Here is a 56,156-nt window from a genome sequence, read left to right as displayed (position 1 = left end):
GAATCTCAGGCGTCGGGTAAAACTGGTGCGACTGAATATCAGGCACAGATCCGCGCAGTAAAATATCCTGAATCGCCGTGGTCGGGTCGTATTCAAATTCAAACCATGAAAACGCATTTCTGCACATTTTCACGCCCCCCAGGCTGATGAGCACCTGCTCAGCCTGCGCACGTACGCAGAAATCATAGTCGGTCAGGTGTTTAAAGCGGCGGTTAAAGGGGTTTGTCGTCACCGGCTCGCGAAGCTCATCAAAACGGCCGCGCCTTACTGGTTCGTGGGGTTCGGTTTCAAGCTCTGACAGCATTCCCAGTACGGCGAACGGCAGCAAATCCGAGTGAAGCTCAAACGTCTTGTTTTTGCCGCGTGGCTTCTGGCGGTGCTCTGCCGGAATGGCCGCCGGATACAGAAACGCCAGAATGTCATTGAGACGCCAGGCCATTTCAGGATGGATTTCAAGATGCACAGTACCTTTCAGGAAGGCTTTAAGACGCAGTGAACCGCCGTCAACGGACAGCCATTCGCCGGAACGTGCATAAGCAATTTTCAGAATGTCGTTAGAGGTACGAAAGCCCGTGGCATCGCGGCCCATGAATTTAGCAATAACCTTACGCAGGTCGTCAATAAAGCCGCTGCGCTCATAATTACAGTATCCCCACTCGTCAAAAACGCGGTTAATAATCATGCGCTTTCCGAACCCTTCAGGGCGGTTGGTGACGTGTTCACCGGACAGGCTGCGAAAAATGCCGTCAACGCGCTCTGAGAAAAATTTATCACGGGAAAAAAGAAGCTCCGAAAGCGTGGCCCGCACCGTCGTTTCCTCAAAATCCGGCGTCCGCATCTCACGGATCTGCTCATTCCACTCGTTGCGGCGGTTGTTCGGCATGTACTCATAAACGTCTGTCATATCGAGCGCGCTCTGCCAGAATTCAGCATTGAGCGACGCCAGCGCCCCCGGCAGGCTGAACAACTGGCGCACCGGCGGGACGTGATACCCCCGGCTACTGTGGAGATTGCCGTGCAGAAAATGCGCCACCGCGTGATCGTTATCGCTGTTAAAAAGCGCGTCTGAAATGGCCGTAATTTTGCCGCGCATCAGTTTGTATTTCCCCAGCAGGCCATCTACAAGATCAGACTCTGCCGGAGCGAAAAAGTCGTCACCCAGGACTGAGCCAGCGGACTGGAGCGCGTTGTGTGTGCCTGATACGGCGGCGGTGTTCTGTGACATAATTTTCTCCTGAGCAGATAAAGGGATTTGCAGCCATCCTGACGGGGGCGTAACAGCAGACCGACCGGACGCAGGCCGAAAAAAGGCTTCCTCTGACGCGGCTTTTTTCTTTTCCGGTCTGGCCTTTCGCGGCGAAGGGCAGAGTTGCGACGACGAAGAGAGGGCATAAAGGGGCGACGACAAAAAGTTTTTGCGGCATCTCGCGAAAAGTTTTTGGCGGCGTACATTTCACCCCTTTCTGCACGAACCGGCGGTGCTACGACAAGCCCTCCGCGCAAGGCATGACCGAAACAGCGGGAAAGACGTCAGAAGGGGAATTTGCAGCCCGCAACCGCGGGCTGGCCACAGAGCCACGGCGGCTTTTTGCCGGGGCGGTTAAAGCACCGGCGACAGCCGGTTGCAGCCGTTGCGTCAGGATGGAAACCCGCTGGACCGGAACCGGAACGGGGCCGGTCCCGGGCAGAGACGGCGTGCCGGCTCTGTGCGAAGCATGACAGCCGCCCGGACGCCCGGGGTAAAGGACCTTTTGCTTTTAAACTGCGGCAGACTGAAAAAGGTGTTGTTAAACGCCCTCCCTTGGTGAATATTAATGCTAATAAAAAGCATATAAATGCAATAAAGAGAGATCCGGCATGTCAGTCACCCGTCCCGTTGCTGCTCAGTTTGAGGCGTACAATGCGCATGATATCGACGCTTTCATGGCCTGCTTTGCTGATGATTTTAAGGGCTACCGTATGCCTGCTGAAACGTCCTCAACACAGGGAAAACCGGCGCTGCGTGATTTCTACATCAACAACCGTTTCAACAACACCGCACTCAGAGCGGAACTGATTTCCAGAACGGTGCTGGGGAATAAAGTGTTCGATCATGAATTTATTCACGGCCTGTCACCCTCTCCGCTTGAAAGCATTGCCGTTTTTGAAATCAACGATGGCCTCATCTCAACGGCCTGGTTCTATTTTCCCTGAGCCCCTGCACGCTGCCGGAATCAGCAGTACGGCGGGAAGCGCGCCGCCAGGCGCGTCTTCTGCCGTTCTGCCGCCGCAGGCGCGGGGTTTTCGCCCGGGCCGGAAAGGGCGGCGGGCCTCCCTGCCCTGCTCACCGCTGTTACTGATTTATGGCGTGGTAAGCCCGCCTGAGCGCTTCTTCAATGGCGCTGGGATCGTCATCGCCCCCCGTATTCAGTAAGCGCTCAACGGCCTCGGCCAGAACAGCCAGATCGGACGCGGCGACAGTCACCGGCCGGTTACGCCGTGCAGCGGCGTGCCGGACGTCACTGGCGATAAACCGGATGGTTTCAGCGCCTACGCCGGCTTCGTGCTGCGCATCCCTGTCCCATGTCGAAAGGTCACACACGATTTCGGCGGCGGTTTCCTCCGTGATGTGCTCCTCGATGAGTACCTTCATCACGTCTTCTTTACGCCAGATAATCAGCGTGATTTTTTCCTCTCCCTGAAACTCGGTTTTGAGGCGGTGGCACAACTGGCTTACGGTTCCGTACATTTTCTGGCTCCTTATCGGGGCGGCTGCGCCGCCCCCGCGCGGTCACTGGGTTGTCATTCGTCTGTCTGCGCTCTCAGCGCGGCGCTGACACGTAAAAGCGCCTGTGTTTCCTGCGGATACATCCGCGCGGCCGCCCCCTCGCCGCTCTGTGCGTCCTCAAGGCGCATAAAATCCCACGCCACCCTGAGCGCAATTTCGAGTGCGGCGGCGGGCACCGTCGCTTCGCGGGCCTGTCTCTCGTCCTCGCGAATGCTGTCCAGTAACGCCTGGAGCGTTTCCAGGCTCACGCCGTATTCGTGCTGGGAATCGAGTCCGTCGATTTGCTGCAAAATCTCGTCGGCGGTTTCGTCGGTGATCTGTGCGCTGTCCAGCACGTCCCGCACGTCCTCTTTCGTCCAGATAATCAGTGTCATGAGTTCGTCGGATTTGTAGCGCAGGCGCAGTTGCTCACAGATTTCGTTAACGGTTCCGTACATGGTGTTTTCCTCCGTGGGGCGGCCCCGCCGCCCCGTTGGTTATCAGTTCAGGGCGCAGAAAATGGCGGCGGCTTCGGGATGGGTTTTCACAAACTCCATCAGCTGGCGGTGGCGCTGGCAGAAGTGCGCACACAGTTCCTCGTCGTCGTGACGGTCGTAGAGCCAGCTACGGTGGTTGAGTACCAGCGCCGTGATGATGATCCCCGCTGCGTCGGCGCTGATTTCCAGTTCCGTCCAGTGGTAAGGGTTTGAATACATGTAGCGTTCTTCCCCTTCAGGCTTCATGTAACCCCCGCCGCCTGCCAGTTGTACGAAGTCCCACACCGTGCCGTCATAGTTGGCCAGATAGCGGCTGGCATAGAGGTAAACGTTGTTTTCAGCCTGCGCGTAGTCGTGGCCAAACAGGGAAGGCAGAAAACGCAGGTTGACAAAATCTGCCAGGACTGACGCTGGCGGGTAAACATGGGGTTGTGTGTTCATCAGACATCTCCGCAGTCAAAGGGGATTACCGTTCCGGCCTGTGCCGTGCCTGAATGACAGCCCGACGAAAAGCGGAGTGATCAGGAGCGACGACGAGGCCGCAGCGCAAGCGAGCGGAGACGTGATTACGCACGGCGCTGACGCGAAAACTGAGCGGAAGCGCGACGGAAGTAAGCGCGGCGGAGGGAGTGCGAACGGGCGAGGAGTCGAGCGGAGCGATCTCTTGATCACGCAGCGGTCGGGCTAAAGTGAAGGCACGGCACCGGCCGCAGACCGCACGGACCGGGTTTTCTGCCCTGTCCCGCCGCCAGGCGGCATAAAGCGGCGCGCAGCAACATCCTCATTCCCTGTTGTCCACAGCCCGGGTGCATATCCGGTCCGTAACCCTGTGGATAAAAGCGCAGCGGCGGCAGTATCCGCGACATAAAAAAGAGCGGTCATAAAATGACCACTCCGGTATATCAGTTCAGGTGCTTGCGCATCAGGGCGGCCCGTCGGTAAAGCTCCAGGAGCTGCAAATCCATGTCCTCAATCAGGACGCCCGCCATTTTCTGCGCCGGCGAGGCGCCGCGGTAAAGGTTTCGCTTTACCATGTCCCGCAGCCGCAAATGAAATTCGTAAAGCGATTCCTCCAGGTCGTTCACGTCGTCGGTGAGCTGAGTCAGTTCCGTATTGATTGTCTGGTCTGTCATGGTGCTGTCCTTCTGGTCGGGTTAAGGGAAAAAATCAGGCGGCCCGGGCGGCGCGCAGTTCGCCGAGACGACGCAGGCCGGCGGTGTGGTACTGCTCCAGCAGTTCGATACCAATCCAGCGGCGCCCGCTCTGATCCGCGGCGACGCAGGTCGAGCCTGAGCCGGCAAAGGGGTCCAGGACCAGATCGCCGGGCTTCGTGAAGGTTTCGATGAGCGGCCGCAGCACACTTACCGGCTTTTCGGTCGGGTGGTGGCGGTTGCCCGTGTACTGCCAGGGCATCACGTCGGGCAGCGGGTTTGCCGGCAGCGGCGGGCGCCCTTTGGCCAGCAGATAGGCGCTCTCGTGCTGATACCCGACAAAGGCCGATTTCGAGGCGTAGGTTTTGGTGAAAACGAGGTGCCCGACGACGCGGAAGCCCGCCGCCTTCCAGGCCTGCATAAAGATGTCCACGCGGTTCCAGCCGTAAAAACTCACCGCCAGGCTGTTGTTTTTGAGTACGCGGTACATCTGCTGGCTCGCTGGCAGCACCCACTCGTCGTTAACGTCGTTGGCGATCGAACGGCCGGACCGGTCCTTGAAGCCGACGAGGTACGGCGGATCGGTGAGAATGAAATCGATGCTGTTATCCGGAAAACCGGACATGATCTGTACGCTGTCGCCACGCATGAATCGGGACATAGTTATGCTCCTCAGTCTCAGGGGGCACCCCTGTGGTGCCGTGACCACCACAAAGACGGGCGAAAAGCGGAGCAGGCAGGGGCGACACCGGAAGCCGCACGCGCCGCCGGAGCGGACTGAATGTCCCGCGCACGGCGGGGAACGGGTGAGGATGGCGGCGAAGCTTCCCTTGCAGGCGAAGCGGCCCGGCTACAGTGAGGGCACGGCACTTTGCATCTGCCGGTTTCCGGCCAGCGGACGGGAAGCGGCAAAAGAAGCGGAGCGAAGCGACTTCATTATTCCTTACTGAAGAGATGCCGCCGGTCGGGGCGGCATCGGGGTGAAAGGTCAGGGCCGGTAGTCTTCCCACCGGCAGTCGCACCGGTCACAGATGACGGGCGCATCCGGCGTGCCGCTCACCGCCCACTCATCGAGGAACCGCAGGCCGGTCAGGGTGTCGGCCTCACGTTCATCAAGCAGGACGATGCTTTTGAGCCAGACGTTGCCCCGATCAAACTGCCAGTAGCAGCCCTGTGAGCAGACGGGCCGATCCGGTGGCCACCAGTTTTCACCCATCCGCTCGCACGCCGCCTCAGCCAGAGCGAAGTCACTCCCCCGGAGCAGCATGTGATACTCGTGCGAGGTGCTGCCCACCTCTTCCTGCCAGCTGACAAGCCAGATATTCATTCTTCCTCCCTCCGCGCCCGGATGTGCTCAGCACACTCGCGCATGAATGCCCAGCTGAGGCTCAGGTCGGCATCAAAGGTTCCATCCGCCAGTTCAATGGCTGCCGTTATCTCATCCGGGGTCAGGTCTGAGTCGATGTCTTCAAAGTCATCCGCCACCCAGAGATGGGCAACGCAGGGTGTGTCCGGCGCGAAACGCGCCAGGTCGGCCATCAGTCCGGCAATGGTGAGTTCTCTTTTCATGGTGTTTACGGCGGGTTTCCCCGCCGCCTCCTGTCAGCCGCCGTAGTGCCCGACGTTGTTCACAATCCAGTCCGGACCGGTTACGCAGGCGAAACCGTCCTCATCCTCTTCACTCCACTCCAGCGAACTGCTCATGCTGTCTGTCAGTAACCCTCCGGCATACGCGTCACAGCCGCAGAAGTCGCAGCCGCTTTCGGCGTACCAGTGCTCAATGGCCACACCGAATCGCTCACTGAGGGCCGCAAAGACACGGCCATCCGGGGGAGACCAGGGCGTGTCAAAGTCCACCTCCAGACACTCCGGGCCGCCGTCGGTTATCTCCAGCGCGTAACCGCAGGGCCACTTCACACCGTACCGGGCGATGTAGAATTCGTAGCCGCCCGGCACACCGGCCAGCAGCCCGCCGTTAAAGCCGTTGATTTCCACGTCGAGGCGCGTGGGCAGCAGCAGGCGCATGTCAAATTCCGCAGCGCCTTCATCGTCATCATCACTGCACACCCGGTTCCAGCATTCGCTGAGGCCCGTCCCTTTCATCCCTGCCCAGTCGAAATGCTTTTTTCGCCAGATGTCGGCCATCACCGCCTGCGCGTCGCCGTCCAGCGTGTTCCACGTCCGGCTGCTGAGGCCGGTGGCCAGCCACAGGTCGTGCAGCCGTTCGCAGGTTTCTTCCGTCAGTTCCGCGCCGTCACGCAGCTGCGTGAGCCACGCTGTAAACGCGGCGTTTTCCGGGGTGTGTTCTCCCTGTCCCGCCGCCGTCAGCGCCGGATACGGCGCATACGTCTCGTCCGTTACCGGACGCAGCAGCCCGGCACAGCCCGCCAGAAACAGCTGTATACCCTGCCCTTCTGCCCGCGCGTAGAGAGGACGCACCTCTCCCCGCATCAGCGCCCGCACCTTACTCACGTTCTCCGCCAGGCCGGTCACACGCAGCCTGTTTGCACACCAGTTCGGCATGATTTGCTCCTCAGTCAGTGGTTGCACGGCCTCACCTGCGCCGTGCCGCCACAGCAGCCGGGCGAAAAGCGGAGCAGTCAGGGGCGGACGCGCAAGCCGCACGCGCCGCCGGAGCGGACTGAATGTCCCGCGCACGGCGGGGAACGGGTGAGCGAACGAGCGCCAGCGGTCCTTGACTGCGCAGCGGCCCGGCTAACGTGAAGGCACGGTGCAGGCCCTGAAAAAAGAGAAAGAGAGAGAAATGCGTCAGAGGGTGACGGTGAAGTCCGGCGTCAGGCGAAGCCGCCACGCCGGTGAAAAGCGGAGCGCAGCGACGGCCTTGAGACGAAAAAAAACCGCCCGGAGGCGGTCTGCTGAGATCTGAAACAGTGGGGGTAATCCGGGGGCGGAAAGCGATGATGGGCAAGGGGCGTCAAGCGCCCGGTGAAAATGATTCTGCTGCTGCGGCCATCCTCAGATTGCCAGTGCCGTCACGCTTACGTCACGTCCTGCATGGTAATATGCGGATGCTACACACACTATTAACGATGAACTCCGCGCCTCAGCGCACTTGCCTGGCCTGATTCCACCTCTGGCCGGGTTCTTTTTTTTCACCCACGCGCCCGTCAGACCCTGCCCCGCTGGAGTTCAAGCGTGGTCAGCGCCAGCGTCAGCACCTTCTGCCGGTGCTGGTTATCGCTCAGCTCCGCATAAAACAAATCGTCACGCAGGCATTCCGTCAGCGTGTCGTGGTTCACCTCATAGCCTGACTGAAAGATGCGACCTGCAGCCGTGCGCACCGCATCACGCACGTCGGCAAACACCACCATAGAGTTGTGAATGTCTTTCATCAGCTCACGCTCATCGCGAAATCTTTCACGCCGCGTCTGCCCGGAACGGGATGCACTCATCGCAAAGCCCTGTCTATTTTTTACACAGGCACACAGCATGCTCCGGCGAGCCCCTGCTGTCCACCAGGTTCTTTATCCGGTGGGGAAGGCTGGTAGTATCCGATACTGAATTTCCGGCACTCAGGTGCGCTTACATAATCCTGCCCCTTAAAACGTGAGCTGGCCACGCACGCCGCAGTACACGGCTGAGGCGTACCGCAGTGGAGCAAGGAACGAACAGTCGTGTCGGGGAAGCGTCATTTCGCTTATGTCAGCAACGACTGCTTACGTGCACCCCTGCCTGAAACTGCCCGACAAAAAAATCATTAGTCTGCTCAGTAAGATAGGCACCTCCTCATCAGAGTACCGTTTCGTTCCTCTTGCCATGCGTCTCCGGCTCAATAATACTGTTTTTATATACAGTATTATTTAGGGAGGAAATTAACCATGCCAGATTCATTCATTGCCGCACCGGCTTCAGGCCATTCAGTCCGGAGAGCGGCACCATGAAAGCGACATCCTCTCAGGGCGGGCTGACGCTATTCAGGCCTGCCGATATCCGTCCCGTGATGCGCATCCCGCTGTTTGTTGAACGCTGCGCGGCAGGTTTCCCCTCCCCTGCCACCGACTATGTCGAGGCCGAGCTGGACCTGAACGAGCTCTGCATCACCCACCGGGCCGCCACATTTTTTGTACGCGCCAGCGGCAGCAGCATGGAAGACCTGGGCCTGTATGACGGCGACGTGATGGTCGTGGATCGTGCGAAAGAAGCCACGCACGGTGACATCGTCATTGCGGAGGTCGGCGGGGAATTCACCGTCAAGCGCCTGCAACTGCACCCACAGATTGCCCTGCGCCCGATGAACCCGGCTTATCCTGTCATTTATCCCGAAGAGCTGCACCTGCTGGGCGTGGTCACCTGGTTCTTCCACAATACCGAGGCGCGCCGGAGGTAATCATGCCGATGTTCGGTCTGGCTGACGTCAACAGCTTCTACGCGTCCTGTGAGGCCCTGTTCAGGCCTGATTTGCGGGGAAAACCCGTCGTCGTCCTTTCGAACAACGACGGCTGCGTCATAGCAAGAAGCAAAGCGGCCAAAGCCCTTGGAATAAAAATGGGGGCGCCGTGGTTCCAGATAAAGACGCTGGAATTTCCGGAAAAAGTGCATGTCTTTAGCTCAAATTATGCTTTATATCATAGCCTTAGCCAGCGCGTGATGTCTGCTCTGGAAGATATGACGCCAAAAGTCGAGCAGTACTCCATTGATGAAATGTTCCTCGACCTGACCGGCATCGATGGCTGTGAGGACTTTGAGCACTTTGGCCACCGGCTGCGTGCCCACGTTCTGGCCAGAACCGGACTGACGATTGGCGCCGGCATCGGTCCGACCAAAACGCTGGCCAAATCAGCGCAGTGGGCCTCGAAGGAGTGGCCCCAGTTTAAGGGCGTACTGGCGCTGACGCCCGGAAACCCGAAGCGGACCGAGGCGCTGCTGATGCGCCAGCCGGTCGAGGAAATCTGGGGCGTTGGCCGCCGCATAGGCAAAAAGCTGAACCTGCTCGGCATCACTAACGCGCTCGAGCTGGCACGCACGCACCCCGCCTTCATCCGGAAGAACTTTTCGGTGGTGCTGGAAAGGACGGTGCGCGAGCTGAACGGCGAGGCGTGTATTCCTCTTGAGGAGATGCCGCCGGCAAAGCAGCAGATTGTCTGCAGCCGCAGTTTCGGCTCACGCATTACCACCAAAGTGGCCATGCAGCAGGCACTCTGCCAGTACGCCTCGCGCGCCGCGGAAAAGCTGCGCGGCGAACGCCAGTACTGCCGGCACATCAGCGTGTTTGTCCGGACATCGCCGCACGCTGTTGGTGAGACGTTTTACGGCAACACGGCCGGGGAAAAACTCACCCTGCCCACGCAGGACACGCGCGATATTATCGGCGTGGCCATGCGTGCGCTGGACCGCATCTGGGTGGATGGCCACCGGTACATGAAAGCCGGTGTCATGCTTGATGACTTCACGCCTCACGGTGTCAGCCAGCTGAACCTGTTTGACGACAACCGGCCGCGGGCGAACAGCGCGCAGCTGATGCAGGTGCTGGACGGTATCAACCAGTCAGGCCTCGGACGGGTGTGGTTTGCGGGTCAGGGAATTGATACCGAATGGAAGATGAAACGGGACATGCTGTCACCGGCATGGACGACGCGCTGGAGCGACATTCCAGTAGCACGTGTTTACTGAGCGACAGAGCGACACGATGTGGCCAGACGCCTGTCTGAGGGTTTCAGGTCGACAGGCAGCCAGCGCAAAATTACAATTCTTTAAAACCTTAAAATCGCAAAAACTTAATTACAGAAAATCGTAATTAAGTTCCTTGTTCACCATCAGCTTATTCTGGCTGATATTTTTCACGCAGCAGTTCCCTGACTTCATCTGCGATTTTCGTTCCGCGGTTTGCACAGGCTGATTTTATCGCCTTGTGAAGACTCTCTGTGACATCGATTGTAAGACGCTTCATTTTTTCCTGTTCAGCATCCTGAGCAGGCACTTCCCTGCTTTCGACCCACGCATCTGCAGCAGGCGCCCTTTCTGCACGACGTGCGAAATTGACTTTTTTACCGGTCATACATCCATCTCCAGAATTTCTTTAACAACGGCCTTTATCTCAGCTGAAGCAGCTGACTCGCCCAGCTCATGAACGGCTTTCCCCTGCCCTGCCGCCTCAGCAAAGACCACGCGCTGGCAGACGGTGCTGTTCAGCACCTGTGTGTCATAGGTGGCAAGCGCATCAACCACATCCCGACCAATCGCCGTATTTGTAATTTTACGATTAACCACAAATACAGATTTCAGTGTTTCTTTATAAATTTTAGCTTCCCGAATGAGGTTTACCACTTCTTCGGCAGCCCAGACGTCATAAGGACTTGGCTGAACGGGGATGAGAACGAGGTCTGCAGCCATGATTGCGGAACGGGCCAGGTCTGTTACCCTGGGAGGGCCGTCGATGATGATGTGGTCGTAATCAGCGGTGAACTTACCGATATCTTTATGCAGCGTGGCACGGGGGAGGCCCAGCACCGCAAAGTGTGATTCATCTTCCCTCGCGGCCGCCCAGTCAAGGGAACTCCCCTGAGGGTCGGCGTCAAGCAGAAGCACACGGGCGCCCTCGGCAGCAAGCTGGCCGGCAATGTTGACGCTGAGGGTCGTTTTACCCACACCACCTTTCTGATTCAGGACAGAAATAATCATATCTGACTCCGTTCGGGTTACAGTTAAACTTAAAATCGCAAATACGATTTTAAAGAAATCATGCCGTAAAATCGCAAAGATGTAAAGTCGCAAAAACACATAATCGTAATTCATTAAAATCGTATTTGCGTATAACTGTAAAATCGTACTTGCAGGCTAATCACGGAGGTCCCAGGTTTCAGGATGGCCATCGCAGAAACCACAGCCAACCATACTGCTTTGGTCTGGGACAGAGGAACTGGGATAAGAACAGCAGGCGCACCACTCAAGCGAGTCGTAGTAGGTCAGGCACTGCGTGCACAGGTATCCTTCTCCATACTGACAAACTGTGTCGTATCCCTCACATTCGCAGCACCCTGCCGGTGTGGACAGGTGGGGATATTCATCCGGAAGGGGATCACTTTCATCCAGAGCTGAAAAGCGGTCCTGTGAATGATTGCAGTTATTGCAACGAAAAGCCTCATCACCTTCCTCGAGTTTACTTTCATGCAGACATTCAGGGCAGCGGACAAGAATGTAGCGCTCAAACTGGCTACAGACCTTACAGTCTTCTGTAAAAACCGGCGTATGACCATCTTTGATGACGAGGAACGCCGCCTGTGAGCAGACCTTACAGATACGGTAATGATGTGGCGACTCTTCCAGCTGTTCCCTGACAGAACGGAATTTCGCACCGGCGTAGTATTTACTGCTGTTAAGCAGGGCTATATTTATTTTATTCACATCTGACCACTGCTCAGTGTAAAAAGCCTTACGCCATTCAAGGGTGATCAGTCTGGAAAGGGCGAACCACGCATCTGCCTGCTCGTTACGTAAGGCATTGAGATCGGCATCCGTTACGGCGTCGTGGTAAAAATGCACCATGCGGTTGCGATGCTTCTGAACCGTTTCAAAAAATAACCGTGTCTTGTCATCAATGCAGATACCGAGCTCAGACTGCAGAAGTGCGCAGGTCTCGGCGAAACCGACAGAGCGGAAGTCCCCTGACAGGAATTCCTCCCTTGAGATCGCATCTTTGCGTTTGGTCCCGGCAACTATCAGCCGCCAGTTCCGGTTGACAAGCGGGACCTTCATCAGGATTTCGACACCGTTCCAGAAGTTGACCACAGAAAATTTGGGATCGCTCTCAAGCTCTGAGATGGCTTTATTAAGGAAAGTGAGGCCGTTTTCCATCAACGCTGACGCATCATCATTGTCAGGAACATCCGGAAGTAATGTCATCGTCATAGACCCTTTGTCGCAAAATCGTTTTTAAGGATTAGCGCATAATCTTATTTGCGACTAATCGTAAAATCGCATTTACTGATTTACTTTCATAGCGTTGAATAGGGAGGCTGAGATATTTTTTGGCGAACGGCAGCGAGGTCAATTTCCCCATGACGCATCATCACTTTGTGTGCCTTCAGCGGATACCACCTCCATGACAGAACAGATTTAGAAAAACTGAACAGCCACATAAACTCAAAATCGCATTTACGATTAGTCGCAAATCTTCATTTGCGATTCTACATTTTGGTGACACTACATTCCATGTGAAGGGCAGATTCACAAAAACAAATTTACCTGGACAATCAGGGCTGCTGTTGACGTTTAAGCTTCTGACTTTCTCTATCCATTCATCCGCGCATGGTTTTCATTTGGGTAAAGACGTTTTCAGGTAGCTCAAATGAGAAACAGTCTAATTGAAGGCTGCATCACCTTCTTCATCAATATCTTTTTGCATGCCCTTGAGAATCTGACCATCAATCTCACGAGTAAACGCCAGCACCTGACAGGCCAAGTCGGTTACTTCATTGTGCCCGATGGATAACAGCGTCCCTTCAGTATCCTTGCCGTTACGGTGAACGATGTCATGCCGGCGTTTAACCGCAGCACCCAGAATGGGCATCGATGAGTCAGGAAACTTCGTAAGCAGTGTGCTGCTGAATATGTTTTTGGCCGTCTCGATTTTGTGCAGCGACAGAAGATCGAGCGCGTCTTTGATTTGCGTATCGATGCCTGACAGCTTTTTATAAAGCTGAGAAATGGTGAATTTTTTTTCTTGGAACTGCTCGTAGCTCTCAACAAAACGCTGTTTTACTGCGGGACGTGCGAAAATTTCTCGTCTGAGTATGTCGCCCAGATAGGCCTCCATGGCAGTGATGATACTGGCATAGCACATGCGCTGTAGTGAATAATTTTCTGGCTGAGAAGACGACAGGTCCTGAATATCCCGGATTGATGCGCGGCAGCCCTTATGTGGCCATGTTTCCTTCTCCGATATCTCTCCAACATCTTCAAAATTATCTTCATCATCTTCATTCATCAGCTGAGTAACATCGAGTTCGCAGAGCACGTCGTCTTGACAGGACGCCAGAAAAGCCACCACAAACTGCTCCCAGTCATTCCCCGGAAAATTAAATATTCCGGTTAAAGGGTAGTTACTATAGATGGGAACATAACTCAGCATGGCGTTTACCAGAGGATTCTCGCTGAGATCGCACCACCATGGTCCGTCGGAGTAATGCTCTTTAGCAGTATCCTGCAGCTTTAAAGCTTCCGGAAAAGCGGCAATCCAGTCGCTTAAATACGTATCCCTTACCACGCTGACAAACCTATCATAAACTCGCAGATGAAACTTAGCGCGACGGTTACCCGTACCGGCTACAACAAATTCATCCACCTGGCCGTTCAGCCTGACTATTTCAGTCTGTATGGTGTCGAGCATCCTGTTCAGGCTAAGGTCAAAATAACGTTCGCATGTAGCCAAATCGTAGCCAGCAAGCGCCATACGTCCGCGAATAATGGCAGCAGTGGCACGAAATCCCACGAAAAGATTGACGATATTTGCAGCATTGCCAGGCTGGGCCTCAACAATCCTGTCGCGCTTTCTGAAGAACCAGCGGTCATATCTGATAGTAAATTCATGAACTTCAAGACCGGCAATTACGATGCCTGTAAAAGATGACATGTATCTTTCCTTTATATGTTTTGAGGCAGTCCCCGTAGCAGCTGCAGGGATGTTTCGGTGTCCAGGCTGAACCGCACCTGGTGGCTGGCCGCCACATCAAGCGCAAACACCTTCGTGTAAACTTCTGTTGACTCAAACTTCTCGTGGCCGAGCAGGGACTGCAGTACCTTTGGCGGCACGTGGTGGTAGAGCATGTGCATGGCGAAGCTGTGCCGGAACGTGTGCGGCGAAATCTCAATGCTGAACCGGACGCCGGCACGCGCAGCTGCATCGGTGGCGCGGTTTATCCAGTTCCGCACCGTGCGATCGGAGACAGTCCAGATCGGCAGGGCTCGGCGCTCACCGGTATCACTGTCGGTATCAAATTCCTCCCTGACGCTCGCAAACAGCCTTCTCATTTCGTCCACGTAAGCCGGATCGGAAAGGGGCACCACGCGGTTGGGGCTGGTGCCCCGCCGGGGGCGTCCGCTGCCGGCGCGACGCTGCTTGGCCGTGCGGATGATGACGTGCGGAATGGTGTCATTCAGGCGAAAATCACGCCGGCGCAGCGCCAGCGCTTCATTGAGCCGGCTGCCGGTACACCATAACGTGTTAACCAGCGCGTGCTGCGACCAGTCAGGCAGGTGGTGCAGCAGGCCGGTGACTTCGGGCGCCAGCAGGTAGCGGGGCAGCTCGGCGTAGGCCGCGGCCATGGACCGCAGCGCCAGCGCCCGGCCGTAGTCGGGCTGCGCGGCCGGCAGCGTGATCGGACCATTAACGGACGGTAGCGACATAAACCCTCATTCTTCGGTGACAACGCTGTGTGAAATCTGGCGGGATTTACCCCTGCCGGTTTCTCAGATTTCACACAGCGACGTCTGTTCGTGACAGATCCATTTTCGCCTGTCTGACGGCGGCAGACCACCCAAAAAATCCGCTGAGCGGATCGGCGTCATTTTCCGGTTTATGGATATATACCATATTTCGGAAGAAAACAGCAGTGAGGGCAGGGCGGGGGCGCCTGACAAAAGCGTCATTTTCGCCTGGATAAGGGGGATGAGTGGGTGATCGGACACCGTATATTGTGGTCCGTGCGGAAAAGGGTCCTTCTGACGCCTTTTTTCCTCTTATTACAGAAAACGGAAACGCATGGCTCAGGCACAAACATTCGGACTGTGAAAGATGGCACTGACCGGCTAAGCCGATACGTGGCCGGACGCATAAACATGTAAAACGGTATACTGAGCTGACGTACAAAAGGACAGATCGTATTTTAAAAAATCAGATATTAGCAGCAGAACAGCAATTACTCGCGGCTGACTATGTTGCGTCTGATACAGGTACCGGACCATTTTTCCTGAAAAGGTATGTGAGCAGGTATATTCAGGAATAGTTTTATTTTCGGTGAAGTACCTTATTGAAGAAAATACATATCCCTGCGACATAAATAGAATTCAGTAGCCTGATACTTTTTAAAATCACGGCAAAAGAACAAAAAATAAACACAAGAAGATAATATAAATTTTTTCAAGTCTTTTGTGAAAAATAATTTGATCTTCATCCGGGCTTTTAATATAATCTTTTTTATTGGAGTGGAGTGCCAAGCCTCACGAGGCTACGTAAAGCACACCGCCGGATTGAATAGCACTAAGGTTGAGAAAACGTGAATGAATGAATAAATGACGGAACGCTTAGTGCTATTACTTAAGCCTGCCCTGAATCTATATCCCTCGCACGACCTCAGCCACCTTATCAGGTGGTTTTTTATTGCCTGTAAATAAGCATTCAATTCAAACTTCATAAACTGCCGTTTTTCTCCGCCTGCGCGATCAACGTTCGCTCAGGAGACGGGTATCCCCTTGCCGTAATCCGGCATACGGGAAATGGCGCAGACATTAACGACTGAAGAATAAGCGGGAGGAAGTATGAGTGGATAGATAAAAGTAACACCGGTAAGTATCACGTTAACGGACAAACCGTCCTGAGACCGAAAACATTTTAAGTGAGATGAAATATGAATATTTCAAACACAAATGCAGTGACTCTAATCAACCTAACTACGCGAGGTTTAAATGGCTATAAATCAAGAAGACACAGGACATGACCTTTACAAAGCACTGAGTGAAGTACGCAAGAACGTAGGACATATTTATACAGCATGCACTGAAGGAAAACGGTTGAGGCTTACTGCCTTGATTGTTTTGACGGCAGTAATGGTGGCTGCCGTGCTCTTGGTGAAACCTTTAGTTATCGCAATCTTGACCAAATGGTTTATCGGTACCTGGGGGTTACCACTTACCGTCAGCAAGGTCGCAGCGAGTTGCGCAGGAAAGTATTTCACTACGCAACTCGGGAATGTATTGCGGTACTGGGTTCTTAAAATCGATAAATAGTAGGCAAATGGTTGTTAGTACTTGTTCCCGGCGGCAACCGGGAACAAGTACATATAGTAACCATACTGATTAGCGAATGCAAGCCCGGTACAATTACTGAACACCATATCCTTTTAGTTCAGTGATTGAAAACAATGGTACTTTCGGACACTATTCATGTGTAACATGAATAGTGTTTCGTGACGCATGTACTATTAGTTCATGTGAAACATGAATAAGGAAAGAGCCATGCGTATATCCGGTCTGCAGAGAAAAGTGCTTCTCATCCTGTCCGAACTTGAGGCCCGAGGCCATGATGCTCCCCTGCCTGTCATGCAGCTGCTGAAGATACTCAACACCGCCTCTCCTAAAGAAATTTATGACACTAATCTGCGCACGTCACTGCACACACTGCACCGTAACGGACTGGTCCATAAATACCGTAATGCGTCTCTGAACCTGGCTTTTTCGCTGACGGAAACCGGCCGCCGGAGAGCTGCCGCAATCCGATACGAACTTATTTTATAAACCGCTGTTAAAAAAATGAGGAAATGCGTGAATCTCTATCACTACACTGACCTGAATGCCGTTCATTCCATACTGAATACGCATAAAATCAGGATGACCGACATCCGTTTTCTGAACGACAAGACAGAGTATTTGCAGGGGCTTGAACTTTTACATGAAGCGGCACATGACGTATTAAAACAGAAATTGGATTATGACGAGGATTTTTTAAAAGTCCTGCCTGGATGGTTTGAAGACGCCTTTCAAGAATTATACGATTTTGAAAATGCCAGTGAAATATTTTATGTAGCATCATTCAGTTTCTCTTCAGATACGCTGAGTCAGTGGCGAAGCTATGGTATGTTTGCCATCGGGTTTGACAGAGAAAAACTGGAAGAAAGGGTAAGCGAATGGGCTTCGCAGAAAAGAAAAGGGACCAGGAAATCCATAAAATACGAATTTATTGAATGTTATTATATTTTCGATAAAGACGATGCATTACAAGAAGCCTCCGAGTTAATACGTACGAAAGTGATTGCTGAACTCTTTCAGTGGTGGATACCTTACTATGCGATTAGAGGTAATATGCATCTCTACAGAGACTTGAGAGAAATCATAAGTATGCTGGCCACGACATTCAAGCACAGATCTTTTTATGAAGAAGAGGAAGTGAGACTGGTCATCCGCGACGAAATCGTTTCAGACAAAATCAGTTTCCGTACCAAAAATAATATTCTGATCCCGTATTATGAGTTAGACGTATCACCTGACGTTATTTCTGGCGTAAAAATCGGCCCGGTTGAAGACCAAAAAATCACGGAACAATCGCTCTACATTTATAACCTGCACAGGGCCACCAAATTAGGTGATCGCAAGTATCAATTAGACATTGAAACATCCGATATTCCCTACAGAACGCTGTAGAAAGAATGGGGCACGGTTAAATGCCCGCTTCACAGGAACGGAGGATGAACATGACCTTAAGGCCTGTCAGCAAAATGGCTCCTGACGGAGATCTGAAGCGCAGGGTATCCGGCGATGAAGAAACTGTATGAGACGTTTTCCTGCAGCAAGCAGGTACGTAATTCATGCCTCATACCGTGTAGGCGCATCAGAGGACCTTAGAAAGAATAAACCCGGAAAAACAGTAATCCGTTCAGCTGAAAAGCCAGCGTCGGGCACGGGCGGATTCAATCAGCATGGCGATCGTAAGAGGGATAGCCTCACGCGGATTTCTTGGATAGTAGTGGCTGAACACCACCTGATCGGAATCCATTCCGAACGCATCAAAGACGTTCTGCAGGCATTCGGCCGCATCTTCCGGGTCCAGCTTCATGTCCAGATTGAGCGACGTTTCGGGCGTGAGCGTTTTTTTCCGGAACGTCAGCAGGGAGCGGCCGTTCCAGGGCTCAATGAGCGCCATCACGCGCGCCTGGGTGTCATCTACCATAACTTATCCTCCCCGCGGGCGATGGTGTTATACCGGTTGACCGTGTGAAAGCTGATATCGGCAACATCTCTGGCCAGAATCACCCAGCCCACGACAGGGACCGCACGCCCGATAAAAGTACTGAGCTTGTGTGTCCATCGTATACGCGCCGTCCAGGGGGGATATCCTCCCACGACAGTGGGGAGCTGAATGCTGAAGGGAAACTTGGCGGTCCGGAATACTCTGCGCGCAGCACGTGAAGCGTAGGATGTGCCCTTTTCCGCATCGCGCGGTTTGGCCCGGGTAGTCAGGACATTCCGCCCGGAAAGGATGGCCACGATCGCGCCGAAGTCATCAACGCCCAGCTGTGCGGCGACTTCCTCGCAGAAAATCATGAAAAAGAGCTCACCTGCGGTCAGGTTTGGTCTGCCCGCGTAGAAATAGGTGCCATTGAGTTCTTCAGTGGTGTCCAACGTCTGCGCCCTCACACTCAGCCCGGGTTATCTTCCTGACGAAGATGTGAAGATACCGCTGAGCGTGACGACTGGCAACCTGACGGTCAGGAGCGCACAGCCTGACATCAGTTTCCTTCAGGCTTGTCCTCTTTCTGGTAAACCGGATCGTTGCCCTTTGGCAGTGTCTGCGCAACCTGCCGGTAATAGGCGAGGCGCTCACGGAAATACTCCCGCAGCGCCTCTGGCTGCTGCAGTTCTGTTTCCATCGTAATAACAGGTTTGTTCATCCGCTCTTTCCAGGCAACGCCCGAAGCAGCGAGATCAACATTGATTTTATCCCGCTCAAGCCTGTCTTTTGCTGCAATATTATGTGACATGGTAACTCCTCCTGAACACAGTATACCGCCTGTACAGGCAGAAGCGTCAGGAGGGGTTGATATGATGGCCAGAACAGCCGGTGGGATTACGCATGCGGTTTTGCGTCGGGCACAGTCAGGGACAGCTTCAACAGCACGCGGCTGGTGACAAACGGTCTCAGCATTTTCATGGATTTGACACCCAGCTTTTTCTGCACGGAACTCATGGCTTCTTTAACCGTATCTTCAGACACCCCCCGGTATTCAGCGAGATCCTTTATCGTGATATGGCCAAAGACCAGCATGCAAACCTGAGTGGCCTGCAGCACTGTCAGCTCAGGGAAAAACTTCGTCAGCGATTCATAATTTTCGTATTCGTTAGCAGCCATAGTGACCTCTTGGGCAAATTAACAGCGATACGTTTTCCCAGAGTTCATAAATCATGTAACTGATTAACTGTTCCTGCTTTCAAACTAAAAGAACGGTGAGTTTTAAAATAACTCACCAAATTATCAGGTATCTAATTTTAATTATGAGATATCATTGTAATTTTTGTTAAGACAATGCGGAGTATTGTTTTTTTATAAATTTCCGCGAACATAAACGGGAGAAGAAAAAACGAATCCCCTGGTGTTGTTTATATTCTGTAACAAATGACACGACTGGATGCAGTAATTTACACCCAAATTGCAGATTAAATAAATTACAAAAATAATACCACTTTTAAATTCCTTGCACTCTGTTTTTTATTTATATAACCTCTCCAAAATAAAAGGGAATTAAGCATCTTCCGGTCTGTTGTTTCATTTATCCGCAGGATACACCACACCGGAACGGAGTAAATGGGGTTATTCACCCCATTGACAGGTGCAATGACTTGTGTATAAGCATTCTTATTCCGAAGAGAGTAATCTGCTTTATACATCTGCAAGCCGCAAGGAACGTACTTTGAAGATCACACTTATTACCAATCCTTCCCACCAGGAAAAAAACGTTATTACTGATGGACTCTGGAGTCACAACGCCACATTCCATCCCGTTGAAATCGAACCGTTTTTGCTCTACTGCAAAGACGATGATGGCAACGTCGCTGGGGGTCTGATCGCGCAGACCTGGTGGGGGACTCTTGAAATTCAGTATTTATGGATCGCTGAACGTATCAGGGGTAAGGGTTATGGAAAAGAGTTGATGTCAGCTGCTGAAGCAGAGGCCAGAAAACGGAACTGCCACATGGCAACCGTGGACACGTTCGATTTTCAGGCCAGGTCGTTCTATGAAAAGCTCGGTTACAAAGAGTACGGCTCACTCCCAGGCTATGCACATAAGTTCAGGCGTCACTACCTGGCAAAAGAATTTACGTAGCATACCTGCGAAAGCAGAGGTATGTATGCGGTATCAGAGAGTCTGCACGAACACACTGTCCATCATGATCAGAATGATCGAACACCTGCATGAACCGTGGGGAATCAAAGACTGCCAGTCCAGACATCTTTTTATGAACAAAGCCGCCCGCATGTACACCTGCACACCGGCGGCTTTCGATCTTGAGGGCAAACTTGACTGCGAATTTCCCGCAACGTGGGCGGAGCAGGCTGAAGGATTTATTGAACATGACAGAAAGGCGGAATCAGAAGGAAAAGGCGTCAGCGTAATAGAGACCGACTTCTGGTTTGGCCGGAAAGAACTCCATCCTTATATCAGTGAGAAAATACCCTTCAGGGATGCGAACGGGGTCTGTATGGGAACGCTCTGGAATGCCAGAAAAATAAGGGTTCTTTCCCCTTACGTATGTATCAGTGATAAAAAGCCGGGGGTCCTGCATACCGCGTCAGACCAGTCTGTATTCACACGTTCGGAAATGGATATGATTTTTTATCTGATGAAAAACCTGAGTCAGAAAGAAGTTGCAAACCATCTCGGATTATCCACTAAGACCATTAACAACAAAATGCAGAAAATATACAGAAAGACTGGGGTTAATTCAGTTTCTGCGCTCTATGAATTCTGTTCACATAAAAACCTGCAGAATTACATTCCTGAATTTGCCATTAACAAAGGCATAAAGTTTATCTGACCGGAGCGCTTATGAGCTTGCACGAAAATTATTCCGTTGAAAGGGTTCCGGCCGCCGCCCGACTGCCGTTCTGGGGCGTGGCTCTGGTTCACATGGGGATGCTGACTGCGCTGGACCAGTTCATGCTGGGGCCACCCTTGGCCACTCGATGAGCTATGCACACGCCTTCATGGCCATCACCGCCGGCAGCCTGATTTTCTTTGTCGCTACGTTCGGGCTGGGTTACGCCGGCATGCGGGAAGGCATTTCCGGCAGCCTGCTGGCCCGCTGGTGCGGTTTTGGCCGGGGCGGTTCCGTGCTGGTCAGTCTGCTCATCGCCGTCAGTCTGCTGGGATGGTTTGGCATACAGAATTCCGTCTTTGCCAACTCGCTGGATCACGCACTTGGCCAGAAACTCGGATTTCACTGGGCCGCTGCGCTTTCAGGCCTCACCCTGACGCTTATCGTGGCCTTCGGTTTCAGGGCGCTGCGCTTTGCCGCCCGCATAGCGGTCCCGGCATTCGCCATCAGCGTTCTGTACATCTCTACCGTTCTGCTGAAAGGTCAGGACATGGGGGCACTTTCTGCCCTGTCTGAAGCAGGCAAAGGCCTCTCCATCAGCGACGCCATTACGCTTGTGGTGGGAGGCAGTATCGTGGCCAGCCTGATAACGCCAGACCTGACACGCTATTACAGCAACGGCCGGCAGGTCATGCTCATGACGGTTCTGACCATCTTTGCGGGAGAGTACGTTATCAACGGGCTGGCTGTGATCATTTCCGTGATACTGAATACCGCGGACGTGGTGACCATCATGGGACAGGTCACCGGCGGCATTGGGCTGATCGTCGTGGTGTTTTCGACGATGAGGATCAACGACATCAACCTGTATTCGTCCTCGCTTGGCGTGGCCAACGCGATTGAAGCGTTTACGGGTAAGAAAATCCCGTACGTGGTTATTACGCTTTTCATCGGCATAGCCGGTACCACGATGTCGGTGATGGGCATCCTTGACCGGTTCGTCGACTTTCTTAACCTGCTGGGTGTCCTGTTCCCGCCGGTCATCGGCGTCATGATGGTTGACTATTTCATTCTGAAAAGCGACAGGAAGGTACTGGATGAGAGCCGGCGCAGGAACGCGTTACCCGACGAAGCGCAGACGAAGAACTTCGGCTGGAATGCCATCATTGCCAGCCTGGTGGGCGCGGTAGCAGGATATTACGTGACGTACGGCGTGCCGGCGCTGAATTCAATCATTGCGGGCTGCCTGATGTACCTCGTTCTTCACTTTATAAAAGGTCTGATGACGTCACAGGACCGAACCGGCATATCCGGAATATAACAGCCTGAACAGGCCCTGGCTTGCATATAAAGCCTGCTGCTGCAGGCTAATCTGAGCTGCAAGGCTGATACAGTTATCCACGCTTCAGCGGCCACCTGGCCGCTTTTTTCATACCCCACTATCATTATCTGAGGGGGTATTTATGTGCGGACGGTTTGCGCAGTACAGCAGCAGAGACGACTACTTTGAGGCTGCCGGTATTTCTCCGGATGAACTGACTTTTGATGCGGAACCATTGGGGCGTTATAACGTGGCTCCGGGCACCCGGGTTCTGCTTCTTAACGAACGGGGTGGCCAGCTGCATTTCGATCCGGTCTTCTGGGGCTATGGCCCTGACTGGTGGCCACGTCAGCCGGTGATTAACGCGCGCAGTGAAACAGCTGCGTCGGGAAAAATGTTTAAATCCTTATGGCAGAAAGGGCGTGCAGTGATCCCCGCAGACGGCTGGTATGAATGGGCCAAAACAGAAACAGGTAAACAGCCCTATTTCATATTTCACAAAGCCTGCCAGCCTCTTTTTTTTGCAGCGATTGGCAAAGCCCCGTTTGATCAGGACCATGGAAAGGAAGGGTTTGTCATCATTACTGCCGGAAGCAATGAGGGGATGGTCGACATTCACGACAGACGGCCAGTAGTTCTGAATCCAGAATCCGTCAGAGAGTGGTTAAGTGAGGATACCAGTTCCCAAAGGGCGGAGGAGATACTGCACAGGTCAGCACTGCCGGAAGGCGATTTCAGCTGGCACAGAGTTTCCCGCGCTGTAGGCAACATCCGTAATCAGGGCAGAGAGCTCATAGCCGAAACAGAATGAGTGACTACTTTGCATGTCCGAATAAAAAAGCCGCCCGCAGGCGGCTATGCTCATTTACTGCTGATGACTGTAACAGGAGCGTTTATCGCCACATGCAACTGCCATCCGTTTCCGCTCGTGCCCGCTGTCTGAGCCGCTAAAACCAGGCTCACAGCAAGGCTGAGTAATATGCCTTTCATAACACTGATGTCCATAACACCGCTGGTCTTCGGCTGGCCACATCGCATTAGTATTGAAGGCTAACGCAGATGCTTGCGGACTGTTCCAAATTAAGGTAACTCTGACGCCGATAAATGGGCTGAGAATCCCGTCTACCTCGTGAAATTGAAGCATTCCACAGCCTGCAACAGTTTTGCAATTACTTTATGATTTTTAGCCACTAAAAAAGCTAACACTATAAAATAATTATTATTTTTCCAGAATTACTGCAAGCCCCCTTATTTGTAACTTACGGTTTTACACCTTGACACTGAATGTTGGGTGGTGCTATTGCAGCCTTCCTCTTGCAACCAAAGCAACAAACCGTATACTGACTTTGAAGGCTAACGCAGGTGTTTTCGTAAGATCACAATCCTGTCGCCAGCAAAAGTTGCCTGAGAACAGCTTTTGCTTTCCGGAGAAATGCCTGAGAACATCTCTCTGGATTCAATTAAGCCGCCTTCGGGCGGTTTTTTTGTATCTGTAACGCTGATTGTTTCAACCTCTAACCCACTCTTTACTCACTCTCAGTTACCTGCTGAACACTGAATCTCCTGTGTATTGAGTGCTTAACCGGATTCTAGATGTAGTATTAGTTCGCTTCAATAGCACTATATGTAGGATTAACCCCCATATTCATCGCTAAGCCATTAACACTGCGGCTTACAGCCCGAAAAATAAATTTGTAAAAAGTGCCGAGCAAAAATTCAGTCGAAATTGGTTAAAACACATGACGTTATCAACCTCAACATGGCTTGCAAAACACAGATAAGCCCGAGGATGCGTGGAGAAGTGCCAACGTTGGAAGGATCATGACATAAATTGCGCGGAACATCGTGCCCTTTTCGTCAGTCATGATGAATACTTCCTGTTAGCCCTCAAAAGCAACTTTTATGAAATAAATACATATATTTATTAGAAGCTTAAGTTGATTTAGATGAGATCCTCCAAGACGTCATCGAGCATCTACCCGATGAGCAAAAAAGTTAACTCAGCCATTCATCATATCCTCCAGAACATTGCATAAATCCGGAAATCCAGCATCTAAAAGAACTGCAGCAGCAGATTTAGCCCTGCGATCGTGACGATCTAACCAGACTACATTCAGCCCTTTCTTTCCGCCCTGGCGGGAATGGAGGTTTTCCGGCAGTTCTGACAGTCCAAACGGACAGCTGTCCCCTTTCATGGCATCCATGAACGCGGAATAGGCGGCCAGCGACGGAATCAACACGAGGTGCCAGCGGCGACTCAGTAAGGCTACTGCGTTCTTGCTGAGGGTATACCTGTACAGCCTGCCCTGAAGTGGCCAGTCCATTCCGAGTTGCAGTGCGATATGACGTGCCGCGGCCAGATGATGTGAGCCGTTGTCGTTATTCCAGTAAAGACCTCTGTCCGCCCAGGAAAAGGCGCTGAACGTCATGTCATCCAGTTTGACTGAGAAGTAAGTAATCATTTCTCTCAGTCTGGATTCGGTAACCGGCTTGATGAAATCCGGGCAGAACATCTGAGCAAACTCCTCCATGTCCTTTGCTGAGGAGATGTTATTGCCCGATGAGCTCATTCCGGCTATGTCTGTCAGATTGCAGCTGTAGTACTCAATTACCTCTTCCTGAACAAGCCCGGTGATTTCAGAAACGACCAGCTGCTCTTTTTCCATGCTTCCGGATGGGTCAGGCTGGAAATAATCAATGCGGGGAGTTTTATTGAAAATCACGCGGTAGTCTGGCCATTCGTCCCATCTGACTACTGATGTCATGCAGGCTGATGGTGTGATCGGCACTAACGGCTGCGGAATAAGTTTTCCGCTACTGATGGCCAGACTCAGCGCAACGGCGCCTGAATCGTTGCTGTTGATAATATTCTCTTCCAGTTTGTAATCTCCGCAGGTTTTTTTAATGCGCGACAGCGCATGAAGGCGCCAGCTGATGTCAGCCAGGGTGAATTGGCCACATGGCGCCGGTAGCCCGGCGAAGCCGGTTACGGTTTGACAGGTTCTGCCTATCCCCAACCCATTCCTGCAAAGCCATACCCGCTAACCATCGCACGAAAGCCACTGTACGCCGTCGGAGTGGTCACGACAAGGCGTAGCCGCAGTCGGGGCGTATCTCCGCGTTAGCGGGCCTTCAGGGCCGCTTACGGGCGTGTTCACTGTACCCTGCAGCGATACCACTTACAGCGACGAAAGAGTTTGTAGTTACATCATCCATTAGAAGCCACTCCTGTTCCGGCCCTCTGGGCCGGTGCGGGCGGGGCTTTTCATGGGTGGGGAGGGACGATGGGATAAAGGTACAGCGCGGTTTACTCACTACAGTGGTCAGGAGTTTGTTGTAACTACTTTTTTTGCCCGCCAGGGGCGGGAGCTATCTCTGGTCGCGAAGCGGCCATGGCGAACCGGCGCGGACGTAAGTCCGCTGCAAGGGCGTTCGCTTTCTGAAGCTGTCCACAGGGCAGCTGATGAACAGGTTATTTATTTAAAGGTAAGTATTACTGGTTTTTAAAAGATAAAAGATCGGGTTTTTAAAAGGATCATCGCGGTTTGTAAAAAGCTCGGACACTGGTTAAGAAGACTCTCGAACGATGGTTACAAAAACTACCCTCTTGTGGTTAATGTGGATAAGTACAGAATTCGTTTCAAATTAGCCTGGTCACGACCGTCACGGTGGCCAGCTCGTTAACATCTGTGCCGGCAATCACGTTCATACACGATCAATGCCGCTGGGTGCTGGGTGTGTTTTGTACGATTAGGGAGACTTGAGACGTGCAGAATCCTCCGGCGCGAACCGGATGACTGGAAGGAGAGTGAAAACCGGGAAGAATGTCCGGTTCAGCCATATTTTGGGCAACCGCAGACCGGCACGTCAGCGCCAGTTATCAGGCTCGCCGCTCAGCGTTTAATCAGGTGGTCACCAGCAGGTCATCGCCCAGACGAGTGTAATGGCCACGCGAAATTTTCATGCGCTCCGTCACTCTGCGTTCAATCTCTCTGCGCACCGCCTTCAGGTCACCAAAGAATCGGCCGTGACGGATTTCCTTCTGAAGCTGCAGGCGGACCAGTTGCTCAATTTCTTTACGGCTGCGAGGCGCATCTCTGAGTCCACGGTAACGCTTAAGGCCCTGTTCGCGGCGTGACTTCTTAGACTCACGGAATTTTTCACGTACGAACGACCAGGCCGCGCTGATGAGTTCGCTGGCATCGAGGCGCGCCAGGCCCTTTTTCTCACGCCGTTTATTTTCCCACTCAACACGGCTGCGACGAGCAGCCGCAACGGCCTCTTCAGAGATATCAAGCACCTGCCACATCAGCGGCGTGAAAGTAATGTCCGTCGGAATGTTGCAGCCAATTTCTTTACAGTATTCGGTGTTGTAGGTGATGAGCTTCAGCTGCTTAAAAAACTGACACGCCCCTGTAAAGCGGGTGATCGAGAGGCGTTTGCTCTCAGTGGCCAGCCCGCACAGGATGCACATTTTGGTAAGCGAGGCGCCGACACGGTTGGCCAGCGGATTGTAATACCAGCACAGTGCCTGGAGCGCGGCTTCAAGCCCTCTGGTGCGCAACAGTGGAGGACGGCGCTTGCGTTCGCCCCGGGCGATCAACATGGCAACCAGCATCTGGTACTCAACGCGTTGAGTGAAGCCCGCTGCTTTCTCACGGAGTTTTTCGCAGAACGGCAGAGTCTTCTTTCCTTTTTCCGGAATAAACTTCGGATTCGGATTTTTTACCTGCCGGTAAATTGATGTGTTTTCAAGGACCTGTTCAGCCACGCCTTCCTGCGCTTATGTTGCACAGAAGGAGTAAGCACAGAAGGTATTGCAGTTTTCTGGGCATGAATCTATACTCCCCGCATAGAGCAACAGCTTCTATGCAGATTCAGTGAGCCCCGTTAGTCTTCTCCGGTCGCCAAACTCAGGAAGATTATCGGGGTTTTCTTTTTTCTGGCCTTCAGTCGTGCTTCAGTACCAGTCTCCTGCCACCTTGCGGCGTGGCCAACCAGAATTCTTAAACGATCCGTAATCTATCACTCTGCTTTAGTACAGGCAACAAAGTGATGTCGCTACTTTTTCGTTATCTGTTTCTTTCTACTTCTTTTTTGACCAGTCTCTCGATCAGTTCAGTCTGCGTCACGCCTTCTGCTTCACATATCGTCCGCAACTCGTCTTTCAGTTGAGAGGGTAAAAACACTCTTACTTCCTGATGAGTTTGTTTTTTGCGGGCCAGTGAAGACTGCTGACGTTCTGCAACACTCAGCGGGTTACCTTTACGGTATGGGCGTTTCGGTGACGACGATTCTGTATTAGCAGCTTGCGGCATTCCGGCCCCCTCGTGACACAGGTTTGGATCATGCCGCAGAGCATACTACAGATCATTCTTTACAGCGACCCCCCTCTACAGGGGGGGTATAGTGTTGGCGCACAGTTCGCTATTGCAGGAAAAAGAAGAGGTTGGCTTGTCTCAGTAGCCTGAATGCCAGTCAGTACCACCGTCCCAGCGCGACTGCCAGTGTGCCTGATAGGTCTGCGCCAGTGCCGGCACGCCGCGTATCAACAGTGCATTCTCTGAGTTCGATTCTGCGGCGCTGCGCGTATAGTTAAATGATCCTGTTTCGACGTTCTGGCCATCGGTGATGATGACCTTGTCATGCATAATTTTGTACTGTCCGTTGGTGCGCAGCGGAATACCGGCATTGACCACCACGTTCATTGCGGCTTGGCTGGCTTTACTCCGGTTCCCTTTGTCATCAACCACTACCCTGACGTCCACGCCTCGTTTTTTGGCCGCAACCAGCGATCTCACCACCTCAGGCGAAGTAAAGCTGTAGCCCATGAGACGGATACTTTCGTGGGCCTCGTCGAGTGTCTTCAGCACCACTTTTAGTGCGCTGCCTTCCGGAGAGAAACCGACATCGAGGGACGGAGCTGCATATGAAGCACTGGCAGAGAGGGATAGCACGGCCGATAACACGACAGCAAAGATCGTTTTTTTCATTTCATTTTTCCTGATTGAGTTCGTCGATTACATGAAATTTAAGATAACTATGGATAATGGCGGTCTCGCCCCGGTTTCGTGATTAAACCGATACCGCGTTTCTGTTAACAAAACAGCAATATGTTTCTGACTCTGTTTGGGCGGGATAAGCGGAACTTTTGCGGCTTTCGCCGGAATCCGGTCACGTGAGGGAGTGGGGACTGCGAGATACATCGATGATGTTAAATAGGGCGGTTTTTCCGAAAATAATGGGGAAACGTCGTTTCGATGCTGCGCCTGATGTGCTCAAGATCCAGATCTACCCGTTCGCGCTTCCAGTTCGGCAGAAACCCGAAGCGAAGCCGGCGACGGAATCTGACGTCGTTAGGCTCCAGGCAGTACACCCAGGCACCTTCGGGGTTAAAACAGCCTGTTATCCACCAGTTATAAGTGAGTTTGTCGCGGCAGGCTGTTATGGCGTCATGAATCAATTCCGCCTCGTCCAGCTCTGCACGGAACGACACGTAAGGACGGGCCGGACGCCGTGGATGCCCTTCACAGGAATAAAGCGTAACAATGCCGTCATACGAATTAAGCGTATCACACAAAGGCTTAATACCTGGCTCAATCAGCATATACTCTCTGTCATTTCTATAATCACTTTCAGTTTTCAAGATTGGCCACCTTATAAATTTCAAACCAGAACATAACAGGCTTATTTACTACTTCAATAAGGCCAAATCTCTCCGCTGTACGGAAATTGACGCTGTATGAACGCGCTCGTTCAATTTGTCGGGTAATCTCTCTCCGCATGTCCTCTATGCTCCATGTGGCTTTGAATAGGTTGCAGGGCGCACAGGCCGGAAAAAGATTTTCAATAGCGTGAAGGTCAGGATTAAGAGCTTTTCCATTGCTCCGCGATAGGTGAGCACCGTGAGCGGGTGAGTAAACTACGTCAAAATCCCGGCGTATGGGTTCAACGTGATCCGCGTGCCACCCTTTTTCCGGTAAGTCACAACCGCAGTAGGCACACTTACCACCAAATTTCATGCGTAACTGGTTGCGTTGTGCTTTGGTGATTTTGTTTTTTGGTTTGGTGTATTTAGCGTTGACAATTTTAACCCTCCTTGCAGTTGGTGAAAAATCTGGAAGGTCAATAATCAATGCTTCGCGGCTTATTACCTTAACCATAAATAAACACCCTCAATGAAGCGGAATAAAGAAATGTGAATATTAAAGTGGGTTAAAGAGACATTATGTTTAACGGTAGTGAATCGATATATTTCCTCTGACGCTGAGAGTGTTTTTTTAAGTTATTCCTGACTAAGACCGGCGGTTTCCGGTTCAGTCCAGAAACCACGCTTCGAAGTCAGCGTGTGTGATGTCTCTGTCTGTGCTGCGCACAATGACACTGCCGTAACCGCCGTCGTGAGATACTGCATAGCGGGCGATGGCAACGGCCTCTGACCATTCCGGAACAACGGCAATACCGCGTTCACGATGCAGGCACGCCACTTCAAAGTGACCGACTTCAGGAACAATGACCGGCAGATACGCGATGCCATCCATCGAGTCGCCACGATACGGCAGGCTCCGGTATTCAGTGCCGTTTTCACTGTGGTGGCTGACGTGCACGCGCCTGAGTTCATCTTCTTCTGCGGCAAGCCGTCTTTCTTCTTCGTCCTCCTGGTAGGCCTTTATCCACCAGGACCATTCGTCCGCGTCTGTCTCAATGGCCAGCTGTTCAACGGCGTGAGCCAGGCCCGCCACGCTGGCGCAGAACCCCAGCGGGTCTGTGTACCCCTCCTGCGCAAATGACCAGGCAATGTTCGACAACTGGTGCAGGTGGAGGCCATCCACCTGTCCGGTGATGCGCTGCTCAGCAGAAATCACCATCAGATCGCCCTCCATCCGGGCAAGCCGCAACAGATGAACGTATACGCTGTCGCCGGACGTCTTTTCAGGGGACTGCGTCATAAAGGTATCCTCTGACTTTCCGGCCGGATGACAAGACGGACTTCACCTCTGTAGCGGCTCATATTAACGGCTGTTTCGATGGCCAGCCGGCTCTGTGCTTCGCTCAGCCCGCCGGTTCCCGCGCCGATAAGCGGCAGCGCCACAGAATCCAGTCCCTTTTCGGCGGCTATCGTCAGCGCGGACCGGGTACAGCGGAAGACTATGGATTCAGAACTGCGCCAGAACAGGTTAAGTCCGGCCACATGTATAACAGGCTTTTTAAGCAGTCCGCCCCCCGTCAGTACTGCGCAGCCCGGGCTGAGCCAGCCAAAACGGGCAAGTTCTCTGAACGGCTCTGACCCGGCTTTCTTTTTAAGCTGGCCAGAAACGCCGGCAGGCAGAAAAAGCCAGCGTGGGATGATGTTCACATTCCAGGGGTTTACGATACAGGCGACTTCCTGCGCAAGAAGATCGCCGGTGACAATACGCATGATAAGTCTCCTTAAAAAGGCAACAGACCGGAGGGAGAAGGTGTCAGTGAGTTGTATTAATTACGACGGGAGGACGAACGGCGCAGGTGGTACGTAGTTCTGCATGGCTTTTTCAATCGCCTCGCGACCCACGCCCATCAGGCGGGGTTCACGCAGGCGGACCTTGTAGCCCCTGCCCCTCGCAGGCAGGCTTTCCTGTACCATATGCCAGAGAACTGACGAACGCACTGCGGCAGACGGTGAGCGCTTCCAGCAGTACTCGCATTCGAGGCTGAACTCACAGACAGCAGCCAGCGCAGGGTCGGTCAGCACCAGCCGGCTGGTATCCTGCGCGCCCGGAGGCGCGTCCAGAACCTGCAGAATGTGTTGTACCCGGGCGGCCCGCACGTAGCTGCGGCGCTGACGGTAAGGCATGGTCGCCAGAAGACGAGCCTCAGAGGGCGGGCTGACCTCCAGAAACCGGTTGATACGCACCGGCTCCTTCGCGAATTTCTGGGGGTCCTTAATGTAAAGCGAGCTGCCGCGGATGACTTCCCCCCTGAAAAGGGTGACGTTTTCCCCCTCCTGCAGTTTCTGAACCTCATCGACGTCGACCTTTTTCTTTTCGGTCACCTGCAGGCGGGGGTCCTCGCTCAGGCCGCTGCCGATTATGCTGCCCTGCTGCACCATCGCACTCATGTGCGCGCGGTATTCGGTGCCGGCCATCAGCTGCAGAATTTCCAGCGTGTCTTTCGGGTCTTTTATTACTCCAGTGAAACGTGTCCCCATGTTGGCGATCAGCGTCCATACCGCGTCGCCCGCCGCCGTCTTCAGGCGCTGCACCTCCTGCCCGGCCAGCAGCAGACAGTAGCCCAGCGAGCGAACCTGCGTGGCCAGTTCGCCGAGCTTCTCGCTATAGCCGGCGCCCACCTCGTCGATTATCCAGAGAAACGGAAAGCGGTCCTTAAACCTCCGCACCGTCATGTTATCCTCCGGCCGCCCTTCCAGCTTATCACCCAGGTCCTGACTCAATATCATGGCCAGCTGCGACTGATAAAGCCGGCCCAGCGTGTTGCTCTCGCTGGCCGACAGCTCCAGCGCAGGCACAAGAACAGACAGGATGCGGTCATTGTGCACCACGTCTCTGAGGTCAATGTCGCCCGCGTCGCGCGCAAACACATGCCCGTATGTGTCGCTGAACAGGCTCAGCATGCGCGTGTACTGCTGCATAAGGTAGCCGTGCTGACGGTTTGCCTCCGGGTCCCACTCTGACGGCGTGGCCACCTTATCCATGTCGAAGCCAGCCAGCGTACTCAGATAGTTCTCTAGCGCCACGCGGATTTCCTCGTGCCACTGCTCCTCCACAGCCTGCACATAAAGCCCGGCGAGTTTACGCAGCGGCAGGTGTGACTGAATAGTGCGCTGCGACATTACTGTCCCCTCGCGGCGGCACTTGTAAACAAGCGCGGTCACCAGCGCCTGATTCATGGAGCGGGCCTTTTCCTGCCAGTCGCCGCCGCTACCGCCGGTTTTCGGCAGCATTGAGTCCATCAGGTTGATGGTATAGGTTTCCTGCGCCATCCCGAACACGTTGATGGTGTTGGTCTGCGGACGCCCTTTTGCATTCTCCAGCAGTGCCTGCGCGCGCGAGCGGCCACCCGTGATAAAGTTCATCACGCGTAGGTCATCCTCACGCCCGAACCGGCGGGCAAGCGACATTATCGCTATCTCCACGTCGTTCTGAGCCTTATGGTCGGAGAAAATCATTCCCTTACCCCAGCACAGCGCATTAAACACCCAGCCCAGTAGCATCTCTGTTTTCCCGGCGCCGGTGGTACCGAACATCAGCACATGACGCGTCAGGTCGTCCATCGAGAGCCACAACTCTCGCCCGGCGTCCCTGCCGCGCAGGTAGCCGGCGTAAAGAATCCCCGCCGCCCGGCTCGTATAAATACGCACGGTCGCCACCGGCAGGAATCCCAGCACTTTCGCCGGCACCTGGCGTTCCGTCGACGGGTCGTCCCGGTTCATGTCGGTGGGCATGCGCATCGGCATCTGCCAGCGGCCGGCGGGCGCAACAACCAGCGACCAGAACATCAGCAAAGGCAGGCTCAGTAATAGCGTGGCGGGCCATATGATGCCGGCACCTACCGCGGCCAGCATTCCCCAGGCCAGCGTGCCGGTTTCACAAAGAACGTCGGTTAGCCACGAACGCCCCGCGTGCCGGTTGACGCGGGTACTGTCTATCGCGGAATTACTGTCCGTCATTACCACCTCCGTTTAAAAATGCCGTGAGGGCCGCCGGCGAGCTCAATACACTCTGCGGCACGTAGCGACCGTCGTCTGAAATCGTCCAGGGGGTGCCCGGCAGGCGGTAGGCTCGGAAGGCCACCTCGTTGACGCCAATCGCCCCCCGCGCCGTTTCGGCCTGATTCTCGTCCGCTGGCACCGGTGCGGCCTGTCCGCCTCCTGGCACGCTGATGCCTGCGTCAACCGCAAACAACTGCCTCCAGGCGGCGGGACGCTCAGCTTCCGGCAGGGCCATCACCGGCGTCAGCGCTTTCAGTGACGCCTCGCGCCCCTCGATGGTGACCGGGAATATCACCACGTTGACGGTGCCGGCGACGGTTTCAAAATGACGCTCCATGCGCTGGCAGTTCGGACAGGCCGGGTCGGCAAACACGTAAATTGTGCGCGCATGGCCGGATGACAGCGGCACAGTGAACAGACCGCGTGATGCCGCGCTTTTTAGTTTTGCCGGCAGTTCCGAACGCACGTTCTGCGGCAGATCCCAGCCGTCTGCAGGCGCAGTATCGACCCGTTGCTGCGCCTGAGGAAGTGGCTTTATCAGCGCAGGGGAGTCCACGCGCCAGCCCTTGTGCCAGGACGGCGTCATGTCCGTGGCGTCGGGTTCAGCAGGCCTGAAGCGGGCGTGGTCAGACTCCGGATGAAGTATCTGAGGGGAATTCAGTTGATTGAGCAGGCGGGAGTCTGGCGTCGTGAACTGATAAAATGCATAGCCGGTGAGTACAAGTAAAATCCCTGTAAGGTAAGCTGCTGCAACAGCGAAAGCGTATTTTCTTATCCCCCCGTGAAGGCTGCGTTTACTCTCAACAGTGGTCATCAGATTAGTAATGCAGCTCAGCAACTGTGCAGCGTCATCCCCGCGGTAAAGTGCCGTCGGCGCATGTTGCGCGTTCTGCGCGTAAAGACCGTCGCTTTGCATCACAACCCACGGACACTCTGTGACTGGCAGAATAAAAAGGGGCTCTGACGCCGCTGCAGTGTGGAAATGCATGCCACCCTGTCCCCGTCCTGCTTGGGATGTTTCGCGGCGCGCGCTCAGCACGCCACCGGTAATGTCGGCCACGAACGGGCCTTCTCTGCGTGAAATTGTCATCATCTTATCCTTGTTTCAGCGCACGCCGGCGCCGTCAGAAAATTCGTCTTCGCCCTCACCGGGCAGATAAAGTGCGTCAGGGAAAGGCATTTCGCGCGTTTTTTTCGCCCGCTCGGGGCGCGGGTCGCGTGGATATACGAGCCCGAGCGACTCGAGTTCCAGTTGCAGCCCGTCGACAGCCTCACCGGTCATCAGCGGCGGGCACGGCAGACCGAGTCTAATGGCCATCTGCTCCGCGCGAGCCTGTGCGACGATGCCCGCCCCCTCAACAAAAACTTTGGCGGTGTCGGCGGTGTGCAGCCCGTACCACAGCGTGCGATCGCAGCCCTTCAGCCAGCGGAACCGGGCTGGCGGCAGGCGCAGGTCGCGGCCGTAGAGCCCGACCAGCGCAGAGCGCACCGTCCGGTGCGTCTTCAGCCATTCGTTCACACCCGGGCTCGCCAGCACGCGCGCCACGTGTTTCTCTGCAACCTGCCAGTCGGGTACGCTGCGAAATTCGGGCGCGCGGAACGGACGGCGGATTAAGCAAGAACGGTTCAGGTCATCCAGCAGTCTGGTAGCAGCCTTACGGTCATCGGTGAACACCTGCAGGCCGAAAACGGCCAGCAGCGCGCGTTCATGCGGCAGCCAGTGCACCGGCGAAGTAATGGACGGGCCGGTCTGCGCGTCAAATATTGCTTTAGCCGCATCGCGGTCAAGTACACGGCGCTTAATCAGTCCGTGCTGCTCTGCAAACTCCTCAGGCTTCTGCGCCCAGGCGTTTTCCGGCGTGGTGTCGTTCATCAGGCCATCACCGAGATGCCCGGAGAGAACCGGAATAACCGAGGGCGCGAAGGTGGCCATCACCCGGGGCAGCGAGTGAATGTCGATCGCGCGCCGGCTCCGGAAGCCCAGCGCAGGATGTCGCGCCAGGGCCCAGCTGGTCACGGTAACCAGCGGCAACATGGGCACAAACAGGATGCCGGCCGTGTTGTTCATTACATCGCGCCATTCGCTTAGCCCTACAGACTCTGCACCGTTGCCAGTCATGGCCAGGAGGTTGATACGCTCAGCGGCGTAGCGGTGTATCTGGGGAAAATCGGCAAGGCGCCAAAGCCAGTAAAGAGCCCAGCAGCTCCAGCGCACAAAGTCGGCAAAAAAGAGCCAGCAGAGCAGCAGCCCAAGGCAAAAGGTCATCAGCACCATGGCCGACTCGTTACTGCCGGCGGCGTTCGGATGATAGGTATTCATATGTGAGGTTCCAGAGGCGGAGACAGGCGCTTCGGCCCGCCGGAAAGCAGACAGAAAAACACCGGCGCGTGGCCGGTGTCAGAGGAAATGCATCAGGATGTCAGGGGGAATCAGTTGCTTGCCTGAGGAACCACCACGTCGTGTTCGAATTCAACAAAGCGGCTCTGGAGGCTTACGTGCAGTGGCCACGGCTCCTGGGGGAAGGATTCCGTGTATCTTTTATGGCTCATTGCACTGAGCGTGTTATACAGCTCCTTAGTCACCGTGGGGTGTGCGTTTATACTCAGCACCGGCACGTCAGGATTCTTGGTATTAATCCGCAGCGTGCTCCCTTCCAGCTCACGGTCAGTCCAGTCACGCATGGTAAGACCGATAACATCGACGACACCCTTTTTCACCATGTGGATGAACAGAATGTTGCCGTAACGGGTATCGATACCCAGATATTTACCGCGGCCCGCATCCATCACCTGATGCTGCTTCTGAGGGCTGAAACGCGTATCACTGGTGAGCAGAGCGACCATCTTTTTGAGCTGGCGACGACGACGAATGATACTGAGACGACGGAAGCCTAAAGGGAGTAAGATCCCACACCAAACTAAAATAAAGAAAAATCCCATGCCTGCATCTGGCTCGGTAGGGCCTTTACTTGAATAGACAATAATACTAGCAAGGGCAATAAATAAGAGGCTAGGGAGGCCCAAGAAATAATAAGCTACCCGCGTTATGGCCCATATATAATCCAGCCAATTATCATGACGTTGTACTGTTTTCATGGCATCCTCCTGCCGCAATCCCTCTGATTAAATTATACTCAGGACTGTAAATAAATCCAGGTATAATTACCTGACTCCGTCTTCATTTGTTGGCCCTTCAGGATTAGTGACCTTCTGAAGACCCGGCGTCCTTCGGGCACCACCACCTGCCGCTGCAAACATCCCTTTAACGTCATCAACCAACCCTCCCATGACTCCGGCCATACCCGACCCACCCAGGAACGTGATGACGTAATCGGCCAGCGTAGCCTGCAGGCCAAATACGCGCGTAACGCCGAAAGTAGCGATACGGGCATAAATCAGCAGCCAGCCCACCATTTTAAATACTCCAATGATTGAATCAGCGTTAGCGTTAGCCAACGCGGTCCCAAACAGCAGATTCAGCAGTGTTCCACCCGCCATTACTGCCACTGAGGCAAAGAAAAAACCCAGCACCATTAGCGAGGGACGCAAAATCATATCGATCAGGAAGATATATCCATATGCGCTGCGGCTACCTTTATCTTCCTCGGCACCAAGGTGCGTCGCCGACCACATCGGGCCTGCAGCGCAACCTACCATGACGCTGACAAGCCAGTTAAAAACGCCAACCATCCAGTACAGGAACGGCACTGCTGGTAAAAATACAGCTAGTGAGAACCCCACAGCAAAGAGCAGTAACAACAGAAAATAAAAGGGCGGCGAAAGTTCTGCCAACACATCCTTAGTAGCGGCAGTCACGTTAAATGGGAGTATTCTTCCGACGGTCCCCAGCAACGAATTATCAGCAGCAGAGGCGGCAGCGTAAACGAGTGTGTAAGTCGTTAACGCTCCCTCAGTTGCCAACAATGTGATATCACCGATGGCTTGCATCTTAATCAGTGGATTAACTTGATGTGAGAAATCCGCTTCGGTGCCATATTCTCTGGTAGCAATAAAAGTGGTCAATTGCTGCATCGGCGATTTAAAAATACCTGTGAATACAGCATTTGGATCCGCTGCATTGACCGCTGCACCATCATCTTTTGCCGTCTGCGTGCCAAGTGGTGCCGTATAGGTGCTGTTCTGCACCTGTGCCCTGTAGGCTGTGAACACCTGATGATACAGGTCGCCGGTGCCGGTTTCGCCGCTGAGGCTCGGCCCTGACGTCACCGGTGCCGCGTTGGCCACCTCATTAGTCTTGCTGTTGGCAGTAGCAAAGGTGTTGTACCAGGCGCCCAGCGAAATCCATCCGTATGTTTTAAGCTGTGTCGTCAGCTGACTCTGCAAAGAATCCTTGTAGTTCAGCTGATTCAGCGCATTGTTGACCGTGGTTTCATAGGCGGCGGCCGCGTTCTGAATAGTGGTTTCAGGATCGACAAGCGTACCCGTGTCTTTATCCCTTCGGTTCAGATAGGCCTCAACGTAGGCCTGTGCGGCAGAATCAAGCGTGGACTGCATGGTATCCAGCGCTCCCCGCGATGCCGTGGTAACGCTGGACGTGTTGACCGCCGAGCCGAACAGGCTGTCCATCATGCCGCCTGACGGCTCGGGGATACGGGCCGTGCCGCAGAGCGCACTGCCGTTGCCAGTGGTGTAGTCGCCGTTACCACCCTGCGTCTGCATCAACGCAGTGCGGGCCTGACCGTCCTGATAAAGCGAAGTCAGCTCACTGTTGGTGGCGTATTTACACAGATTCATCTCGAACACCGCGCGCGCCGCCGATCGCGTGGAGGGTGCTGTGGGCTGCACGACAAGCGACATGCCGCTGCTTATCATGTCGGCCGCCTTGTCCGTAAAGAGGTTTGCGCTGCCGATGCCCATGGTGGACGCAGCCCACAGCATCACAAGCTGCGACAGCGACCAGCCTGATGCGGTGGGAATGAGCGTGATAAAGCCCGCAAAACTCATCACAGGATGCAGCATAGTGCGCCCGGCGCTGAACACTTTGCCCTCCTGACCGCCTTTAAACAGCGTTTTCAGCGTGACGGTAAGAAACCAGAACAACGCCACAGCACACAGTACGCCGTTCAGAAGTGCAAAGAGCGAGCCGATGAGCGTGGCCTGCCCGGGCTGAAAAGGCGTAAGGACCACATCACCGAATATCATCACCAGCGCCTGACGGGAAAGGTCACCTGTCTTGCTGGCGGCGTCGCTGATGGTCTGGTAGTCCACGCCGTCGGCAAGCGCCGGGCAGGACGCGGCGCACAGCAGAGCCGCCGCCTGAATTTTTGTCAGTAGCTTCATGGTTTACCTGCGGGTCAGGAGCTGACCGGATAGGAAGGAGTGGGTGCCGCCTGAGCGGCTGTGTCAGGTGTGTGTCAGCGGCACAGCAGAGGGCAGCGTCTCGCAGAGAGGATGAGGCCTGAAAAATCTTTTATACATCAGCCTTCGGGTAAATCAGGCTGAGGATAAAAGCAGCCATACGTTGCATAAGCGCCAGCATGCAGGCGGCATTCGTTAATGCCAGTCCGGAAAGAACTGCCCATCCCATGACCGGTAAGTTTCCTGCATGGACAGCTCCCGTCAGGGGTTGCGCCTGTGACCTGCACAGGCACATAAGAAGCACCAGTCCGCCTACACGGGCGATGGAGTGCAGTATGTTTGTTCTCATGATGTCAGTTCCGTAAGATGCCGGCGGTTACCGGCGAAGGATTGGCCGCCCGGGCAGGGAGGTGCCAGAAGGTTACTTAACGTACTGCCAGACGTGCTTAGGTACGCGGTCAAACAGCTTACCTGCGGCGAATTCTGCCTTACGATGGTCATAAGCCTGCGTCATGGCAAATTCTTCTCCGGGGTCTCCGGAATAACTCAGGTGTTCATACACCTTTTCCAGCGTCTCAATGTTCCGGCAGCGCCGGAACTTCATAAGCCATTCGGTGCGGGTCATCCCTGCTCCTTTTATTAATTACGCATCAGCGGATAATGCCGGATAGTATGTGTTAATCCGGAAAAAATACGATCAATAAGCTGATTCACTTCACGTTTTTGCCAGACGCTGTTTGTACGCTTCGGCAAACAGCCCTGCCTCTTTCGCGGAAAACATCAGCTGACTGCCGTAAGCTTTCACCGCCACCGGCAGAACTATCCCCCTGAGCGGTTTACCGGCACTGGCGGCCTGCCAGAGCGCCAGCGGCGCGATGCCGGCCTGGCGGGCAAACGCGTCTAGTGAGACCAGTGGCTCATCGGCGTCAGGAGCCGGGGGGGCAGTTGAACGCGTCTGCCATTGCTCAGCGAAGGCTATGGCCTCCTCCTGCAGAAACATCACGGCGGCACCGCGTACCTGACGACGTTGTGGAAGGTGAAGACCAGCCAGCATCCCGTCCGTGCGCACCGCCTGCAGCAGGTCGCCCGGACGGATGCGAAGCATGTCAGCGAAGAGATCCAGTCGGATATACATGTCTTACCTCTTTTGATGGTTGTAAGGCAGTCCATCTCGGTTCCGGGCGGCCGGCTTCCCTCTGTTCAGGCTGTAAAGGCAGGGGTCATCCGTTCCAGCTTCCTAACTGCCCTCTTTGAGGTCCGTTTGTCAGTTGCTCATTTCTGTGGTGCATATACGAAGTGAAACCAGCCAGAAACAAAACTGCACACAAAATGATTAACCATTTTTTCATGTGTGAGACTCCGGTGAAATTGGTGGAGAATTTCAAAATTTTGCAATGGTCATCGCCTGCCCACTCAGAACAGCCCGCCGCTCAGCACCTGTCTGCACCAGCGCGTCTCCTGCAGGTAAGCCTGAAAACTCCCGTTCTCTGACGCCGTAACCCGCTTTTCGCTCAACTGCCACAGGCGGAAGCTCGTAGCAAGAGCCTGAACGAAGCCTGTCGCTGACAGCATTATCAGCACGAGCATGACGCAGCCTACACGCAGCCAGCCAGTCCCGCTGATACTGCTGCCTGCAGCAATCAGTGCAAACATAAAGCCAGCCACCGGCAGGCCGGTGAGCCACATCAGCCCCCACCAGATCCAGCGGCTGATACGCAGGTTGCGCGCCAGGCAATCCGGCGTCAGTCCGGTGTCTGCAATTGCCTGCGCCCAGTCTTCGGGACGGTAGTCGCCGTGACCACGGCCTGCAGTGACGTCGCGCAGCCGCTGCCACAGACGTGAGACGTTGCGCCCGGCGTGGCGGGCCACGCTTGAGACCTCCCACGCCGGCAGCACCACGTTCAGGGCTACCCAGCCCGCACGCTTCGCGGTGATGCGGGCGGGTTTTGCGCCGTCCTTCCGGGCGGCTGTGTCGTTATCTTTCACAGGGCGCCCCCTTCCGGGGTCAGGACCGGCTCAACGCGCGAGAACGTCACGTTATGAAGCGACGCCATCGCCTGCAGGCCGCTCGCGAGGAAACAGTACACGGACGTCAGGTCTTCACTTTCCATGCAGCGGATGTCGGGCGTCAGGAAGATGACCTGCCCCGGCCGCTGCCTGATTGTGCTGAGGCTGAGCCCTGCCGCACCCGTGAAAGTTTCCGCCACGTGCGGATGGTGGAAAATTTCCATGCGCTTACGGATGGCGGCCTCCGACTCGCTGGCACCCTCAAGCGTGAGCAGCGCGCGCGCTGCCTGCAGCGAGGCGTGATACGGATACTGGCGGCTCCAGCGGGCAAGGGTGGTCCAGAGATCCCCCGCCCAGAGCTGTCCGGCCAGCGCACCGAGTCCGGCCGGGCAACCGCTGAAATGCCCCGTGTCGTCCGCGAACGCCAGGATGCAGGTCATGAGGCGGCGCGTAAGGTCGCTGTGACTTTCCGCCGGAAAAAGTGCGGCGGCAAGACACTTACTGGCTTCCGCTGCATTGACGCTGCCCATCGCGGCCAGCACGTCCCAGACGTCGCCCTCCTGCGTCTGCCCGGGTGCCAGGCGCCAGGCCTGCCAGAGCTTTTTCCAGACAGGTGCCTGCCAGAACGCCTCCCACAGCTCACCGCAGGGGTCCAGCACCAGCACCGGGCCGTTGCCCGCGTCCAGCAGGGATGAAAGCGCGCCGGTGTCCGGCGCGAAGGTACCGCTTGTCGTCATGTGATACTCCGGAAAGGTTACTGTGCGCTCACGCCGGCGCTCATCTGCGAGGACAGCGCCTGCAACTGCGGGGCGTATTCATTTTTTGCCGCCAGCGCCAGCAACTGGCCACTGATGATATTGGCCTGACGCAGCTCGTTTTTAATGCCCAGCGCCAGCCAGTTGGCCAGACTCTGCTGACGCGCCATTTCACGCGTCAGGTTGTCGCCGTCCATGGCCTGAAGATCGGTGACCCACGCGGTGTTGGCGTAGCGGCGACCGACTTCGAACGCCTCAAATTCGCGCTCGCTCATGGTGCCGGTCTGCTTTGCCTGCGCGGATGCGGTCTGCTGGAAGTAACTTTCCGCCGACGGTGACTGCCGCGCCTCGCTGAGTGCCGCCTGCGTCGCATCCTGCGGCTGGCTCGCCGCCACCATGTCCAGCTGCGGCTGCATGGCCGCGCTCTGCATGGCCTTGTACTGTGTGAGCAGGCCCTGATACTCCTGACCGGTCGCTGTCTGGATTTCGCCCTTACCCGGCGTCCGCCCGGCATCAAGCTTTGCAGAGTTGTTCACGTAAGCCATGGCCGCGTCTGTCTGCGCCTGGGTAAAGGTCAGCTCCGGATCTTTGCCCGCCGGCCCCGCGCCGTCGTAAAGTGATCGCGCTTCGGTGTCGCCGCCCGGAAGCGCAGAGACGGACGGACACAGCCCGGTACCACCGTAGAGTTTTGCCTCCTCCGCCGTGCAGTAGGCTGCGTGGATGAGCGCGCTGCGGTACCCCCCCTGACGGGGCGTCGTGGGTAGGCTCGCCAGCGTTTCGCGCACGGCCGCACTCGATACGCCGCCGCCGCCGGCGAGCTTTGATGCCGTCGCCCGCGTGGCCTGGCTCACCTGTGCGGCCGTACCGGAGGCGGACTCACTGCAGATGCTGTCCGGTACCGTATAGGACGCGCGCGCTTTTTCCAGCCGGTCCGCCTGACGGTTAAAGTTCTCCGCCTCGCGCTGGGTACGTGCGGCCTCTGTAACGGCCGTGGTGACTTTGTCGGCATTCTGCACCACAGCCGTGCCGGTTTCGGTTTCAGCCGAGAGGATTTCGGCCAGTGTGGTCTGCATGGTACCGAGCGCTGGCCTGACGACCGTATCCATCGGCACGCTGGACATTACCTCAACGGGATAGGCATGGACTCCCGGGGAAAGCGCCGCCAGCACGCAGGCGGCAAGCCACCGGCGCCCCGCGGGGCGCCTGAATTGGGTTGACTGCATATCAGTACTCCTGAAGGATCAGAGGTCGTAGCCCTGTTTGTCGATAAGCTCGGTTGCCAGCGCCCGGATGACGCTTTCACCGCCCGTTTCGCCGGCGGTGCGGCGGCGGTGCTCGATGAATTTTTCGGCGCTACCGTTGGGAAAGAAGCGTCCGAGGATTCGGCGTGCTGTGTCAGCGCCGACCTCGCTTTCAATCGTCCGGCGCAGTGACATGTCCACCGGTGTGGTGCTGTGTCCCCACAGCTCCTCCGGGCCAACCGTGTTTTTCATGATGTGGGTGATGGTGCTGCCCCCTTTTATGCGAAAGATGCCGAGGAACGGTACGCCGCTGCCGTCGGCTGAAGGCCCGCTGCCCATCCGGTCAAAGCGGTCCAGCGTCACGTCCGGCACCTTAAAGCGCTCCTTCAGCAGCTCGCGATCCTCCGGGTCTATCCCGACCATGTAAACGTTGTTTGCGGACTGGCGCAGTGCGTCGGGCATATCGCGGAAGTACTGAGAGGACATCACAGTGCGCACACCAAACTTACGTTCCTCACGGTTCTCGGTCTCAAGCATCGGGAAGATGAAGGGCACACCTTTCGCATTGTGCAGTTCGTCGTACTGTTTGGTTTTGACCTCCTCATCCAGCTGCTGCACACGCGCCCGGTGCAGCGCGTGCCAGCGCTTATGCAGTGCAGGAAAAAGCTCTTTCTGATACTGTGGCAGCACGAAGTCACCGCCTGCGATGTGCCCGGCGAAGAGGTACATCATGCCGGTCTGCAGGTAGCCCGCCTTCGACTTGTTACCGGCAACGTGCTGAATATCCACCGTGATGACGCGCGCCTTCGGGCTTATCATGAAGCGCGTACGACCGGCGAACATGCGGTACTGGCCGCAGGCATCGCGCAGGCAGCGGGCTATGTACTCAATTAACGGTTCACTGCTACCGTCTCGCTGGATGTTTCCGTATATGTCTTTGTACTCGGCAAGACGCGGTGCCATATCTGCCAGCTCAGGTACCGCCTGGAACTGTGCCCGCTGTGCAGCCTCCGTGTGGCCCGCATCCTGCAAAAGGTCACGCACCTCATACCAGGTCGCGTCCTCCTGGTATTCCGGATGTTTCTCCCAGATATCGGCGGCCTCGAGCGCTGCGTCAACCTGCGGCACAAGACCCGGTTTGTAGCGCCGCGGCTCTTCGCGGGCGGCCTTAAACGAATCGCTCACCAGTCGGCGCAGGATAGCCGGCGTGTCGCGACCGTTGGGTGGCTCGCCCGTGCCGGGGTCAATACACAGCGCGGTAAGCGCATTTTCCATGAACTCTGACTCGTAGCTCAGCGGCTCGGTCAGGCCCAGCTGGATATCGAACAGGTTGCGACAGTGCTCAGGGTCGTTGCGCAGGATAATGCTCAGCACCTCATCCTGCCGCTCCGGCGGCAGCGCTGCCCGCAGTATCGATACCATACCCACCGAGCTGAATCCCTTGTCGGTTCCCGCATAAAACGGCAGCTGCTTCTGCGCGCTCATCGCCAGACTGATCGGCTGGCGGTTTATCAGCACCGACTTACCGCCACCTGACTCACCCGCCACGATGGTAGTTTTTTTGGTCTGGTTAGCTGCCGCGAGCGCCACCGGCATCAGCTTTCCGTCGGGTGAGATGAACAACGCATTGCCCTCCTCATTCCATGCCGTTGCAGGGCGGCTGAGCGGCATCAGGTTAAGTGCCTCTGACAGTGGTGGATACATCAGGCACGGTCCGCTTGCCGCTGATGAAGCCGTCAGCGTGGCGACCCAGGCTCTTACCGGGTCACCGAATGTCTGGGTTACACCGCAGACGCCCCACGAGCCCAGTGCCTGTTGCAGCAGTGTAAGGTTACGCGTCACCGTCTCCGGTGAATCACCCCAGGTGGCCGCAGTGATGGTCATCACGCACACCGGCTCGTGCATCTCACGCTGAGCAAGCTGCGAGATTGACTGGAAAATCGGCTTCAGCCCCGGCACCCATTCGGTGAAGCTCAGAACTGACTGCTTGCCGCCCAGCCGGCGCATGCCGCCCGGCATCAGGTCCTGACGGATACGGAACGGCACGCTGCGGGGAATAAGTTCGCGCAGTTTAGCGAAGCTCTGCGGATTCTGCGGACCGAGGTTCACGGCCACCGTCCCGTGCCATACGCCATTAATTTTCAGCAGGTTGTTGCGTATCTCGTCGACGTGCGCGCCCATCACCTGAAAGTTCAGCCAGGGTGCCAGCAGCGCGGTGGCGTCCGCTCCCTGACGCACCCCGCGAGGGATAATGTAGTCGTCCGGCAGCAGCGGCTGCCAGACCGTTCCTGTGCCAGGGTCAGTCTGCGCACGCAGTACGCGGCCCGCTTCGTGGGCATCAATAAGGCGCATCAGCACGCCTTTACCGCTGTCACCGAGCGCCCGGTTTACCTGAGAGATGAAGGCGTCATGCCGGATTTTAAGCCCGGCCAGCTCAGTCAGTAGCGGGTTCTGCCCGAACGCTGCGGTGGGACTGGCCTTTATCAGGTCACTGAGGCGCGCGTTTTCGTCGCGCAGTTCGTGCCCGGCCAGCACGCTCCGGCCGGTGTAGCACACAAGCCAGGTGCGCTCCCGGTTAACTAAGGGAGAGAGCTTAGTCACCTGCTCATCCAGCAGGTACTGCAGCTTCAGGCCGGTACGCTTCAGCGACTGATACTGTGGCTCCAGCAGCTGCCGGATTTCGTCCTTTCCGCCCTCAGGTGAGCACTCGTGCACGATGCTGATGCGGTGTCCCATGTAGCGATAGTGCGCGGTCAGCGTCTCGGTCATGCGCTGCAGGCGCCCCTGCCAGGCATCGATGTCCGAGGCCGGCAGTGTTTCGTCCGACTCACGGTAGCTGCCGGCAATCTCAAAAACCGACAGGTAGTCGCCCCTGTGCGTGACCATAATGTACGGGGCGGTCAGATCGGGATGGTGTATCCGGTCGTCTTCAGTCAGACGTACCACAGTTTCCAGGTCGCAATAGTCTGGCAGATCACGCGACACGGCAAAGCGCGTCGCGGCGGTGATAATCTCTTCAGTCCAGCGGATGAGGGGGTTTGGCATACAGGTTGCTCCGGGTATAGGTATTCCAGGCCGGGGTGTGCACAGCGCTTTCAGCGGTGCGCCCTATCGGCAGTAGCAGGGTCAGGTCTGTAAACACGTCAGCGGGCAGGATAAGAACACACCCTTCCAGTCGTTGCTGCAGTTGCCTGCGCCTGAGGGGAGGCAGACGCGCAAAGGCCGCGGCGAACTCCGGGGCACGGGAGGTACCCCACTGGCCCTCCACCTCGCGTGCGTGGCGTGCCATCCAGTTCCAGACCTTCCGTGACGCTTTGCGTACGGATTTGCTGTCGCTGTGCTGCCCGATAAGCGCCCGTCGCTGGAGATTCATGAGGTCGCCCGGTGGCGCATCCGGCAGCCAGGCCAGGTGCCCGTGAGCCGCCGTCGGGCTGTCCAGGTTCAGGGTCAGCCAGCACAGCGTGCAGAGCGGGTTTGCGTCCGGCCCCTGCCAGAGCCGCTGCGCGCGCGTGCCGCAGCAGCGGCAGGGCGGGCCGGGCTCTACAGCAACAGGTCTCGGAGCTGAGTCTTCACCGCTGATGTCCGGAACAAGTTGCAAAGGTCCACTTGTGGAAAGCTGTGCCGGATTAACGGGCATACATTATCCTTACAGGCGTTGCCTGATGAGGTTATCTGTTGATTTATAAGTGTTAAGAGGCGGGGGGAAAGTGGAAAAACAAATAAAACAAAATTGTCGGCAGAAGGAAAAAAATCAAAATGTACATTGAAATTCGTGTTGTCAGTTCATCATGACTCCGGCCATCCCCTAAGATTATCAGCACTGACAACCCACACAGGGTATAAGTGCGCACTGACAGGGATACAGCAAAGATGATCTGCAACAGCGGGATAAAGAACATCAGAATAAGTATCACACTATCGACGATACCCGTATCACGCCATATCGGACCTTTTTGAAACCATGTCGGCGCGTATCCGATGCCAGGGCGCGCACGGAGTGCTGCGCGTTGCATCTTTTTCAGTGCATCAATCATGGACTGAATTTCAGCTTCCTCTGTCGTACCTCGCCCCTTCTCCCTCACCAGCTGAAACTTCTCCTGACGAATATGATACGCAAGCGCTGATACAGCGTCTGGTTCCGGATAACCTGATGGATGATTATCCAGGCGCATTTCAGTGATAACCTTCAGCGCAGCACGGCGTCGCCAGCTCGCTGAAAACACCATTTGCTTAACGTTTTTAAGTATGTGCCACAAGCTACTGCTGATATTTCCAGCGCAGTCAGGGTCTGGCAGGTCATTCATGAGGAATCCCTCAAGCGTTGTATATAACTTCCCGGGCAAATGGCCGTACGGGCACAGTGTTCTGTGCCCTCCCTGCATCTGACTGTCATTTAGCACTGACATCGTCTTTTTTCCACGCCGGCCAGCCCGTTTTCTCCTGAACGCTGCAGGTCGCAGTGGCTGTGGTACCCCCCTCCTCCGTAACGATTTTTGCCCCCTGACTGTACGATTTGCCGTTCTGCCAGCAGACCCCGTTCTGAGCACTCTGACTAAGCAGCGTTGATATCTGTTGCAGTCGACTGTCGATGACCTGCGCAGTGGTATTGAGCTGGTCGAGCTTGTAACAGTCGTCATCGTCATTTACTGGAACGCTGACCAGCCGGTCAGCAAAAGCGCCGGCACTGAGTCCGGTAAATAATGTGATGGCAAGGAACGTGCGACAAAAGCTATTCATCATGGAACTCCGGCAGGATTAGTGAGAGAAGTGAAGGAGCCGTCCCGCAGGACGGCTCAGGGCGTCAACTGACGGTGACTGGATTCAAGTTAAACTGGACCATGCCGCGCTTGATGATTTCTGTAATCCCGAGACACAACAGGCCGACAATAAAGGCAACCCAGATCATCCAGGGCCTGATCTGCGGGTTGTTCTTCATGGCCTTGACAGAGAGAAGTGCACCACCCACTGCAAAGAAGCCGAAAACCTGAATAACGGTGATCCCGCTGGTCTGGAAAACCTTGGCACCTTCTGCGCCGCCTTTGGCCAAATCACCGAGATCACCGTCAGCCATAACAACCGGTGAGATAAGCGCCATACAGGCACACACAGCGCGCAGAGTCAGTCTGCGCAGGGTTTCAGACAGCATGAGCGCGCGCAGATAAACCGCGCAGTAAAGGCGAGTAAGCATAACGTTTTCCTTTTGTGAAAAATGGCCGGATGGCCGTTGAGTCCGTCCGTGTGGACGTAAGGCTGAACGGCCGCGTCAGTGCAGGCCGAGAGTTTTCTGTATGGCGTCAAGCAGGTAGGGGTTACACACAAACATCACGCCGATAATAAATTTGATGGTGCCCTGGTTGACGTCATTGCCCGCCGTCAGCCCGGAGTGCCCGTCTTTTCGGGAGCGGCGCCACAACAGAACACCGGAGAGCACAAACCATACGCCGATCATACGCAGCAGGCTCAGCACGGCGTTGGCCGCTACAGCCCCCTGTCCGAATGTACCCTGATCAACGTAGCTGATGGCGTCAAAGGAGACCTGCCACCCCACCTGACGTGCACCCGCACCGATAAGCTGGTCGAGCCCTACCAGACAGCAGCACAGCAGTATCCAGGCCAGTACGGCCCCGCCACTCGCCGACTGTCCGGGCGCCTTGCGGGCAAGCCAGGACTGCCGGGCAAGGAAGCCGCCGGCGCCGAGCACACCGAACAGCGAGCCCAGCGTAAGCGCAAGGTCAGTAAAGGAACTCTGCAGCCCGGATGCCAGGTTGGCCAGCATCTGAATGCCGTCCTGAGAACCGCCCATGACGCCTCCTTAGCGCAGCACGCCCGCACTGGTTGTGACGCTACGTTCTGACGCGTTGATATCGCGCACCGTCACGCCGCCAAGGCTGTCACCGGGCTGCACCGCCCACGTCCGGCCCTGCCAGCTGACCCACGCCATGCCGTCCTGCAGGCTTTCAAGCCGCATGCCAGCGAGCGGCGAGCGCGCAGTTCTACGACCCGCGCTATGCCCCGGCGCCTCCGCTACGGGCCGAACGGCCAGCACGGTCACCAGGTTACCCAGACGGGCATTCTCCTTTGCCACCCCGTCAAGCTGTTGCTGTAACGCGGCCAGCGCCTTCGTCTGTGCCTTAACCGTTTCCGACAGACGGCTGATGGCTTCACGGTTGGCCGCCTCAAATTCGCGGCTTTCCCGAATTTGTGTGTCCAGGTCTCCGGGTGTGCTGGCGCCGGCACCGTTGGTGCCTGCCGTTACGGGGACACTGAGTCCACCGGTCTGCAGCGGTACAGAGCCAACGGGCGCGGCGGCGGCGGGCTGCTGGGCCGCAACAAGGCCGGCATCCTGCCCGAAAGCCCGCTGGCTCGCGTCCTGCGATGAGGACGACGGCCAGAAAAGGTACCAGGCGACGATGCTCATCCCCACCACAATGGCCAGAAGCCAGGGAAGGGAATACCCAAGAAAAACCGGGCGCGTCAGAAAGCTCTGCTGTTGTGGCGCGGGCGGGGGTGCTGCCGTTGACGCCGGTGCAGTAACCTCTGGCTGCGTATCGAATTCAGTCACGGTTGGGTACCTCTCTGTTCAGCGGCGCGGATGCGCGCCTGGGTTTCCGCACGCAGGTCCGCGGCGGTCGGGGTCGGGTTGCTGCTCAGGGGCGCGGACGCTGTAGTGGATAAGCTGGTTACTGAGGGTACTGTCCCCTCCGGAGGGAGCGCATCCGTGCTGTACACCGGACTCATGAACTGAATGGCCACCACATCGCCATTGTGAACATAGACGGTCCGGTCCGGCACCCGGGCAGCATCGTTCGCCAGCACCTGGCCCGCCCGCTGGGCCATCCCCCCGGCAATAACCCCCGCCACAACTGTGGGGTCAGGCAGTCCGGGACGGGCTGTGACGGTGTTAAAACCGTTGCTCAGCAACTGCGTGTTGGACTGCGCATAAAGCTGCCCCGCCTCACCGGCGCCGCCGAAGATAGAAGGCAGCACGATGCGGCGAATGTAGTGATGGTCAACGTCGCTGGCGATGTTGGCCACGAGGGTTTTGTCATCCAGTGCGTACGCGTCCACTTTGTAGGACTGCCCGTTCAGCGTCATGGTGGTGAAGTGAATGATGACGCCGTCACCGGAGAGCTTCGCTCCCTCAGGTGCCTTGAGTGTCGCACCCGCATACTGGCCCGTCTCAATGCATCCCAGCACCGGTGTGGTGCCGTTGTCTGAATCTACCCCGGTACAGATTTTACCCGGACCGCGCCAGTAAGGTGCGACCACAACAGAAGCCGGCGTTGTGTTCGCCGCGTCCTGACGCCTGCGCGCTGCGGCCTGCTGCACGGCGCTGCCCGGCTGCGAATCGCGCCAGGCCGCCCAGCCACTGTCCTTACCACCCAGCAGCTTCGCTGTAGGCAGGACATCTGTTTTGGGCTCTGCCTGCATCTTCGCGAGCAGCGCATTCAGCGACTTTGTTCGCACCTCAGCCAGCGCCTTCTCCTGCTCCTGCGTGCGCCCGCTGCTCTGCGGACGCGACGGCGGTGCGGACGCAGCCACCGGTACAACCGCTGGCGTCACTTTTGGTGTAATCACGTCCTGCTGCAGCGGGATGCTGGCGATAAAGCTCCTGTTCTGAGCGGCGGCAGCCTCCGCACCCTGCGCATTGCTCTCGCGGAGCCTCGCGCGATATTCCGGCTCCTCCTGCGTGGTGATTTGTGTGGTCGAGCTCACCCGGGTCAGGTTTACGCTGGAGACTGCTGCCGGCGGACTGGCGTAGTAACTCCACAGCCAGTAGCCGCCACCCGCGATAATGATGATGCCGCCCACTATCAGACTCATCATTAAGCGGATGTTACTGACGCCGGTATTCTGTTGATCGCTCATGATTACTCCAGGGCAATGCTGAGGGCTTCGGTACGCCCGTCAACGGAGAAGGCCACGCGCGGCGTAAGCGGCAGCTTCCACAGGTGCGTGCCGTCGGCCGAAGAAAGCGTGGTGTCGAATTCGTCGCGGATTTCCGCGCGCGAGCGAATATAAAGGTCATCACCCTGCTGCCACACCGCCGTATCAGGCACGCTGCCGGTGGTTTTAAGGCGCTTTGCCCCCGACGGTGGGACGCCGTCAAGAAACGCCTGCAGTACGTCGTCGTGAAGGCCGATGCGTGAGGGGGGCGGTGCGTCCGGGGCCGCACCCGGACCACGGCGGGGAATGCGCAGGTCAAGGCGTGCGTCCACCGTCCAGGTCTTTTTCGCGGTGTCGGCCTCGCCGCTCATTACGCTTATCTGCAGCGGCACCGGCAGGCCCTCCAGCCCCACGGTCACCAGCGTGTTCACAAAGTCGCGCTTTGCGGTGATGACCATGAATGACATGCCGGGGATCCACTGCACTTCGATGTCAGGGGAACCCGGCACCGGCTCACCGAGGATTTTCCAGGGCGCGCCGGTACTGTCGATAAAACTCACCGTAGCGGGCCAGTTCACCGCGGTGCGCACCAGCGGCAGGCTCGCGCCCGGCTGCAGGCTCACGGTCTGTGCACTGATGCGCGGCACGGCTGTGATGCCCGGCGTGGCCAGCGCCCGGTTCTGCTCAGTCTGCTGCGCCCGCAGGCGGCGGATTTCATCCGGCGTCAGCGGAGAGATGGTCGCCTCCGCCTGATCGTATGAGACCGACGTAGGCGGCGGGAGTGACTGTCCGGGCTGGGGTCCTGCGGCGGCCGTACTGCCCGCCGCCTGCGAGGATGTGCTCTGTCCACCGCCCGCGGCGGCGGTGGAGTGCCATCCACCGCTTGTGGCCGCCGCCGGGGCCGTACCCGCTGACGGGGCGGCGCCCGCACTGCCGCACAGCGCCAGCCACAGGGCAAGCGTGCGAAAGTTGCTCATAGCCTTTCCTTATCCTGCGTTGTTGGTGATGGTCTGCGTGACCTCAAGGCCGCGCGGTTTAAGCCGCGTGTCCGTCTGCTGGATGCGCAGCGTGAAAATGTAGCGAAGCGGCGGGGTACTGCTGTTCTGACCCTGGAGGCGTATCGTCACGGGGTACTGGAATTCCCACGTATAGCGTCCGCCGATGACGCCCCGGCGGGTAATGACGCCCGGCTCCACGGTATTGGTCAGGTTCATCCGCTTGTCCTTGATGAGCGACAGGATGTTAGAGCCGGTGACCAGCGCCTTGTTGTAACCGGCAAATCCTTCCTCGGAAAAGTCTTTGGACGCCGCCGTTATCTGGTCGCGGTAGTGCACGAAGTCGAGGGTGAAGGCCTGGCTGATGGTGTCCGCGCCGAACTGACGCACGTCGCTTTCGCTCCAGACCGGCTTGTTCGTCGCATAAACGGGCGTGATGCGCCCGCCCTCCGTGGCGAAGTAATCCTGCGGCTTGGTTACGTAGAGGTAAATGAGCACGCAACAGGCAATGCTTAAAATCACGTTGACTAAAAGGCTCCAGCCCAGCTTCTTCAGGCAGCTGCGCGCGAACTCCGCACCCAGCGACCGCGCGTGCTGCGCCTGCACCGCATGTTCATACGCTGCCGGATCGGAGATAGCGCCTGCTGTGGACGCCGCAGGTACGGCCGTTTCAGGGTTTTGCATGGGTTCTCCTTACATTCCCCAGGACTGCCACGGGTCAATGTTGGTCGGCAGGTTGCTGTTGATTTTGTCGCTGAGCGCCCCGCAGACCTTCTCTGACGCCTTGTTCATGATGTCCTGCAGGCTCGGGAGGTTCGGCAGGCTGATGGAAATGTTGCGGATGCCGGACAGGCAGCTCTGCAGCTGATCTGAGGTCTGGCTTTCACGGGCAGCCCACGCATCGTTCGCTTTTTTAGCAGCGTTGTAGCCCGCTTCGCTGCCGGTCTGAGCAGCGCTGCCGGCCCGGCAGGTGGCCGCGCTGGCCGTAAACGTGGTGCACAAAAAGACCGCCACAAGGGCGGTCGAAATATACTTTTTCATGTGAAGTCTCCGGAGGGTTCGATTACTGCGCCGGCCGCGGCGGCGTGACCGGTGCTGCCTGTGGTGCTGCTGCCGGCTGCTCCTTTACCCAGCCGGATTCCGCTTTATAGCGCTCGTCATACCCAAGGCGGGCGTGCAGCGCGGCGGGTACGTCTGCAGGCGCGTCGAGCTTAGCAATACGTTGCTGCGTATCGCCGGTGAGTCGCACCACCACGTGCTCACGCGGAACCGGCTGACCGCCAGAGCGGTTTATGCCGTTGCCGCTTCCGATGGGCTGCGCGCCCTCCGGCGTCAGCAGGTTCACTACCATCGGCGGCGCTTCCGCATTCCCCGGCAGGCTGACCAGCACATGCTGATAAACCCCGTTCTGGCGCACTACACCCTGCAGATAGTCACCGTCGCCCTGCACCAGCAGCAGGTCTGGCCTGCCGTCTTTACCCCACTCTGACATTACCGGCGTGCCAGCGCGTTCGTTGTGAGGCGGGCGCGGTGCCGAAAGCGCGTCACCGGGCTGAGCGCTGCCCTGTCCGTCCGGCTTCACCCAGTAGAGTCCGTCGGCGGGTCTGGGTGGCTCATCAATGTAAAGCCCCAGACGACTTACCAGTGTTTGCTGAATCTGGGTATAGCGGTTCACGTCCACGGCCGCGAGCGGCACCATTTCAGCGGTTCCGGTTTGTACACGGGTCCCGCCCAGTGGTACCAGCGACCACTGGTTTCGGTGCGTCTGCACATGCTCATAGTGCGTGACCACGCCCTCATCATTTTTTTTCGGTACCTTAACGGTCACCGGCTGCTCACCCTGCCACTGCAGTGTCACCATGCGGCCAGGCTCCAGGTTCGTCTGACGCAGCAGACCGGCCAGTTCCTTGCCCCAGAACGTATGCGGCCCTTCTTTAGTCTGCAGGGTGATGAAAGTACTTTCGCTCTGGCCGGTTTCAAACCGGAACGGCGCCTGACCGCAGGCGGTGACCTTACCGGTGACCGGCTCCCGGGCTTTTTCAGCCGGCGTATGGACCGCAGGAGAAATCTTCGGTACAGCGGGCTCGGGTGCCGCTGCAGAATTCTGTGGCTGTTGCTGTAGTTGCTGTAGTTGCTGTGGTTGTTGTGGTTGTTGTGGTTTTTGTTGCTGTGACGCTGTCACGTGCTGTGTGTTTTGCACGGGCTGCGTTGCCGGTGCTGTCGTCGCTGACGACGTGACGGGAGGTGCCTCAGTCGCACGCGGTGCGCCCGGTTCACCGCGTACCGCATCAGCAGGCGTGGCCGGTGTCACCGGCTGGCCCGCGGCGCGCCGTGCAGTATCCAGGTCTGCCTGCTGCATAGCGTCCTTCATGCTCACGTTCAGCTTATTCGCCACGATGACGCCGATTGCAAAAGCTTTAAACGCGTCGCTGCCGGTGAGCTCTATGCGGCCATGATAGTGATTGGCTGCAGTCAGCAGCGCCGCGAGCACCTTCTCTTCATGGTTGCTGGCACCATCAGCCATGACCAGACGGGTCCCCCGGTCAATAAACGCGGGTTCACCGTCCAGCCTGTACAGCACGCTTTTATCGTTCGGCTGCTTTTCATGCGTGATACGGCTCAGAAGCTTATCGGCATCGATGGGGGACGCGGTTGCTCCGGAAGATGCCGGCGCATCTTCGTCCTGAGGCGCCACGCGCGGCGCCCCGACCAGAATGGCGTTCTCTTCACCAAAAGCACTCTCTGCCGCCAAACGCGTGTTCTCAGCGCGCTTCTCAGCCTCAGAGCCCGGCTCCGGTTCTGACGGTTCGCCTTCACCGGATGGCTGAGCCGCCTTTTCATTTGCGGCATTTACCGTCAGCGTGTCACTCAGGGGATTTTGGTCATAATCCACCCATTCCGGCCGGGACTCCTGAGGCTGATTATTCTGTGCCGCTTCCTGTTCCTTTCCGGCCCGGAGCAGGTTAAGCGTTTCAGTCATGCCCAGATTCATCTCAGCCGCCACTCTGGCCAGACTCAGGCCCTGTCCGGAAAAGGCCATTGCGCGAGCAATATCTTCCGGATTCAGGGTCGCGCGGGTTGTATTTACTGCCGGTCCTGTCGTCGCAGCCGCTTCGGGTTCAGGCCCGGCATCGTAAAAGCCCGACTCGCTGATAACCGCAGCCGGAAGATCATCGCTGGTGATGACAGGTGCGGTTACCCCTGAACTTATATCAGCGTTGTCTTGCGTGACCACTGAGGCTTCTGAGCCTGTCTTGTCAGCCGCTTCAGGCTGCTGCGCCTTCAGAATGCGGTATACGCTGGTCTGCGAAACCTTGAATTTCTCCGCAATCTCCGCAGGCTTAAGACCGGCTTCGCGTGCTTTGAGAATCTCGCCGGCATGCTCTTTTGCAGAACCCGGACGTCCGGCCGTTTTCGGACTTACAGGCTCGGCTCCCTGAAGGGGATTATCGTCCACTGGAGTCAGTGTCGATGCAGGTCCACTGGCAGGATTTAAAACTGGCTCAATCGCCGCAGCTGTTGTGGCCACTGTTTCTGGAGCGGGTGAATTCTCCGGCGCTGGTTTAGCGTCGTCAGGTGTACTCATGGTTTTCTCCGGTAGACTTAGCCGCTCAAGGGCCTGTGAAATCTGGGGCATTAGCGTGGCGCGCAGACTTTCCATACCACGTGAAAGGTGTATGTCGTTGAAGTCTGTATATCCGGCTCTGCGTTCTGCATCGGTGAGGTCGGGAAGTATGAACTCCCCGCCAGTATTGATGGCCGACTGTCTGGCCATCACTAAACCGGTGTTAACAGGTTTAGCGTGGTCATTATCTGCCATGAAAATATGCGGGCTTGTGGGATACCGTTCACTCAGCACCCTTGCAACATTGAGCATGTTGCCGGCGTCGACAGTCATGACCACTGGATGACCGGTTAACATGTTTAGGCTTTTTGCAGTCGCGTACCCTTCGGCGTAGAGCACCGGTTCACCGTCTGTAAGACGCCCTCCCACCACGAAGAAATTGCCCACCTTGGGGGCTTTCTCATACAGCGTTTTTTCGCCATCCGGAGGGATATACTGCAACGTGCGAAAATTACCGTTTACGTCGTATAAAGGAATAACCAGAGCACCATTATTGGTCTGCCTGAAATCAGGCTCGGCGGCGACACCCTTTCGAATCAGGTAGGGGTGATTTGGGTCGGCTGCTGGCAATTTGCTGTATAGCCATTTTGCTTTAGCCGTCTGCCGGGCTTGTGTTTCGGCCAACTTCCTGGCTGAATCATCTTTTGATTGCCTCGCCAGTGCCTTCATGTGCAGGCGTGCAACAGGATCTGCCTCTCCCCCGTTTCCGCTTGCTTTCCACTTTGTAATGTCCTTATGAGTGGGAGCGGTCCAGTAATTGATAAACCACCCTCCGGGTTTTCTGCCGTTGAGAAACCCCCGGTAAACACCGTCACCATTGCCTGCAGGACCATCAGTAACAGATACGCGATGAATTTCACCGTCCATAACCGGCAAACCTTCAATAATCAGGCCTGCGTTGGTAAGCGCATCCAAAAACTCCTCGTGAGGATCGCCCCCGCTGCTGCGTATCGTCGGATCCGGGAGCCAGTCTTTAATACGTTTTACATCAGTACCAGGCCGGGCATACCAGAGCTCGTCCTCTTTACTCCATTGAATGGCATTACGTCCGTCGTCTAGCTTACCGCCCTGCTCTTTTGCTTCTTCCCGCTTGTCATGTGGGATGGCCAGCCAGATACGTTTTTCTGGAATCGTGTCACTCAT

Annotated in this window: 61 protein-coding genes and 1 pseudogene (1 of these 62 running past the window's edge); 11 read left to right on the top strand and 51 right to left on the bottom strand. The window is 56.0% G+C overall.

The features are described from left to right. Positions 1–1,225, bottom strand: partial view of a DUF4942 domain-containing protein gene (locus GC090_RS23065; protein ID WP_324022254.1) — the 5' portion only. Its footprint begins 446 nt before the window's first position; 1,225 of the gene's 1,671 nt are visible here — the first part of the coding sequence; its start codon is at positions 1,223–1,225; the stop codon falls past the left edge of the window. Positions 1,226–1,857: 632 nt separating this feature from the next. Here GC090_RS23065 and GC090_RS23060 point away from each other — a divergent pair. Further along, positions 1,858–2,193 (top strand): nuclear transport factor 2 family protein, encoded by a 336-nt coding sequence (locus GC090_RS23060; RefSeq protein WP_324022252.1) that lies wholly within the window; start codon positions 1,858–1,860, stop codon positions 2,191–2,193. A 139-nt stretch (positions 2,194–2,332) separates the two neighbouring features. Here GC090_RS23060 and GC090_RS23055 read toward each other — a convergent pair whose 3' ends face one another. The 5 genes from GC090_RS23055 to GC090_RS23035 all read right to left on the bottom strand — a co-directional run bounded on the left by GC090_RS23055 (position 2,333) and on the right by GC090_RS23035 (position 5,055). Beyond that, entirely contained in the window at positions 2,333–2,728 is a 396-nt protein-coding gene (locus GC090_RS23055) for a DUF1380 family protein (protein WP_110003547.1), read from the bottom strand. Positions 2,729–2,781: 53 nt separating this feature from the next. Next, positions 2,782–3,204, bottom strand: a complete 423-nt coding sequence (locus GC090_RS23050; RefSeq protein WP_324022250.1) for a DUF1380 family protein — start codon at positions 3,202–3,204, stop codon at positions 2,782–2,784. 42 nt (positions 3,205–3,246) lie between these two features. Beyond that, the gene (locus tag GC090_RS23045; RefSeq protein WP_324022248.1) at positions 3,247–3,684 is read right to left on the bottom strand and encodes an antirestriction protein; all 438 of its coding nucleotides are present in this window, start codon (positions 3,682–3,684) and stop codon (positions 3,247–3,249) included. 461 nt (positions 3,685–4,145) lie between these two features. Continuing rightward, complete coding sequence (locus GC090_RS23040; protein ID WP_324022246.1) at positions 4,146–4,376, bottom strand: YubE family protein; 231 nt, start codon at positions 4,374–4,376, stop codon at positions 4,146–4,148. A 34-nt stretch (positions 4,377–4,410) separates the two neighbouring features. Continuing rightward, the gene (locus GC090_RS23035; protein ID WP_324022244.1) at positions 4,411–5,055 is read right to left on the bottom strand and encodes a DNA methyltransferase; all 645 of its coding nucleotides are present in this window, start codon (positions 5,053–5,055) and stop codon (positions 4,411–4,413) included. A gap of 151 nt (positions 5,056–5,206) precedes the next feature. Between GC090_RS23035 and GC090_RS23030 the strand changes: the two genes are divergently transcribed. Continuing rightward, positions 5,207–5,344: a hypothetical protein gene (locus GC090_RS23030; RefSeq protein WP_324022242.1), complete on the top strand. Its 138-nt coding sequence runs from the start codon at positions 5,207–5,209 to the stop codon at positions 5,342–5,344. Positions 5,345–5,382: 38 nt separating this feature from the next. Here the strand turns inward: GC090_RS23030 and GC090_RS23025 are convergent, their stop codons facing one another. The 4 genes from GC090_RS23025 to GC090_RS23010 form a co-directional block, all read right to left on the bottom strand. Next, positions 5,383–5,721 carry a hypothetical protein gene (locus tag GC090_RS23025; RefSeq protein WP_324022240.1) on the bottom strand — a complete coding sequence of 113 codons (339 nt, stop codon included), beginning with the start codon at positions 5,719–5,721 and terminating at the stop codon, positions 5,383–5,385. Continuing rightward, positions 5,718–5,963 (bottom strand): hypothetical protein, encoded by a 246-nt coding sequence (locus GC090_RS23020; protein WP_324022238.1) that lies wholly within the window; start codon positions 5,961–5,963, stop codon positions 5,718–5,720. The genes GC090_RS23025 and GC090_RS23020 overlap by 4 nt, the downstream gene beginning before the upstream one ends. Before the next feature lie 33 nt (positions 5,964–5,996). Next, positions 5,997–6,917, bottom strand: a complete 921-nt coding sequence (locus GC090_RS23015) for a DUF1281 domain-containing protein (RefSeq protein WP_324022378.1) — start codon at positions 6,915–6,917, stop codon at positions 5,997–5,999. 605 nt (positions 6,918–7,522) lie between these two features. After that, positions 7,523–7,807 (bottom strand): hypothetical protein, encoded by a 285-nt coding sequence (locus GC090_RS23010; protein ID WP_324022236.1) that lies wholly within the window; start codon positions 7,805–7,807, stop codon positions 7,523–7,525. A 485-nt stretch (positions 7,808–8,292) separates the two neighbouring features. On the opposite strand from GC090_RS23010, the gene umuD reads away from it, so the two are divergent. Then, positions 8,293–8,742, top strand: a complete 450-nt coding sequence (gene umuD / locus GC090_RS23005) for a translesion error-prone DNA polymerase V autoproteolytic subunit (protein ID WP_246874365.1) — start codon at positions 8,293–8,295, stop codon at positions 8,740–8,742. An 8-nt stretch (positions 8,743–8,750) separates the two neighbouring features. Beyond that, entirely contained in the window at positions 8,751–10,025 is a 1,275-nt protein-coding gene (umuC, locus tag GC090_RS23000; protein WP_324022234.1) for a translesion error-prone DNA polymerase V subunit UmuC, read from the top strand. Positions 10,026–10,173: 148 nt separating this feature from the next. Here umuC and GC090_RS22995 read toward each other — a convergent pair whose 3' ends face one another. The 5 genes from GC090_RS22995 to GC090_RS22975 form a co-directional block, all read right to left on the bottom strand. Beyond that, the gene (locus tag GC090_RS22995) at positions 10,174–10,410 is read right to left on the bottom strand and encodes a plasmid partition protein ParG (protein ID WP_029571223.1); all 237 of its coding nucleotides are present in this window, start codon (positions 10,408–10,410) and stop codon (positions 10,174–10,176) included. Beyond that, positions 10,407–11,033, bottom strand: coding sequence for a ParA family partition ATPase (parA, locus tag GC090_RS22990; protein ID WP_324022376.1), 627 nt, complete (start codon positions 11,031–11,033; stop codon positions 10,407–10,409). Before parA ends, GC090_RS22995 begins: the two co-directional genes overlap by 4 nt. A 156-nt stretch (positions 11,034–11,189) precedes the next feature. Further along, positions 11,190–12,254: a hsdR gene (locus tag GC090_RS22985; protein WP_324022231.1), complete on the bottom strand. Its 1,065-nt coding sequence runs from the start codon at positions 12,252–12,254 to the stop codon at positions 11,190–11,192. 457 nt (positions 12,255–12,711) lie between these two features. Next, positions 12,712–13,983: a HEPN/Toprim-associated domain-containing protein gene (locus GC090_RS22980; protein WP_324022229.1), complete on the bottom strand. Its 1,272-nt coding sequence runs from the start codon at positions 13,981–13,983 to the stop codon at positions 12,712–12,714. A gap of 11 nt (positions 13,984–13,994) precedes the next feature. Further along, the gene (locus GC090_RS22975) at positions 13,995–14,756 is read right to left on the bottom strand and encodes a tyrosine-type recombinase/integrase (protein WP_324022227.1); all 762 of its coding nucleotides are present in this window, start codon (positions 14,754–14,756) and stop codon (positions 13,995–13,997) included. A 1,278-nt stretch (positions 14,757–16,034) separates the two neighbouring features. On the opposite strand from GC090_RS22975, the gene GC090_RS22970 reads away from it, so the two are divergent. The 3 genes from GC090_RS22970 (at position 16,035) to GC090_RS22960 (ending at position 17,765) form a co-directional block, all read left to right on the top strand. Beyond that, positions 16,035–16,355: a hypothetical protein gene (locus tag GC090_RS22970; protein ID WP_324022373.1), complete on the top strand. Its 321-nt coding sequence runs from the start codon at positions 16,035–16,037 to the stop codon at positions 16,353–16,355. A 228-nt stretch (positions 16,356–16,583) separates the two neighbouring features. Next, positions 16,584–16,862, top strand: a complete 279-nt coding sequence (locus GC090_RS22965; protein ID WP_324022372.1) for a chromosome segregation protein ParM — start codon at positions 16,584–16,586, stop codon at positions 16,860–16,862. A 93-nt stretch (positions 16,863–16,955) separates the two neighbouring features. Further along, positions 16,956–17,765, top strand: coding sequence for a DUF2971 domain-containing protein (locus GC090_RS22960; protein WP_324022370.1), 810 nt, complete (start codon positions 16,956–16,958; stop codon positions 17,763–17,765). Between the two features lie 232 nt (positions 17,766–17,997). On the opposite strand, the gene GC090_RS22955 is transcribed toward GC090_RS22960, so the two are convergent. From GC090_RS22955 to GC090_RS22940, 4 genes are all read right to left on the bottom strand, one after another. Then, entirely contained in the window at positions 17,998–18,291 is a 294-nt protein-coding gene (locus GC090_RS22955) for a DUF1493 family protein (RefSeq protein WP_324022368.1), read from the bottom strand. Then, entirely contained in the window at positions 18,285–18,743 is a 459-nt protein-coding gene (locus GC090_RS22950) for an STM2901 family protein (RefSeq protein WP_324022366.1), read from the bottom strand. The genes GC090_RS22955 and GC090_RS22950 overlap by 7 nt, the downstream gene beginning before the upstream one ends. 107 nt (positions 18,744–18,850) lie before the next feature. Beyond that, positions 18,851–19,102, bottom strand: a complete 252-nt coding sequence (locus GC090_RS22945) for a DNA polymerase III subunit theta (RefSeq protein ID WP_324022365.1) — start codon at positions 19,100–19,102, stop codon at positions 18,851–18,853. 86 nt (positions 19,103–19,188) lie between these two features. Further along, positions 19,189–19,470, bottom strand: coding sequence for a helix-turn-helix transcriptional regulator (locus GC090_RS22940; RefSeq protein ID WP_324022363.1), 282 nt, complete (start codon positions 19,468–19,470; stop codon positions 19,189–19,191). A 559-nt stretch (positions 19,471–20,029) separates the two neighbouring features. Here GC090_RS22940 and GC090_RS22935 point away from each other — a divergent pair. The 4 genes and pseudogenes from GC090_RS22935 (at position 20,030) to GC090_RS22920 (ending at position 23,287) form a co-directional block, all read left to right on the top strand. After that, positions 20,030–20,443: a GNAT family N-acetyltransferase gene (locus GC090_RS22935; protein ID WP_324022361.1), complete on the top strand. Its 414-nt coding sequence runs from the start codon at positions 20,030–20,032 to the stop codon at positions 20,441–20,443. Between the two features lie 73 nt (positions 20,444–20,516). Next, positions 20,517–21,155, top strand: a complete 639-nt coding sequence (locus GC090_RS22930) for a helix-turn-helix transcriptional regulator (protein ID WP_324022360.1) — start codon at positions 20,517–20,519, stop codon at positions 21,153–21,155. 11 nt (positions 21,156–21,166) lie between these two features. After that, a pseudogene (locus tag GC090_RS22925) lies at positions 21,167–22,476 on the top strand (cytosine permease). 142 nt (positions 22,477–22,618) lie between these two features. Beyond that, positions 22,619–23,287, top strand: a complete 669-nt coding sequence (locus tag GC090_RS22920; protein WP_324022358.1) for an SOS response-associated peptidase family protein — start codon at positions 22,619–22,621, stop codon at positions 23,285–23,287. Positions 23,288–24,476: 1,189 nt separating this feature from the next. Here GC090_RS22920 and GC090_RS22915 read toward each other — a convergent pair. The 32 genes from GC090_RS22915 to GC090_RS22760 all read right to left on the bottom strand — a co-directional run bounded on the left by GC090_RS22915 (position 24,477) and on the right by GC090_RS22760 (position 56,156). Then, on the bottom strand, positions 24,477–25,493 hold the full coding sequence (locus GC090_RS22915; RefSeq protein ID WP_324022356.1) for a DUF6685 family protein: 1,017 nt from the start codon (positions 25,491–25,493) through the stop codon (positions 24,477–24,479). Between the two features lie 887 nt (positions 25,494–26,380). Further along, positions 26,381–27,247 (bottom strand): plasmid replication initiator RepA, encoded by an 867-nt coding sequence (repA, locus tag GC090_RS22910; protein WP_324022354.1) that lies wholly within the window; start codon positions 27,245–27,247, stop codon positions 26,381–26,383. Further along, entirely contained in the window at positions 27,240–27,311 is a 72-nt protein-coding gene (tap, locus tag GC090_RS22905; protein WP_072005116.1) for a RepA leader peptide Tap, read from the bottom strand. The genes repA (GC090_RS22910) and tap overlap by 8 nt, the downstream gene beginning before the upstream one ends. 237 nt (positions 27,312–27,548) lie before the next feature. Then, positions 27,549–27,794, bottom strand: coding sequence for a replication regulatory protein RepA (repA, locus tag GC090_RS22900; protein WP_210446560.1), 246 nt, complete (start codon positions 27,792–27,794; stop codon positions 27,549–27,551). A 141-nt stretch (positions 27,795–27,935) separates the two neighbouring features. Then, the gene (locus tag GC090_RS22895; protein WP_324022352.1) at positions 27,936–28,469 is read right to left on the bottom strand and encodes a phospholipase D family nuclease; all 534 of its coding nucleotides are present in this window, start codon (positions 28,467–28,469) and stop codon (positions 27,936–27,938) included. A gap of 221 nt (positions 28,470–28,690) precedes the next feature. Next, positions 28,691–29,122 carry a hypothetical protein gene (locus GC090_RS22890; RefSeq protein WP_324022351.1) on the bottom strand — a complete coding sequence of 144 codons (432 nt, stop codon included), beginning with the start codon at positions 29,120–29,122 and terminating at the stop codon, positions 28,691–28,693. Next, positions 29,112–29,639, bottom strand: coding sequence for an HNH endonuclease (locus GC090_RS22885; RefSeq protein ID WP_324022349.1), 528 nt, complete (start codon positions 29,637–29,639; stop codon positions 29,112–29,114). Before GC090_RS22885 ends, GC090_RS22890 begins: the two co-directional genes overlap by 11 nt. Positions 29,640–29,792: 153 nt before the next feature. Further along, positions 29,793–30,425, bottom strand: a complete 633-nt coding sequence (locus GC090_RS22880; protein WP_324022347.1) for a hypothetical protein — start codon at positions 30,423–30,425, stop codon at positions 29,793–29,795. Continuing rightward, entirely contained in the window at positions 30,422–30,895 is a 474-nt protein-coding gene (locus tag GC090_RS22875) for a macro domain-containing protein (protein ID WP_210512548.1), read from the bottom strand. Before GC090_RS22875 ends, GC090_RS22880 begins: the two co-directional genes overlap by 4 nt. Before the next feature lie 60 nt (positions 30,896–30,955). After that, positions 30,956–33,142 (bottom strand): F-type conjugative transfer protein TrbC, encoded by a 2,187-nt coding sequence (gene trbC, locus GC090_RS22870; protein ID WP_324022345.1) that lies wholly within the window; start codon positions 33,140–33,142, stop codon positions 30,956–30,958. Continuing rightward, on the bottom strand, positions 33,129–34,277 hold the full coding sequence (locus GC090_RS22865) for a thioredoxin fold domain-containing protein (RefSeq protein ID WP_324022344.1): 1,149 nt from the start codon (positions 34,275–34,277) through the stop codon (positions 33,129–33,131). The genes trbC and GC090_RS22865 overlap by 14 nt, the downstream gene beginning before the upstream one ends. Positions 34,278–34,289: 12 nt before the next feature. Continuing rightward, entirely contained in the window at positions 34,290–35,504 is a 1,215-nt protein-coding gene (locus GC090_RS22860) for a secretion/conjugation apparatus DotM-related subunit (RefSeq protein ID WP_324022342.1), read from the bottom strand. 110 nt (positions 35,505–35,614) lie between these two features. Continuing rightward, positions 35,615–36,280, bottom strand: a complete 666-nt coding sequence (gene excA / locus GC090_RS22855; protein WP_324022340.1) for a plasmid IncI1-type surface exclusion protein ExcA — start codon at positions 36,278–36,280, stop codon at positions 35,615–35,617. Between the two features lie 66 nt (positions 36,281–36,346). Further along, on the bottom strand, positions 36,347–38,485 hold the full coding sequence (locus GC090_RS22850) for a DotA/TraY family protein (protein ID WP_324022338.1): 2,139 nt from the start codon (positions 38,483–38,485) through the stop codon (positions 36,347–36,349). 130 nt (positions 38,486–38,615) lie between these two features. Then, positions 38,616–38,852 carry a hypothetical protein gene (locus GC090_RS22845; RefSeq protein ID WP_324022336.1) on the bottom strand — a complete coding sequence of 79 codons (237 nt, stop codon included), beginning with the start codon at positions 38,850–38,852 and terminating at the stop codon, positions 38,616–38,618. Positions 38,853–38,924: 72 nt separating this feature from the next. Next, positions 38,925–39,128, bottom strand: a complete 204-nt coding sequence (locus GC090_RS22840; protein ID WP_029571127.1) for an Hha/YmoA family nucleoid-associated regulatory protein — start codon at positions 39,126–39,128, stop codon at positions 38,925–38,927. Positions 39,129–39,218: 90 nt separating this feature from the next. After that, entirely contained in the window at positions 39,219–39,638 is a 420-nt protein-coding gene (locus tag GC090_RS22835; RefSeq protein ID WP_324022334.1) for a hypothetical protein, read from the bottom strand. 278 nt (positions 39,639–39,916) lie between these two features. Further along, the gene (traX, locus tag GC090_RS22830) at positions 39,917–40,489 is read right to left on the bottom strand and encodes a conjugal transfer protein TraX (RefSeq protein ID WP_324022332.1); all 573 of its coding nucleotides are present in this window, start codon (positions 40,487–40,489) and stop codon (positions 39,917–39,919) included. After that, positions 40,486–41,247, bottom strand: coding sequence for a type IV secretory system conjugative DNA transfer family protein (locus GC090_RS22825; protein WP_324022330.1), 762 nt, complete (start codon positions 41,245–41,247; stop codon positions 40,486–40,488). Before GC090_RS22825 ends, traX begins: the two co-directional genes overlap by 4 nt. Before the next feature lie 17 nt (positions 41,248–41,264). Beyond that, positions 41,265–42,488 carry a conjugal transfer protein TraW gene (gene traW, locus GC090_RS22820; RefSeq protein WP_324022328.1) on the bottom strand — a complete coding sequence of 408 codons (1,224 nt, stop codon included), beginning with the start codon at positions 42,486–42,488 and terminating at the stop codon, positions 41,265–41,267. 18 nt (positions 42,489–42,506) lie between these two features. Continuing rightward, a complete protein-coding gene (locus GC090_RS22815) occupies positions 42,507–45,551 on the bottom strand; it encodes a putative type IV secretion/conjugal transfer ATPase (protein ID WP_324022326.1) in 3,045 nt (1,014 codons plus the stop codon). Beyond that, positions 45,523–46,143, bottom strand: coding sequence for a conjugal transfer protein (locus GC090_RS22810; RefSeq protein WP_324022324.1), 621 nt, complete (start codon positions 46,141–46,143; stop codon positions 45,523–45,525). Before GC090_RS22810 ends, GC090_RS22815 begins: the two co-directional genes overlap by 29 nt. A gap of 52 nt (positions 46,144–46,195) precedes the next feature. Next, positions 46,196–46,810: a hypothetical protein gene (locus GC090_RS22805; protein WP_324022322.1), complete on the bottom strand. Its 615-nt coding sequence runs from the start codon at positions 46,808–46,810 to the stop codon at positions 46,196–46,198. An 85-nt stretch (positions 46,811–46,895) separates the two neighbouring features. Continuing rightward, positions 46,896–47,246, bottom strand: a complete 351-nt coding sequence (locus GC090_RS22800) for a hypothetical protein (RefSeq protein ID WP_324022320.1) — start codon at positions 47,244–47,246, stop codon at positions 46,896–46,898. A 61-nt stretch (positions 47,247–47,307) separates the two neighbouring features. Then, on the bottom strand, positions 47,308–47,694 hold the full coding sequence (locus tag GC090_RS22795; RefSeq protein ID WP_324022319.1) for a DUF6750 family protein: 387 nt from the start codon (positions 47,692–47,694) through the stop codon (positions 47,308–47,310). A gap of 75 nt (positions 47,695–47,769) precedes the next feature. After that, positions 47,770–48,309 carry a conjugal transfer protein TraQ gene (traQ, locus tag GC090_RS22790; protein WP_324022317.1) on the bottom strand — a complete coding sequence of 180 codons (540 nt, stop codon included), beginning with the start codon at positions 48,307–48,309 and terminating at the stop codon, positions 47,770–47,772. 9 nt (positions 48,310–48,318) lie between these two features. Next, a complete protein-coding gene (gene traP / locus GC090_RS22785) occupies positions 48,319–49,068 on the bottom strand; it encodes a conjugal transfer protein TraP (RefSeq protein WP_324022315.1) in 750 nt (249 codons plus the stop codon). Next, positions 49,065–50,375 carry a conjugal transfer protein TraO gene (gene traO, locus GC090_RS22780; protein WP_324022313.1) on the bottom strand — a complete coding sequence of 437 codons (1,311 nt, stop codon included), beginning with the start codon at positions 50,373–50,375 and terminating at the stop codon, positions 49,065–49,067. The genes traP and traO overlap by 4 nt, the downstream gene beginning before the upstream one ends. Positions 50,376–50,377: 2 nt before the next feature. Further along, a complete protein-coding gene (locus GC090_RS22775) occupies positions 50,378–51,370 on the bottom strand; it encodes a DotH/IcmK family type IV secretion protein (protein WP_324022311.1) in 993 nt (330 codons plus the stop codon). 9 nt (positions 51,371–51,379) lie between these two features. Continuing rightward, positions 51,380–52,072 carry a DotI/IcmL/TraM family protein gene (locus GC090_RS22770; protein WP_324022309.1) on the bottom strand — a complete coding sequence of 231 codons (693 nt, stop codon included), beginning with the start codon at positions 52,070–52,072 and terminating at the stop codon, positions 51,380–51,382. Between the two features lie 9 nt (positions 52,073–52,081). Continuing rightward, positions 52,082–52,429 (bottom strand): hypothetical protein, encoded by a 348-nt coding sequence (locus tag GC090_RS22765; RefSeq protein WP_029571112.1) that lies wholly within the window; start codon positions 52,427–52,429, stop codon positions 52,082–52,084. Positions 52,430–52,451: 22 nt separating this feature from the next. After that, a complete protein-coding gene (locus GC090_RS22760) occupies positions 52,452–56,156 on the bottom strand; it encodes an LPD7 domain-containing protein (protein WP_324022307.1) in 3,705 nt (1,234 codons plus the stop codon).

The organism is Pantoea sp. JZ29 (assembly GCF_035190385.1).
In the GTDB taxonomy this organism is placed as follows: domain Bacteria; phylum Pseudomonadota; class Gammaproteobacteria; order Enterobacterales; family Enterobacteriaceae; genus Pantoea; species Pantoea stewartii.
The sequence above is the reverse complement of the archived record's forward strand: the minus strand, read 5'-3'. Positions and strand labels throughout refer to the sequence as shown.

Excerpts from the sequence above, each read along its gene's own strand:
- GC090_RS23060 (WP_324022252.1), top strand. The coding sequence starts at position 1,858 with ATGTCAGTCACCCGTCCCGTTGCTGCTCAGTTTGAGGCGTACAATGCG.
- GC090_RS23055 (WP_110003547.1), bottom strand. The coding sequence starts at position 2,728 with ATGTACGGAACCGTAAGCCAGTTGTGCCACCGCCTCAAAACCGAGTTT.
- GC090_RS23050 (WP_324022250.1), bottom strand. The coding sequence starts at position 3,204 with ATGTACGGAACCGTTAACGAAATCTGTGAGCAACTGCGCCTGCGCTAC.
- GC090_RS23045 (WP_324022248.1), bottom strand. The coding sequence starts at position 3,684 with ATGAACACACAACCCCATGTTTACCCGCCAGCGTCAGTCCTGGCAGAT.
- GC090_RS23040 (WP_324022246.1), bottom strand. The coding sequence starts at position 4,376 with ATGACAGACCAGACAATCAATACGGAACTGACTCAGCTCACCGACGAC.
- GC090_RS23035 (WP_324022244.1), bottom strand. The coding sequence starts at position 5,055 with ATGTCCCGATTCATGCGTGGCGACAGCGTACAGATCATGTCCGGTTTT.
- GC090_RS23030 (WP_324022242.1), top strand. The coding sequence starts at position 5,207 with ATGGCGGCGAAGCTTCCCTTGCAGGCGAAGCGGCCCGGCTACAGTGAG.
- GC090_RS23025 (WP_324022240.1), bottom strand. The coding sequence starts at position 5,721 with ATGAATATCTGGCTTGTCAGCTGGCAGGAAGAGGTGGGCAGCACCTCG.
- GC090_RS23020 (WP_324022238.1), bottom strand. The coding sequence starts at position 5,963 with ATGAAAAGAGAACTCACCATTGCCGGACTGATGGCCGACCTGGCGCGT.
- GC090_RS23015 (WP_324022378.1), bottom strand. The coding sequence starts at position 6,917 with ATGCCGAACTGGTGTGCAAACAGGCTGCGTGTGACCGGCCTGGCGGAG.
- GC090_RS23010 (WP_324022236.1), bottom strand. The coding sequence starts at position 7,807 with ATGAGTGCATCCCGTTCCGGGCAGACGCGGCGTGAAAGATTTCGCGAT.
- umuD (WP_246874365.1), top strand. The coding sequence starts at position 8,293 with ATGAAAGCGACATCCTCTCAGGGCGGGCTGACGCTATTCAGGCCTGCC.
- umuC (WP_324022234.1), top strand. The coding sequence starts at position 8,751 with ATGTTCGGTCTGGCTGACGTCAACAGCTTCTACGCGTCCTGTGAGGCC.
- GC090_RS22995 (WP_029571223.1), bottom strand. The coding sequence starts at position 10,410 with ATGACCGGTAAAAAAGTCAATTTCGCACGTCGTGCAGAAAGGGCGCCT.
- parA (WP_324022376.1), bottom strand. The coding sequence starts at position 11,033 with ATGATTATTTCTGTCCTGAATCAGAAAGGTGGTGTGGGTAAAACGACC.
- GC090_RS22985 (WP_324022231.1), bottom strand. The coding sequence starts at position 12,254 with ATGACATTACTTCCGGATGTTCCTGACAATGATGATGCGTCAGCGTTG.
- GC090_RS22980 (WP_324022229.1), bottom strand. The coding sequence starts at position 13,983 with ATGTCATCTTTTACAGGCATCGTAATTGCCGGTCTTGAAGTTCATGAA.
- GC090_RS22975 (WP_324022227.1), bottom strand. The coding sequence starts at position 14,756 with ATGTCGCTACCGTCCGTTAATGGTCCGATCACGCTGCCGGCCGCGCAG.
- GC090_RS22970 (WP_324022373.1), top strand. The coding sequence starts at position 16,035 with ATGGCTATAAATCAAGAAGACACAGGACATGACCTTTACAAAGCACTG.
- GC090_RS22965 (WP_324022372.1), top strand. The coding sequence starts at position 16,584 with ATGCGTATATCCGGTCTGCAGAGAAAAGTGCTTCTCATCCTGTCCGAA.
- GC090_RS22960 (WP_324022370.1), top strand. The coding sequence starts at position 16,956 with ATGACCGACATCCGTTTTCTGAACGACAAGACAGAGTATTTGCAGGGG.
- GC090_RS22955 (WP_324022368.1), bottom strand. The coding sequence starts at position 18,291 with ATGGTAGATGACACCCAGGCGCGCGTGATGGCGCTCATTGAGCCCTGG.
- GC090_RS22945 (WP_324022365.1), bottom strand. The coding sequence starts at position 19,102 with ATGTCACATAATATTGCAGCAAAAGACAGGCTTGAGCGGGATAAAATC.
- GC090_RS22940 (WP_324022363.1), bottom strand. The coding sequence starts at position 19,470 with ATGGCTGCTAACGAATACGAAAATTATGAATCGCTGACGAAGTTTTTC.
- GC090_RS22930 (WP_324022360.1), top strand. The coding sequence starts at position 20,517 with ATGATCGAACACCTGCATGAACCGTGGGGAATCAAAGACTGCCAGTCC.
- GC090_RS22920 (WP_324022358.1), top strand. The coding sequence starts at position 22,619 with ATGTGCGGACGGTTTGCGCAGTACAGCAGCAGAGACGACTACTTTGAG.
- repA (WP_210446560.1), bottom strand. The coding sequence starts at position 27,794 with ATGCCGCAAGCTGCTAATACAGAATCGTCGTCACCGAAACGCCCATAC.
- GC090_RS22895 (WP_324022352.1), bottom strand. The coding sequence starts at position 28,469 with ATGAAAAAAACGATCTTTGCTGTCGTGTTATCGGCCGTGCTATCCCTC.
- GC090_RS22885 (WP_324022349.1), bottom strand. The coding sequence starts at position 29,639 with ATGGTTAAGGTAATAAGCCGCGAAGCATTGATTATTGACCTTCCAGAT.
- GC090_RS22880 (WP_324022347.1), bottom strand. The coding sequence starts at position 30,425 with ATGACGCAGTCCCCTGAAAAGACGTCCGGCGACAGCGTATACGTTCAT.
- GC090_RS22875 (WP_210512548.1), bottom strand. The coding sequence starts at position 30,895 with ATGCGTATTGTCACCGGCGATCTTCTTGCGCAGGAAGTCGCCTGTATC.
- trbC (WP_324022345.1), bottom strand. The coding sequence starts at position 33,142 with ATGACGGACAGTAATTCCGCGATAGACAGTACCCGCGTCAACCGGCAC.
- GC090_RS22865 (WP_324022344.1), bottom strand. The coding sequence starts at position 34,277 with ATGATGACAATTTCACGCAGAGAAGGCCCGTTCGTGGCCGACATTACC.
- GC090_RS22860 (WP_324022342.1), bottom strand. The coding sequence starts at position 35,504 with ATGAATACCTATCATCCGAACGCCGCCGGCAGTAACGAGTCGGCCATG.
- excA (WP_324022340.1), bottom strand. The coding sequence starts at position 36,280 with ATGAAAACAGTACAACGTCATGATAATTGGCTGGATTATATATGGGCC.
- GC090_RS22850 (WP_324022338.1), bottom strand. The coding sequence starts at position 38,485 with ATGAAGCTACTGACAAAAATTCAGGCGGCGGCTCTGCTGTGCGCCGCG.
- GC090_RS22845 (WP_324022336.1), bottom strand. The coding sequence starts at position 38,852 with ATGAGAACAAACATACTGCACTCCATCGCCCGTGTAGGCGGACTGGTG.
- GC090_RS22840 (WP_029571127.1), bottom strand. The coding sequence starts at position 39,128 with ATGACCCGCACCGAATGGCTTATGAAGTTCCGGCGCTGCCGGAACATT.
- GC090_RS22835 (WP_324022334.1), bottom strand. The coding sequence starts at position 39,638 with ATGTATATCCGACTGGATCTCTTCGCTGACATGCTTCGCATCCGTCCG.
- GC090_RS22825 (WP_324022330.1), bottom strand. The coding sequence starts at position 41,247 with ATGACGACAAGCGGTACCTTCGCGCCGGACACCGGCGCGCTTTCATCC.
- traW (WP_324022328.1), bottom strand. The coding sequence starts at position 42,488 with ATGCAGTCAACCCAATTCAGGCGCCCCGCGGGGCGCCGGTGGCTTGCC.
- GC090_RS22815 (WP_324022326.1), bottom strand. The coding sequence starts at position 45,551 with ATGCCAAACCCCCTCATCCGCTGGACTGAAGAGATTATCACCGCCGCG.
- GC090_RS22810 (WP_324022324.1), bottom strand. The coding sequence starts at position 46,143 with ATGCCCGTTAATCCGGCACAGCTTTCCACAAGTGGACCTTTGCAACTT.
- GC090_RS22805 (WP_324022322.1), bottom strand. The coding sequence starts at position 46,810 with ATGAATGACCTGCCAGACCCTGACTGCGCTGGAAATATCAGCAGTAGC.
- GC090_RS22800 (WP_324022320.1), bottom strand. The coding sequence starts at position 47,246 with ATGATGAATAGCTTTTGTCGCACGTTCCTTGCCATCACATTATTTACC.
- GC090_RS22795 (WP_324022319.1), bottom strand. The coding sequence starts at position 47,694 with ATGCTTACTCGCCTTTACTGCGCGGTTTATCTGCGCGCGCTCATGCTG.
- traQ (WP_324022317.1), bottom strand. The coding sequence starts at position 48,309 with ATGGGCGGTTCTCAGGACGGCATTCAGATGCTGGCCAACCTGGCATCC.
- traO (WP_324022313.1), bottom strand. The coding sequence starts at position 50,375 with ATGAGCGATCAACAGAATACCGGCGTCAGTAACATCCGCTTAATGATG.
- GC090_RS22775 (WP_324022311.1), bottom strand. The coding sequence starts at position 51,370 with ATGAGCAACTTTCGCACGCTTGCCCTGTGGCTGGCGCTGTGCGGCAGT.
- GC090_RS22770 (WP_324022309.1), bottom strand. The coding sequence starts at position 52,072 with ATGCAAAACCCTGAAACGGCCGTACCTGCGGCGTCCACAGCAGGCGCT.
- GC090_RS22765 (WP_029571112.1), bottom strand. The coding sequence starts at position 52,429 with ATGAAAAAGTATATTTCGACCGCCCTTGTGGCGGTCTTTTTGTGCACC.
- GC090_RS22760 (WP_324022307.1), bottom strand. The coding sequence starts at position 56,156 with ATGAGTGACACGATTCCAGAAAAACGTATCTGGCTGGCCATCCCACAT.